52 protein-coding genes and 5 pseudogenes (2 of these 57 cut by a window edge) are annotated in these 56,118 nt (G+C 69.2%); 26 read left to right on the top strand and 31 right to left on the bottom strand.

Annotated features, from left to right (window positions below; all coding sequences use genetic code 11):
- Positions 1 to 439, bottom strand: the 5' end (the start) of a protein-coding gene (gene pdxR, locus C6N31_RS22070; protein WP_138351684.1) for a MocR-like pyridoxine biosynthesis transcription factor PdxR. 962 nt of this gene lie to the left of the window's left edge; only the first 439 of its 1,401 coding nucleotides appear in the window; it begins with the start codon at positions 437 to 439; its stop codon lies beyond the left edge, outside the window.
- A 47-nt stretch (positions 440 to 486) separates the two neighbouring features.
- On the opposite strand from pdxR, the gene C6N31_RS22065 reads away from it, so the two are divergent.
- Positions 487 to 1,641 (top strand): MFS transporter, encoded by a 1,155-nt coding sequence (locus tag C6N31_RS22065; protein ID WP_198358019.1) that lies wholly within the window; start codon positions 487 to 489, stop codon positions 1,639 to 1,641.
- A gap of 110 nt (positions 1,642 to 1,751) precedes the next feature.
- Here C6N31_RS22065 and C6N31_RS22060 read toward each other — a convergent pair whose 3' ends face one another.
- Together C6N31_RS22060 and C6N31_RS44035 are read right to left on the bottom strand one after the other, a co-directional pair.
- Positions 1,752 to 2,354 carry an RICIN domain-containing protein gene (locus tag C6N31_RS22060; RefSeq protein WP_138351686.1) on the bottom strand — a complete coding sequence of 201 codons (603 nt, stop codon included), beginning with the start codon at positions 2,352 to 2,354 and terminating at the stop codon, positions 1,752 to 1,754.
- A gap of 261 nt (positions 2,355 to 2,615) precedes the next feature.
- A complete protein-coding gene (locus tag C6N31_RS44035) occupies positions 2,616 to 2,912 on the bottom strand; it encodes a MarR family winged helix-turn-helix transcriptional regulator (RefSeq protein ID WP_232485488.1) in 297 nt (98 codons plus the stop codon).
- A gap of 71 nt (positions 2,913 to 2,983) precedes the next feature.
- Here C6N31_RS44035 and C6N31_RS22050 point away from each other — a divergent pair, with 71 nt between their 5' ends.
- Positions 2,984 to 3,733, top strand: a complete 750-nt coding sequence (locus C6N31_RS22050; RefSeq protein ID WP_269285562.1) for a zinc-binding dehydrogenase — start codon at positions 2,984 to 2,986, stop codon at positions 3,731 to 3,733.
- Positions 3,734 to 3,777: 44 nt separating this feature from the next.
- Here C6N31_RS22050 and C6N31_RS45220 read toward each other — a convergent pair.
- Positions 3,778 to 3,960, bottom strand: a pseudogene (locus C6N31_RS45220) (aldo/keto reductase); the annotation flags it as partial.
- Positions 3,961 to 4,194: 234 nt separating this feature from the next.
- Between C6N31_RS45220 and C6N31_RS22040 the strand changes: the two are divergent.
- From C6N31_RS22040 to C6N31_RS46945, 6 genes and pseudogenes are all read left to right on the top strand, one after another.
- Complete coding sequence (locus C6N31_RS22040) at positions 4,195 to 5,472, top strand: ABC transporter substrate-binding protein (RefSeq protein WP_198358017.1); 1,278 nt, start codon at positions 4,195 to 4,197, stop codon at positions 5,470 to 5,472.
- Complete coding sequence (locus tag C6N31_RS22035) at positions 5,469 to 6,395, top strand: carbohydrate ABC transporter permease (RefSeq protein WP_307811523.1); 927 nt, start codon at positions 5,469 to 5,471, stop codon at positions 6,393 to 6,395. Before C6N31_RS22040 ends, C6N31_RS22035 begins: the two co-directional genes overlap by 4 nt.
- Entirely contained in the window at positions 6,395 to 7,225 is an 831-nt protein-coding gene (locus C6N31_RS22030; RefSeq protein ID WP_187145235.1) for a carbohydrate ABC transporter permease, read from the top strand. Before C6N31_RS22035 ends, C6N31_RS22030 begins: the two co-directional genes overlap by 1 nt.
- 34 nt (positions 7,226 to 7,259) lie before the next feature.
- The gene (locus C6N31_RS22025; RefSeq protein WP_138351691.1) at positions 7,260 to 8,447 is read left to right on the top strand and encodes an ABC transporter ATP-binding protein; all 1,188 of its coding nucleotides are present in this window, start codon (positions 7,260 to 7,262) and stop codon (positions 8,445 to 8,447) included.
- A 442-nt stretch (positions 8,448 to 8,889) separates the two neighbouring features.
- Positions 8,890 to 9,168: an antibiotic biosynthesis monooxygenase family protein gene (locus C6N31_RS22020; RefSeq protein ID WP_203672259.1), complete on the top strand. Its 279-nt coding sequence runs from the start codon at positions 8,890 to 8,892 to the stop codon at positions 9,166 to 9,168.
- A gap of 866 nt (positions 9,169 to 10,034) precedes the next feature.
- Positions 10,035 to 10,190 (top strand): annotated as a pseudogene (locus C6N31_RS46945) (hypothetical protein); the annotation flags it as partial.
- 291 nt (positions 10,191 to 10,481) lie between these two features.
- On the opposite strand, the gene C6N31_RS22015 reads toward C6N31_RS46945, so the two are convergent.
- Positions 10,482 to 11,780 (bottom strand): NucA/NucB deoxyribonuclease domain-containing protein, encoded by a 1,299-nt coding sequence (locus C6N31_RS22015; protein ID WP_138351694.1) that lies wholly within the window; start codon positions 11,778 to 11,780, stop codon positions 10,482 to 10,484.
- A gap of 194 nt (positions 11,781 to 11,974) precedes the next feature.
- On the opposite strand from C6N31_RS22015, the gene C6N31_RS22010 reads away from it, so the two are divergent.
- Entirely contained in the window at positions 11,975 to 13,234 is a 1,260-nt protein-coding gene (locus C6N31_RS22010; RefSeq protein ID WP_198358016.1) for a hypothetical protein, read from the top strand.
- Between the two features lie 270 nt (positions 13,235 to 13,504).
- Positions 13,505 to 13,897, top strand: a complete 393-nt coding sequence (locus C6N31_RS22005) for a tetratricopeptide repeat protein (RefSeq protein ID WP_187144682.1) — start codon at positions 13,505 to 13,507, stop codon at positions 13,895 to 13,897.
- Between the two features lie 143 nt (positions 13,898 to 14,040).
- Here the strand turns inward: C6N31_RS22005 and C6N31_RS46940 are convergent, their stop codons facing one another.
- The 7 genes from C6N31_RS46940 to C6N31_RS21970 form a co-directional block, all read right to left on the bottom strand.
- Positions 14,041 to 14,475 carry an FHA domain-containing protein gene (locus C6N31_RS46940; RefSeq protein WP_381587058.1) on the bottom strand — a complete coding sequence of 145 codons (435 nt, stop codon included), beginning with the start codon at positions 14,473 to 14,475 and terminating at the stop codon, positions 14,041 to 14,043.
- A 224-nt stretch (positions 14,476 to 14,699) separates the two neighbouring features.
- Entirely contained in the window at positions 14,700 to 15,356 is a 657-nt protein-coding gene (locus tag C6N31_RS21995) for a 4Fe-4S single cluster domain-containing protein (protein WP_198358014.1), read from the bottom strand.
- Position 15,357: 1 nt separating this feature from the next.
- Positions 15,358 to 16,635, bottom strand: coding sequence for a hypothetical protein (locus tag C6N31_RS21990; RefSeq protein WP_198358013.1), 1,278 nt, complete (start codon positions 16,633 to 16,635; stop codon positions 15,358 to 15,360).
- An 11-nt stretch (positions 16,636 to 16,646) separates the two neighbouring features.
- Entirely contained in the window at positions 16,647 to 18,938 is a 2,292-nt protein-coding gene (locus C6N31_RS21985) for a serine/threonine-protein kinase (protein WP_138351700.1), read from the bottom strand.
- The gene (locus C6N31_RS21980; RefSeq protein WP_198358012.1) at positions 18,935 to 20,839 is read right to left on the bottom strand and encodes an AAA family ATPase; all 1,905 of its coding nucleotides are present in this window, start codon (positions 20,837 to 20,839) and stop codon (positions 18,935 to 18,937) included. Before C6N31_RS21980 ends, C6N31_RS21985 begins: the two co-directional genes overlap by 4 nt.
- A gap of 205 nt (positions 20,840 to 21,044) precedes the next feature.
- Positions 21,045 to 21,704: a DUF6338 family protein gene (locus tag C6N31_RS21975; RefSeq protein ID WP_138351702.1), complete on the bottom strand. Its 660-nt coding sequence runs from the start codon at positions 21,702 to 21,704 to the stop codon at positions 21,045 to 21,047.
- Positions 21,705 to 21,711: 7 nt separating this feature from the next.
- Entirely contained in the window at positions 21,712 to 24,507 is a 2,796-nt protein-coding gene (locus C6N31_RS21970) for a CHAT domain-containing protein (RefSeq protein WP_198358011.1), read from the bottom strand.
- 575 nt (positions 24,508 to 25,082) lie between these two features.
- Here C6N31_RS21970 and C6N31_RS46120 point away from each other — a divergent pair.
- From C6N31_RS46120 to C6N31_RS21955, 3 genes and pseudogenes are all read left to right on the top strand, one after another.
- Positions 25,083 to 25,421, top strand: a pseudogene (locus C6N31_RS46120) (SpoIIE family protein phosphatase); the annotation flags it as partial.
- A 94-nt stretch (positions 25,422 to 25,515) separates the two neighbouring features.
- Positions 25,516 to 25,902 (top strand): IclR family transcriptional regulator domain-containing protein, encoded by a 387-nt coding sequence (locus C6N31_RS21960; protein WP_138351704.1) that lies wholly within the window; start codon positions 25,516 to 25,518, stop codon positions 25,900 to 25,902.
- 96 nt (positions 25,903 to 25,998) lie between these two features.
- Positions 25,999 to 26,547 carry a GNAT family N-acetyltransferase gene (locus tag C6N31_RS21955; protein WP_138351705.1) on the top strand — a complete coding sequence of 183 codons (549 nt, stop codon included), beginning with the start codon at positions 25,999 to 26,001 and terminating at the stop codon, positions 26,545 to 26,547.
- Positions 26,548 to 26,571: 24 nt separating this feature from the next.
- On the opposite strand, the gene C6N31_RS21950 is transcribed toward C6N31_RS21955, so the two are convergent.
- The 3 genes from C6N31_RS21950 to C6N31_RS21940 form a co-directional block, all read right to left on the bottom strand.
- On the bottom strand, positions 26,572 to 26,877 hold the full coding sequence (locus C6N31_RS21950) for a maleylpyruvate isomerase N-terminal domain-containing protein (RefSeq protein ID WP_138351706.1): 306 nt from the start codon (positions 26,875 to 26,877) through the stop codon (positions 26,572 to 26,574).
- Between the two features lie 126 nt (positions 26,878 to 27,003).
- Positions 27,004 to 27,972 (bottom strand): PhzF family phenazine biosynthesis isomerase, encoded by a 969-nt coding sequence (locus C6N31_RS21945; RefSeq protein ID WP_232485486.1) that lies wholly within the window; start codon positions 27,970 to 27,972, stop codon positions 27,004 to 27,006.
- Positions 27,969 to 28,541 (bottom strand): carboxymuconolactone decarboxylase family protein, encoded by a 573-nt coding sequence (locus C6N31_RS21940; RefSeq protein WP_232485485.1) that lies wholly within the window; start codon positions 28,539 to 28,541, stop codon positions 27,969 to 27,971. The genes C6N31_RS21945 and C6N31_RS21940 overlap by 4 nt, the downstream gene beginning before the upstream one ends.
- A 140-nt stretch (positions 28,542 to 28,681) precedes the next feature.
- On the opposite strand from C6N31_RS21940, the gene C6N31_RS21935 reads away from it, so the two are divergent.
- Both C6N31_RS21935 and C6N31_RS21930 read left to right on the top strand, forming a co-directional pair.
- Positions 28,682 to 29,032 (top strand): winged helix-turn-helix transcriptional regulator, encoded by a 351-nt coding sequence (locus tag C6N31_RS21935; protein ID WP_198358032.1) that lies wholly within the window; start codon positions 28,682 to 28,684, stop codon positions 29,030 to 29,032.
- A gap of 130 nt (positions 29,033 to 29,162) precedes the next feature.
- Entirely contained in the window at positions 29,163 to 29,645 is a 483-nt protein-coding gene (locus tag C6N31_RS21930) for a hypothetical protein (protein ID WP_198358010.1), read from the top strand.
- A gap of 75 nt (positions 29,646 to 29,720) precedes the next feature.
- Here C6N31_RS21930 and C6N31_RS21925 read toward each other — a convergent pair whose 3' ends face one another.
- Positions 29,721 to 30,461, bottom strand: coding sequence for a DUF5701 family protein (locus C6N31_RS21925; protein ID WP_198358009.1), 741 nt, complete (start codon positions 30,459 to 30,461; stop codon positions 29,721 to 29,723).
- Between the two features lie 126 nt (positions 30,462 to 30,587).
- Entirely contained in the window at positions 30,588 to 31,805 is a 1,218-nt protein-coding gene (locus C6N31_RS21920; RefSeq protein WP_244808936.1) for a GH12 family glycosyl hydrolase domain-containing protein, read from the bottom strand.
- A 1,036-nt stretch (positions 31,806 to 32,841) separates the two neighbouring features.
- Between C6N31_RS21920 and C6N31_RS21915 the strand changes: the two genes are divergently transcribed.
- Positions 32,842 to 33,099, top strand: a complete 258-nt coding sequence (locus C6N31_RS21915) for a hypothetical protein (protein ID WP_138351711.1) — start codon at positions 32,842 to 32,844, stop codon at positions 33,097 to 33,099.
- A 69-nt stretch (positions 33,100 to 33,168) separates the two neighbouring features.
- On the opposite strand, the gene C6N31_RS21910 is transcribed toward C6N31_RS21915, so the two are convergent.
- Positions 33,169 to 34,107 carry an alpha/beta hydrolase family protein gene (locus C6N31_RS21910; RefSeq protein ID WP_198358008.1) on the bottom strand — a complete coding sequence of 313 codons (939 nt, stop codon included), beginning with the start codon at positions 34,105 to 34,107 and terminating at the stop codon, positions 33,169 to 33,171.
- Positions 34,108 to 34,285: 178 nt separating this feature from the next.
- On the opposite strand from C6N31_RS21910, the gene C6N31_RS21905 reads away from it, so the two are divergent.
- The 3 genes from C6N31_RS21905 (at position 34,286) to C6N31_RS21895 (ending at position 35,875) form a co-directional block, all read left to right on the top strand.
- On the top strand, positions 34,286 to 34,732 hold the full coding sequence (locus C6N31_RS21905; RefSeq protein WP_198358007.1) for a MerR family transcriptional regulator: 447 nt from the start codon (positions 34,286 to 34,288) through the stop codon (positions 34,730 to 34,732).
- Between the two features lie 318 nt (positions 34,733 to 35,050).
- The gene (locus tag C6N31_RS21900) at positions 35,051 to 35,383 is read left to right on the top strand and encodes a transposase (RefSeq protein ID WP_198358006.1); all 333 of its coding nucleotides are present in this window, start codon (positions 35,051 to 35,053) and stop codon (positions 35,381 to 35,383) included.
- 264 nt (positions 35,384 to 35,647) lie between these two features.
- A complete protein-coding gene (locus C6N31_RS21895; RefSeq protein ID WP_164292080.1) occupies positions 35,648 to 35,875 on the top strand; it encodes a hypothetical protein in 228 nt (75 codons plus the stop codon).
- Positions 35,876 to 36,060: 185 nt separating this feature from the next.
- On the opposite strand, the gene C6N31_RS21890 is transcribed toward C6N31_RS21895, so the two are convergent.
- The 5 genes and pseudogenes from C6N31_RS21890 to C6N31_RS44015 all read right to left on the bottom strand — a co-directional run.
- Entirely contained in the window at positions 36,061 to 36,939 is an 879-nt protein-coding gene (locus C6N31_RS21890) for an aldo/keto reductase (RefSeq protein ID WP_138351716.1), read from the bottom strand.
- A 46-nt stretch (positions 36,940 to 36,985) separates the two neighbouring features.
- Positions 36,986 to 37,126 (bottom strand): hypothetical protein, encoded by a 141-nt coding sequence (locus C6N31_RS21885; protein ID WP_187144686.1) that lies wholly within the window; start codon positions 37,124 to 37,126, stop codon positions 36,986 to 36,988.
- Between the two features lie 48 nt (positions 37,127 to 37,174).
- Positions 37,175 to 38,146, bottom strand: coding sequence for an aldo/keto reductase (locus C6N31_RS21880; RefSeq protein WP_138351717.1), 972 nt, complete (start codon positions 38,144 to 38,146; stop codon positions 37,175 to 37,177).
- 241 nt (positions 38,147 to 38,387) lie between these two features.
- Positions 38,388 to 38,555 (bottom strand): annotated as a pseudogene (locus C6N31_RS44020) (IMP dehydrogenase); the annotation flags it as partial.
- 3 nt (positions 38,556 to 38,558) lie between these two features.
- Positions 38,559 to 38,792, bottom strand: a pseudogene (locus C6N31_RS44015) (DUF2255 family protein); the annotation flags it as partial.
- Between the two features lie 270 nt (positions 38,793 to 39,062).
- Here C6N31_RS44015 and C6N31_RS21870 point away from each other — a divergent pair.
- The 3 genes from C6N31_RS21870 to C6N31_RS21860 all read left to right on the top strand — a co-directional run bounded on the left by C6N31_RS21870 (position 39,063) and on the right by C6N31_RS21860 (position 43,407).
- Positions 39,063 to 39,962, top strand: coding sequence for a helix-turn-helix transcriptional regulator (locus C6N31_RS21870; RefSeq protein WP_138351719.1), 900 nt, complete (start codon positions 39,063 to 39,065; stop codon positions 39,960 to 39,962).
- Between the two features lie 442 nt (positions 39,963 to 40,404).
- Positions 40,405 to 41,451, top strand: coding sequence for a glucose 1-dehydrogenase (locus tag C6N31_RS21865; protein WP_138351720.1), 1,047 nt, complete (start codon positions 40,405 to 40,407; stop codon positions 41,449 to 41,451).
- Positions 41,452 to 41,523: 72 nt separating this feature from the next.
- The gene (locus tag C6N31_RS21860; RefSeq protein ID WP_198358005.1) at positions 41,524 to 43,407 is read left to right on the top strand and encodes a glycoside hydrolase family 15 protein; all 1,884 of its coding nucleotides are present in this window, start codon (positions 41,524 to 41,526) and stop codon (positions 43,405 to 43,407) included.
- 26 nt (positions 43,408 to 43,433) lie between these two features.
- Here the strand turns inward: C6N31_RS21860 and C6N31_RS21855 are convergent, their stop codons facing one another.
- On the bottom strand, positions 43,434 to 44,105 hold the full coding sequence (locus tag C6N31_RS21855) for a GAP family protein (protein WP_138351722.1): 672 nt from the start codon (positions 44,103 to 44,105) through the stop codon (positions 43,434 to 43,436).
- Between the two features lie 32 nt (positions 44,106 to 44,137).
- Here C6N31_RS21855 and C6N31_RS21850 point away from each other — a divergent pair, with 32 nt between their 5' ends.
- Complete coding sequence (locus tag C6N31_RS21850) at positions 44,138 to 45,319, top strand: DUF2254 family protein (protein WP_198358031.1); 1,182 nt, start codon at positions 44,138 to 44,140, stop codon at positions 45,317 to 45,319.
- Positions 45,320 to 45,349: 30 nt separating this feature from the next.
- On the opposite strand, the gene C6N31_RS21845 is transcribed toward C6N31_RS21850, so the two are convergent.
- Positions 45,350 to 46,690: a diacylglycerol/lipid kinase family protein gene (locus tag C6N31_RS21845; protein WP_138351869.1), complete on the bottom strand. Its 1,341-nt coding sequence runs from the start codon at positions 46,688 to 46,690 to the stop codon at positions 45,350 to 45,352.
- Positions 46,691 to 47,019: 329 nt separating this feature from the next.
- On the opposite strand from C6N31_RS21845, the gene C6N31_RS21840 reads away from it, so the two are divergent.
- Complete coding sequence (locus C6N31_RS21840; RefSeq protein WP_138351724.1) at positions 47,020 to 47,688, top strand: carbonic anhydrase; 669 nt, start codon at positions 47,020 to 47,022, stop codon at positions 47,686 to 47,688.
- 64 nt (positions 47,689 to 47,752) lie between these two features.
- Here the strand turns inward: C6N31_RS21840 and C6N31_RS21835 are convergent, their stop codons facing one another.
- From C6N31_RS21835 to C6N31_RS21825, 3 genes are all read right to left on the bottom strand, one after another.
- Positions 47,753 to 48,625, bottom strand: coding sequence for a YhjD/YihY/BrkB family envelope integrity protein (locus tag C6N31_RS21835; RefSeq protein WP_232485484.1), 873 nt, complete (start codon positions 48,623 to 48,625; stop codon positions 47,753 to 47,755).
- 194 nt (positions 48,626 to 48,819) lie between these two features.
- Positions 48,820 to 49,386, bottom strand: a complete 567-nt coding sequence (locus tag C6N31_RS21830; RefSeq protein ID WP_138351725.1) for a TetR/AcrR family transcriptional regulator — start codon at positions 49,384 to 49,386, stop codon at positions 48,820 to 48,822.
- Entirely contained in the window at positions 49,383 to 49,745 is a 363-nt protein-coding gene (locus tag C6N31_RS21825) for a DUF1304 domain-containing protein (RefSeq protein ID WP_138351871.1), read from the bottom strand. The genes C6N31_RS21830 and C6N31_RS21825 overlap by 4 nt, the downstream gene beginning before the upstream one ends.
- Before the next feature lie 342 nt (positions 49,746 to 50,087).
- On the opposite strand from C6N31_RS21825, the gene C6N31_RS21820 reads away from it, so the two are divergent.
- Positions 50,088 to 50,822, top strand: a complete 735-nt coding sequence (locus tag C6N31_RS21820; protein ID WP_198358004.1) for a dienelactone hydrolase family protein — start codon at positions 50,088 to 50,090, stop codon at positions 50,820 to 50,822.
- Positions 50,823 to 51,236: 414 nt separating this feature from the next.
- Here the strand turns inward: C6N31_RS21820 and C6N31_RS21815 are convergent, their stop codons facing one another.
- Positions 51,237 to 53,906, bottom strand: coding sequence for an NACHT domain-containing protein (locus C6N31_RS21815; RefSeq protein WP_138351727.1), 2,670 nt, complete (start codon positions 53,904 to 53,906; stop codon positions 51,237 to 51,239).
- A gap of 400 nt (positions 53,907 to 54,306) precedes the next feature.
- Between C6N31_RS21815 and C6N31_RS21810 the strand changes: the two genes are divergently transcribed.
- Entirely contained in the window at positions 54,307 to 55,272 is a 966-nt protein-coding gene (locus C6N31_RS21810; RefSeq protein ID WP_138351728.1) for a GNAT family N-acetyltransferase, read from the top strand.
- Positions 55,273 to 55,327: 55 nt separating this feature from the next.
- Here the strand turns inward: C6N31_RS21810 and C6N31_RS21805 are convergent, their stop codons facing one another.
- Positions 55,328 to 55,681 (bottom strand): UBP-type zinc finger domain-containing protein, encoded by a 354-nt coding sequence (locus C6N31_RS21805; protein ID WP_138351729.1) that lies wholly within the window; start codon positions 55,679 to 55,681, stop codon positions 55,328 to 55,330.
- Between the two features lie 35 nt (positions 55,682 to 55,716).
- Positions 55,717 to 56,118 carry the 3' portion of a VOC family protein gene (locus C6N31_RS21800; protein WP_138351730.1) on the bottom strand. 72 nt of this gene lie beyond the right edge of the window, so the window shows 402 of its 474 coding nt (coding positions 73-474); its start codon lies off the right edge, out of view; it ends in the stop codon at positions 55,717 to 55,719.

The raw sequence follows: 56,118 nt of genomic DNA, 5'->3' as shown, positions 1-56,118 counted from the left end.
GGTCACCGTAGTCCAGGGCGTCGGTGGGCATCGCACGGCCCGCCTCGCGCACCGCCCACAGCCAGTCGCTCAGGGGGAAGGACGACAGGTCCGGAACGCCGGAGCGGAAGTCGGCGAGCAACCGGGGTGCAGCGGGCTGCGGCGGCCTGGGGACGGGCGTTGGGCAGGCGCCGGCCGCGACGGTGGTGGCCGCGCCGACGCGGGTCACGAGGTAGCCCTCGGCCTGGAGCTGGGCATAGCAGTCCTGGACCAGGCCGCGGGACAGGCCCAACCGGGCAGAGAGCTCCCGGGAGGACGGCAGGCGCTCACCGACGCTCAGGCGCCCGGTGCGAATGGCGTCCCTGATCTGACGCTCCAGTTGGGAGCGCAGGCCCTCAGCGCTTTCCCGGTCGACGATGAGCAACAGTTCCGGCGACAAACCGGACCACTCCAGCGGCATGGAAATGGAGCTTACCGGCGATCCGGTGGGATCCTAGCGTTGACGGCATGACCACCACCACACCCGTACGGACCCCCGCCGCCCGGCCACCGCTGGTGACCCGGCCGCTGCTGCTGCGCTTCGTGACCATGATCGGTGCGTCGGCGAGCTTCTTCCTGCTGCTGTCCGTCGTCCCGCTCTACGCCCAGGCGTCCGGCGGCGACGCGGGCCTCGCTACCGGGGCGCTGATGCTGGCCACCGTCTGCGGTGAACTAGCCACTCCGCGTCTCGTCGCGCGGTTCGGCTACCGGGTGGCATTGATGCTGGGGCTGGTGCTGCTGGGCGCGCCTGCGCTGGTATTGACCGCCTCCGACAGCTTCGGCTGGATCGTGGCGGTCTGCTTCGTGCGCGGGCTGGGCTTCGCGCTGACGGTGGTCGCAGGTGGCGCGCTGACCGCGGCCCTGATCCCGGCCGAGCGCCGCGGCGAAGGGCTGGCGCTGGCCGGGATCGTGTCGGGGGTGCCATCACTGGTGGCCCTGCCGCTGGGTGTCTGGCTGGCCGACAGCGTCGGTTTCACCCCGGTCTGCGTGGCCGGCGGACTGGTGGCGCTCGCCTCCGCCGTGGTGGTGCCGGGGGTGCCAGGACGACAGCCCTCTGCCGACCATGCGGTCGGAGTGGTCGCGGGCCTGCGCACAAGCGCCCTGGCACGGCCCGCCGTCGTGTTCGCGACGACCGCGCTGGGGGCCGGCATCATCGTCACCTTCCTGCCGCTGGCCGTACCGACGTCGATGTCCGGACTGGTCACTGCGGTGCTGTTCATCCAGCCGGCCGCAGCCACGGTGGCGCGGTGGTTCGCCGGACGGATCGGGGACCGTCGCGGGGCCGCCGGGCTGGTCCTGCCAGGTCTGCTCCTCTCGGCGGTCGGACTGCTCGTCACTGCGCTGACCGGCAGCGCGGTGGCGGTGCTGGCCGGAGTGACGCTGTTCGGTATCGGGTTCGGCATCGCGCAGAACGCCACGCTCACGTTGATGTACGCACGGGTGCCCGAGTCCGGCTACGGCACCGTGAGCGCGCTGTGGAACTTCGCCTACGACGCCGGGATGGGAGTCGGCGCCGTCGGCTACGGCGCGATCGCCGCACACACCGGGTACCCGGCGGCGTTCGCCCTGACCGCCGCGTTGATGCTGCTCGCTTTGTGGCCCGCGTGCCAGGACCGTCGATGAGCCTGGGCGATCACTGACACGGCGATGCCAGCGGGCCCTGGGCGAGGCGGACGGCTCCGCGTCCGACGGCGGCCCAGGATCCGGTTGCGTCAGGCCGGGCTCGGCCGGACTTAGTGAGTTGTCCAAGCCTGGTTGGTGAAGCCGTTGCAGGCCCACAGCTGCACCCTGGCCCCGTTCGCCGGGATCTGCGTGGCGTCCCCGTCCAGACACTGACCACCGTTGACGTTGGTCAGCGTGGAGCCGTGCCAGGCCCAGATCTGGTTGGTGAAGCCGTTGCAGGCCCAGAGTTGCACCCTGGCCCCGTTGGCCGGGATCTGGGTGACGTCCCCGTCCAGGCACTGGTTACGGTCGGCGTTCTGGATGGTGTAGAAGCCGGCCGGCCGCCCGACTGCGGGCGTCCAGAGCCAGGTCTGATTGCTCCGGCCGTTGCAGGCCCACAGTTGCACCCTGGCCCCGTTCGCCGGGATCTGCGTGGCGTCCCCGTCCAGGCACTGGCCGCCCTTGTTGTTGGTCATGGTCAGCCGGAAGACCAGGTGAGGCTGCACCGCGTCGGCAACGCCGCTCCGCGCCGTCGGGATCTGCGCCACCGACGTCACATCGACGACACGCGGTCCGGCCGAGGCGGTGTCGGTGCGGGCGGAGGCGGCACCGGACGTCACCAGTCCGGTGGCGGCCGTGGCTGCCAGCACCGCGAACAGGAATCGCTTACGCATGTCATTTCCCCCGTCCCCGGGCGAGCCCGGGACCACGTTCCGCCGCCGTGTGCCGCGGAACACCAGCAGCCAGGCCGCCTCCCGTTTCCCGGGTGGTGCCGGACCACAGGTAACAGCGTCAAACGCCAGGGGCGGTCTGTCGACGTCTGTTCCACTCAGCGGACCCGGGTGCACAATGCCTGACCCCAAACCCGTCGAAATCGCGGAAGCTACCTCCCAGGCCTCCTCCTCCGCGCCTCGATGACCATGGAGCGTCGGCGTTCACTGAGCCGCCTCACCGCTCGGGGCGGCGTTCAGGAGTTTTGCGGCCAGGGTGCGGATCTGGGTGTGCTCGGTGACGGTCAATGACACGGTCAGCGCGGCGAGTTGGTGGTCCATCTCGGCGGTGCACTGGTCGGTGAGTTGCCGGCCGGGCGCGGTGCGGCTGACCAGGACGGCGCGGCCGTCGTCGGGCGAGGGCAGGCGCTGGACCAGACCGCGTTTCTCGGCGCGGGTGACCAGGCCGGTCATGGAGGACTTGTCCAGGCCCAGGGTGGCGGGCGAGTTCGAGCATGCCAAATCGGCGGTCGCGCAGGATGCCGAGGAGGCGGACCTGAATGAGGGAGAGGTCGTGATCGGACGCGATGCGCGTGAGGGCACCCTGCACCAGGAACGACAGCTGGACCAGAGCGTCCACGGTGTCCTGCGGCCTGCCGGACCACTGGTCGTCCGCCGGGTCCGGGGTGTGGCTGGGGGTCATGGTGGCCGCCGCGATGAACCCCGCCATGTCGTCCTGGGTCGCACTGCGCCGCCGCGTCACTCTCCAGCCCGGTGCCACCGTCCTGGTCCTGGGCGCGACCGGCCACGCCGGGCAGCTCGCCGTCCAGATTGCCCAGCACCTCGGCGCCACCCACGTCGTGGCCGCCGGCCGCGATCCTGAGCGCCTTGCTCTCCTGCGCGGCCTGGGCGCGGACGAGACCGTCTCCCTGCTGGGCAACCCTCAGCAGGTCGCCGACCGCCTCGGCCGGGCCGACGGCGACGCGGACGTCGTCATCGACTATCTATGGGGTCCGGCCGCCGAACATGCCCTGCCCGCGTTGCTCACCGCCCGCACCGAGCGCAGCAAGCCACTGGCCTGGATCCAGATCGGCTCCATGGCCGGAGCGGACATCACCCTGCCCTCCTACCTACTGCGCGCGGCGAACCTGCAGATCATGGGGAGCGGCCAGGGCTCGCTCACCACCGCGGGAATCCTCGCCGAACTGCCCTCCCTCGCCGCCGAGGTCGCCTCCGGCACCTTAGCCGTCAACCCCATCGCCCTCCCCCTCGCCCAGGTCGAGCAGGCGTGGAGCATCCCCACCACCTTCGGCCAACGCATCGTGCTCGCCCCCGCCAACTGACCATCCCCTCCTGCGGTAGGTAGGCAGTCCCCGCCGAACACCGCTTCGGCCTTGCCGCTCCGGTAGATGTCCGCGTGGTCGAACGTGTTGATGCCACTGTCCAGGGCCGCTTCCACGGCGGCTTCCGCGACCGCGATGTCCTGCGCGGTGTAGGGCTCGTCGCCCCAGCTGCCGCCCAGCCCCATGCACCCATAGATGAGCCGGCCGGTATCCGTCTGTTCCGCCATCTTCGTCACAGGGCCACCCTATGACCGGACCATCGTGAGGCCGCGGCGGTCGCTGTCCAGGGTCGTCAAGCGCAACGTCCTGCCTGCCGAGGTCGGCAGTCGGGTGCCACGAAGGCGCGGGCGCTGCGCCATCCGGTCGGTTCGGGCAGAAACTTCGGAAGTGTCACCGGCCGAATGCCGATCGTCTCCCTACCGTGAGCACCCCAGGAGGGTTCCCCACAGCAGGAGTGTGAGATGCGTAGGCGCCGGACCTTGCGCGCGCGGTGGCCGGCCGCCATTGCCGCCCTTCCGCTGCTCGCCTCCGCTCTCGCGGGGTGCGGAAGCAGCAGTAGCGGCGGTCCGGTGACGATGAACTGGTACAACTTCCCCGACGATTCCGGCGCGTTGCAACAGGCGGCCGAGCGGTGCAGCCACGCCTCGAAGGGTCAGTACCAGATCCGGTACAACAAACTGCCGCGGACGGCGGACGGGCAGCGGCAGCAGTTGGTGCGGCGATTGGCCGCTCACGACGCCGGGGTCGACATCATGGGCCTCGACGTTACCTGGCCCGCGGAGTTCGCCGAGGCGGGCTGGGTCCGGGAGTGGACGGGAGCGTTGAAGGCACGGGCGACCGCGGACACCCTGAAGGCCGCGGTGCAGACCGCGACCTGGAAGGACCGGCTGTACGCCGTCCCCTACAACTCCAACACCCAGCTCCTGTGGTACCGCGACGACCTGGTGCCGGTGCCTCCGAAGAGCTGGGCCGAGATGCTCGCCCAGGCCGACGCTCTGGCGAAGGCGGGCAAGCCGCACTACGTCGAGATCCAAGGTGCCCAGTACGAGGGACTGACGGTCTGGTTCAACACCCTGGTCACCAGCGCGGGCGGGTCGATCCTCACCCCGGACGCCCAGGCGCCCTCGCTCGGCGCGCCGGCCGTCGTCGCCGCCGGAATCATGCGCGCCACCGCCCGGTCCGCCGCCGCGGACCCGTCACTGTCCAACCAGATGGAGGACGAGAACCGGCTCGCCATGGAGTCCGGAACGGCCGCCTTCGAACTCAACTACCCCTTCGTCTACCCGTCGATGAAGGCCAACCAGCCGAAGCTCTTCCAACACTTCAGGTGGGCCCCCTACCCCGGCGTGACCGCCGGCCGGCCGGCCACCGTGACCATCGGCGGCATCGACCTCGCCGTCGGCGCCTACAGCAAGCACCCCGATCTCGCGTTCCAGGCCACGCTGTGCCTGCGCAACCGCGACAACCAGCTCACCAACGCCCTCAAGGGCGGCCTGCCGCCCTCGCTGCGCAGTCTCTACCAGGCGGCCGAACTGACGAAGAGCTATCCCTTCGCCGCCGACGTGCTGAACGCGCTGGACACGGCGAGCGTGCGACCGCGGACCCCCGCCTACCAGAACGTGTCGATCGCCCTCGCGCACACCCTCTCGCCACCGGCCGGGATCCAGCCCGAGAGCACCGTCTCCGACCTCCGGGGCCAGATCGAGGACGCCCTCGGTTCCAAGGGGTTGATTCCGTGAGCACATCCGCGAAGGCCGCCGCCGGGCACGGCCGCGCCGAACTGTCCGAGGGCGCCCGCCAGGAGCGCCGGCTCGGCCTGCTGCTCTGCGCGCCGGCGGTGATCGTGATGGTCGCCGTCACCGCCTACCCGATCGCCTACGCGGTCTACCTCTCGCTCCAGCGCTACGACCTGCGGTTCCCCGCGCAGGCCAAGTGGGTCGGGTTCGGCAACTACGGAGCTGTGCTGTCCTCGCCGTTCTGGTGGCAGGCCCTGTGGGTGACCGCCCTCATCACGGTGGTGTCGGTGGCGATCGAGCTGGTCCTCGGCATGGCGCTGGCGCTGGTGATGCACCGGGCCGTCTTCGGCCGGGGCACCGTCCGTACCGCCGTCCTGATCCCGTACGGCATCGTCACCGTCGTCGCCGCGTACTCATGGCAGTACGCGTGGACCCCCGGGACCGGCTACCTCGCGGCGCTGCTGCCCGCGGGCAGCGCGCCGCTGACCGACCAGTGGCAGGCCATCGGACTGATCATCCTGGCCGAGGTGTGGAAGACCACGCCGTTCATGGCGCTGCTGCTGCTCGCCGGCCTGGCGCTCGTCCCGGGTGAGACGGTCAGGGCCGCGATGGTCGACGGTGCCACCTTCTGGCAACGGCTGCGGCTGGTGATCCTGCCGCTGATGAAGCCGGCCATCCTGGTCGCCCTGCTGTTCCGCACCCTGGACGCGTTCCGGATCTTCGACAACATCTACGTCCTGACGGGCGGCTCGAACGACACCGGATCGGTCTCGATCCTCGGCTACGACAACCTGTTCACCGCCCTCAACCTCGGCATCGGATCGGCGATCTCGATGCTGATCTTCCTGTGCGTGGCGGTGCTCGCCTTCATCTTCATCAAGATCTTCGGCGCCGCGGCGCCGGGCGGCGAACCGGAGCGGCGATGATGTCCCACCGCGGGAAGACCCTGACCAGCTGGAGCGTCGTCAACCTCATCGTGGTGCTGTATGCGCTGTTCCCGGTCTGGTGGATCGTGGCGCTCTCGTTCAAGGACCCGAGCACCCTCAGCGACGGCAACTTCATCCCGCGCAAATGGACCTGGGCGAACTACCGTGGCATCTTCCAGACCTCGGAGTTCACTCGGGCGCTGATCAACTCGATCGGTATCGCCCTGATCGCCACCACGATCGCGGTCGTCCTCGGCACGATGGCCGCCTACGCGGTCGCCCGGCTCCGATTCCCCGGCAAGCGGCTGCTGATCGGGATGTCGCTGCTGATCGCGATGTTCCCACCGATCTCGCTGGTCTCGCCGCTGTTCAACATCGAGCGGGTGCTCGGGATCTTCGACACCTGGCCGGGACTGATCATCCCCTACATGACCTTCTCCCTGCCGCTGGCGATCTACACGCTGTCCGCGTTCTTCCGGGAGATCCCCTGGGACCTGGAGAAGGCCGCCAAGATGGACGGCGCCACCCCGGCCCAGGCGTTCCGCCTGGTGATCGCACCGCTCGCCGCGCCCGGCGTGTTCACCACCGCGATCCTGGTCTTCATCTTCTGCTGGAACGACTTCCTGTTCGCGATCTCGCTGACGTCCACCACCGCCGCCCGCACCGTCCCGGCGGCGATCGCCTTCTTCACCGGTAGTTCGCAGTTCCAGCAGCCCGCCGGATCCATCGCCGCGGCGGCCGTGGTGATCACCGTACCCATCGTGATCTTCGTGTTGCTGTTCCAACGCCGCATCGTCGCCGGCCTCACCGCCGGCGCAGTCAAGGGATAACCGGCCCACCCGGGCGGGACCAGGAAGGCAGACCGTGGCCGAGATCGTCCTCGACGGCATCACCAAGCGCTACCCCGACGGCGCCCTTGCCGTGAACGACTTCAACCTCACCATCGCCGAAGGGGAGTTCGTCATCCTGGTCGGCCCCTCCGGCTGCGGCAAGTCCACCACCCTCAACATGATCGCGGGCCTGGAGGACATCACCGAGGGCACCCTGCGGATCGACGGGCAGGTCGTCAACGACCGCGCCCCCAAGGACCGCGACATCGCCATGGTGTTCCAGAGCTACGCCCTCTACCCGCACATGAACGTCCGCGAGAACATGGGCTTCGCGCTCAGACTCGCCAAGACCGACAAGGCCGTCGTCAACGCCAAGGTGGAGGAGGCCGCCCGTATCCTCGACCTCACCCAGCATCTGGACCGCAAACCCGCCAACCTCTCCGGCGGCCAGCGCCAGCGGGTCGCGATGGGCCGCGCCATCGTCCGCGACCCCAAGGCCTTCCTGATGGACGAGCCGCTCTCCAACCTCGACGCCAAGCTCCGGGTCCAGATGCGCACGCAGATCGCCGCCCTGCAGCGCCGCCTCGGCACCACCACCGTCTACGTCACCCACGACCAGGTCGAGGCCATGACCCTGGGCGACCGTGTCGTGGTGATGCGCGGCGGCCTCGTCCAGCAGGTCGGCACGCCGCAGCACCTCTACGACGCACCGGTCAACCTCTTCGTCGCCGGCTTCATCGGCTCCCCCGGCATGAATTTCCTCGGTGCCACCCTGGGGAACGGTGTCCTGCGGACCTCGCTCGGTGACCTCCCGCTCGAGGACCGGGCGCGGCGCGTGCTGGAACAGGGGAACGTCTCCCGGGACCTCATCGTCGGCATCCGCCCCGAGGACTTCGAGGACGCCGCCCTGACCGAGCAGCGGGGGGCCGGGCTGGTGTGTACCGCCACCGTAGAGGTGCGTGAGTCGGTCGGCTCCGACGTCTACGTCCACTTCACCGAGGAGGGCGGGCCCGCCGGCTCCGCCGAACTCGCCGAGCTCGCCGCGGACTCCGGCCGCGCGGACACCGGCATGCAGGGACACCAGATCGTCGCCCGCCTCAGCCCCGCCACCCGCGCTGCCGAGGGCGAGCCCTTGGAGCTGTGGATCAACACCCCTCGGATCCACGTGTTCGACCCCGCCACCGGGACCAACCTGACCCACCCCGAACGAGCGGAGGCCTGACCGGCGGCGGCGAGGCGTCGGCGTGCGGCACTGGAGTTCCTGGGTGGGCCCCCGGTCCCGAGCCCGCGCCAAGCCATGGCTGAGCGAACACTATGAACACAAAGATCACCCGAACTTCCACCCGGACTCCTACGCCTCACGGGTCAATGCACGGCCGGGCGGACGCCACTGGCCGGCCATGACCGCCGCCCAGGAGAAGCGCTGGAGCCGCATCGAAGGCGTCGGCATTGCTCCCTGAGGTCTCCGAGGCCGGAGCCATGAGCACCGTCTACCAGGCCCGTTGGATCACCTGCACATCCGAGGCAGCACCTGTGCGCGGCTACTACTTCCCCTGGAAACGCATCGCATCCACCATGGGGCGCCCCCGTTCATGTGAGGATCGATCACGAGTCATTCCACCAGCCGACGTAACGTCGGGGAACGCAGGGAGAGCATCGTGAAGATGGGCATGGTAGCCAGCCACTATCCGCATCCTTCGCACCGCGAAGAGTTCGTCTTACGCGTCCAGCGAGTCGCCGAGGAATTTGGGCGGACACCGGGATGCCTCTCAGCTGACTGCTGGGTGTCCGCCGACGGCGAGGCGGTGGTGTCGATTGTGCAATGGGAGTCCGAGGAGGCATTCGCTACATCGTTCGCAGCGGTCAAAGCGGCAGGGCTGGACATCGCCTACGACGAGCGCGAATCGCGCCCGCGCGAGATCGTCCGACTCATGGCGCCGTAACCCCGGTCCCCCTGGGTCGCTGTTCCAAATGAGCAGTCGGGGCGGCTCGGAGTGGCCGGCTGCCGGTCAGCGGTGAGCCTCCGAAGCGTTTGGACGACACCGGGGATCTCCTGTTCGGGAGCCCCAGTGGGGGTGCATCCGCGAGCCGCGCGGCGGGTTCACGCCGAGACTGGCCGGGCAGGCGAAATGACACGTTCCGGATACTGCGGATGGGAGTGGCGAGGCGGATGCACAGGGGATCGCGCCCACAGCGGGAAAGGCAGTACCCCGCGCGCCGCAGCTTCCTCGGATGCCCGAACTGCCTCAGCCGGCCATGCCATCGGTCACCAGCCCCATCGGCGGGCGCTTTTGATGCTCCCCGTACCATGACTGGTCGTTCACTCGCCGCTGGGCCATCCTGTGGCGCCTTCCCATGGTCCAAGGCGCACAAGGCGGCGCTGACGGCATCGCTCGTACAGGCCGGTCAGAGGTACCGCTCGCGCTGCTCGCTCTCGTTGGCCTGGCCGGACTCCGTGTCTGGGGACGAGAACACCGCGGCAGTTCTCGCACCGTCGCCTTCGGTGTGATGGCCGCATGAGTCCCTCCACCGGAGGGAACGCTACCGGGCACGCGCACTGAGGCGGCGATACGGTCGACCAAAGTCACCGGGGGGCAGCGATGCTGGAAGAGGCGCCAACCGCACTGGCTGCGGTGGGAGGCACTGCTGTTCCGCAGGCCGCGGGCACCGACGGGTCGACCGGGTTCCGATCCCGGGTGGCCCGGTTGTCCGGCCACGGGAACCAGCAGCGCGAGCGCACAGAGCTGGAGCGTCCGGACCAGAGGACCGCCGCTCTGGAGGTGGCGGGCCCCGACGAGGCGCAGGTGGTATGGAGGGGTCAGGAGACATCCTGGCGGAGCGGGACCGCATCGCCGCGGCCCTGTGCGGGCGGGCGGCCAGGACCGGTCACCCTCATGCCTGCCTTGCTCTGGCTCGATTGCTCGAGCAGGCCGGTGACCCGCAGGGTGCAGAACGGCTCTTCCAGCAGGCCATCGACGCCGGGGAGGCTGATGCCCTGACGGCTCTGGCGCGGCTACGCCAGGACGCCGGTGACCTGCAGGGCGCGGAACGGCTGTACCGGCAGGCCATCGAGGCGAGCCACGCCAACGCCTGGACGGACCTCGCGCTGTCCCGTGAGGGGGCCAACGATGCACAAGGCGCGGAACAGATCGTATGGCAGGCAGCGCACGCCGGCTGTCACCACGTCCTAATCGCCGCCACGGCCAGGGGGTTGGGCCGCCCCCAGGCAGAGGGCGGCCCTGCGGCACCGCCCCGGTCACGGGGCGATGATTACCTCGAAGGCTTCGCTGTCGATGATGCGGTCGGACTGTATCGCCCGCCCGTACTCCAGACCCGCGTCACCGTTGTCCTTGTTGTCGACATGGGCCCGGATGCAGGGCGCGTTGTAGGGCGGGGTGGGCTGGGCGGCCCGGTCGACGGTGACGTTCGCGATGTCCCACACGCCGCCGACCGCACGCGGGGTGATGTCTACGCACTGGTTCCCGTCGTTGCCGCCCTGCCAGGACCCGGCGAAGGGGTACTCGTCACAGGAGTCGTTGGGGACACCGGTGGCGCCCCCCACGAACTTGTTCGGCCCGCCAATGCCACAGGTCTTGTCACGCCGTTTGTCGTTCTTCGGGTCGAGAGGGTCGGTGAACCGGTTCAGCGGGTGGTCGTGGTCGCCGTACTTGCCGGTCAGGTTCTTCTGCGCCCACTCATAGGCGATGGCCGCCCCCCGGTACCGGGCCTTGCTGAACGTCACGTTGGCCAGGTGGCCCGGGACGATGCAGCCGGGCCAGCTGCCCGAGTCATCGTCACAGCGAACCTCGATGCCGTTCCACTCCGGGCGGATGTGCGTGGGCGGCCCCGACCCGTTGAGGATGGCCCCCTCCACGCGGTAGGTCGGCAGGATCGTCGTGTTGAAGCCCTTGCCCACGGACGAGCGGTAGCTCAGGGTGCCGTCCTTGCCCTCGTGGAGGCGGCGGAAGCGAACGGCCGCGCCGTCCCAGGCCGACGACCCGGACGTGCACTGGCCACTGCAGGTCGAGCTCAGGGCCATCGTGACGGGGGGCATTTTCTCCGTCATCTCGACGACCTCGGTGATGATGTCCTCCGACCACGCCGCCTGAGGCTGGGAGTCCATGGACGCCGCCGCCGCGACGAACACCGTGGCGTGGTCGGCTACGCTCCCGTCCTTGCCGAGGGCCTCATAGATGACCCAGTGGCGTACGCAGTAGGCCTTGCGGCTGGACTGGCGGGGATCGGTCCCGGTACACATCCCCAGCCCGGGATTCGGCTTGGGATCGGCGGCCTGGGCGCGGGCCGCTGGTGCGAGGGCGGCGGAGGTGGGGGCGGCGGCACCTGCGGGGGCGGTGTCGGTGGTCCTCACGCACGTCCAGGCCGTGCCCTGGCGCTGGAGCGGGGTACCGGGGGCGGTGGCCACGCACGTTCCGTGACCGGGCGGGGCCGCGCTGGCGGGCGGAGCGGCGGTAGCGGGGGCGGTGCCTGCGGCGCACAGGGATGCGGTGAAGACCAGTGCGGCTATCGCCGACAGGCCGCGTCTGAGGTGTTTCAAAAGGTGATCCCTTCCGTCGGTGGCCCCGTGGCGGGCACACCGAAGGTATGGAACCTGGCAACTCCCGTTCATGCCAACCGAGAACGCGACAGTTCTTGATCGCAATTGGCCAGTTGTGGTATGGACCTGCCGCCCTCGGCGGCGCTAGTTTCCCTCACACTCGCCTCACAGACCACACACAGGGGGAAGCAACGATGCGCCGCACAAGAAACCGCCTGGGCAGAGGGCTCGGAGCGCTCATAGCCACCGCGACGGCCGCCGTGGGCCTGGCCGCCACCCCGGCCGCCGCTACCCCGGCCGCCTCCGGGCAGACGATCCAGCCCGGCCAGACCTGCACCGCAGCCGATCTCGGTACCCGCCACCCGGTCATCAAGTCCACCGAAGTGTCCCCGGCCATCACCCACTTCAAGGGCTGGTACGTCACCCAGGGCTCAACCGGTACCCAGACCATCTCCACCAACGTCCAGGAAACCATTTCGGTCTCCGTGGGCGTCAACGGCAGCGTTCAGGGCAGCTTCGCCGTCGAGGCCCTCGGCACCGTCGGCGCGAGCCTCGGCCTGAACGTCCAGGTCAACTACACCACCACCAGCAGCACCAACAAGTCCATCACCTGGGACTTCTACCAGCCCGGCTACTACGGGCTCTACGAGGGCACCAAGAAGGTCACCGGCACCTACGGCAGCCTCAACTGCAACCGCACCCAACAGGGCGACGGCAGCTGGGCGTTGAAGTGGACCGAGGGCCCCGACACCGGCAGCTACACCACCTTCACCACCCTCGAGGAAGGCGCGGTGCGCTGCGAGGACAAGGTCCCCGCCAACAGCATCATGCGCAAGGCACAGGACCTCCTCGACTGCGGCTCGCCCGCCGCCATCGCGAAACACCCGGCTGGGCCGGTCCCCTCGGCGAAGGCCGAGGCCGCCAAGGCCGGGCACGAAGCAGCCGCCAAGGCTGAGAAGAGCGTGAAGGCCACCGGGAGCCCGGCCCCCAACACGCGGGCCGCCCTGGACTGCCAACCCGCCGTCTACAGGATCGACGTCCCCGGCAAGCCCCTGAACTGGAGCGCACCGCTCCTCGCCAACGACGGCATCCGCCTGCGCGAATCCAACTTCTTCAGCGCCCACCTGGACAACTGGCGCCTGTGCAACGTCACGGAGAACAACGGAGTCATCGAAGCGTCCCTGTGGAACTGGGGCAACGGCGGATGCGCGACCGTCCCGGCGAACATCGCCAACCAGGAGCAGGCCTACCTGACGACGGCCACCTGCGGGGAGGACGACCTCCAGCGGTTCTACATCTACCGCGACGTACCCGGCAGCTCGAAGATCGGTCTACAGAACAAGTACACCGGCTCCATGATGGGCCACGACCGTTACGCGGACGGGGAGTTGATCCGCCAGTACTCCAGCGGCCGGCCGGACGGTACGGGTACGTACACCCTGACCGCAGTCTGACCGCCCCCACTCCGTGAGCGCGGCCCCACACGTGACCCCCGGCCGGTTCCGTGCGGGGCCTTCCGCGTCTCTACCCCGAGCCCGACCTCGGGGACCGGGGCCCGCGGCTGAACGTCCCCTGCTGCATGCGGCGAACCCCTGCCAGGGTGGTGCGCGCTTCAACCCGACGACAGAGGCGAGTCAAACCGTGCGTATACAAGGCCTGTTGGCAGTGGCCAACGAGTTCTCGTCTCGGTTCGTCACCGGCCCATCAGACAGGCCCTAGGGGACTTGGCGCGATCGCGCCAGGAGGCCGGCAACCTTCAAGGAGCGGAGCGGCTGCACCAGCAGGCCATCGACGCAGGATGTTCCGATTCCCTCGGTGACCTTGCCGGGTTGCGGGAGGAGGCCGGTGACCTGCAGGGAGCGGAAAGGCTGTACCGGAGATCTGCCGACGCCGGCTACCACCACGCCCTGGGAGAACTGGCGCGATTGCGTTGGGAGGCCGGGGACCCGCAGGAAGCGGAAGGTCTGCACCGGCAGGCGATCGATGCCGGATACGCCCAGACCCTGTTTGACATGGCGGCGTTCCGGGAGCGGGGAGGTGACGAGGAGGGTGCGCGGCGGATGAGGCGGTTCGGACTAGCAGCTGACGGATCGCCCGCAAAGCCATGGGAGACGTGAACAATCGTCGCCATCTCTCGTACGGGCGCGGGGACCGGCGCGGCGTCCCGCGCCCGTTCGTGCCAGGTGCCATGCCCCGACCCGACCCGACCACTATGTGAGTTCCGCGGCCTGTTCGGCATCCGCGCCCTCGGCACCAGGGCTCACTGGGAGTCCGCACCCGCTGATCTGTGTGCTTGCGCGGGCGAGGCGCTTGCGTAGAGCCGGACCCCGGCCCTGACGTTGGAGGCCAGTCGGATCACGCTGCCGTCGTGGAGCGGGCGTATCTCGCCTGCCGGCACCGGTTCTTCGTCGGCCCAGGTGCCGTTGGCGGATCCTTCGTCACGAAGCCAAGCAGCACCTTCCCGGGTCAGGCCGACGGTTGCGTGCGTACGGGAAACGTTGTCGAAGGCTGCGAGTCGGGGAGATGCTGACGTGTGACGGGGGTCCCGTCCCAGCGTGACCTCCTGTCCAGGCTGTACCGAGACGCTTCCGGTGGTGAAGCTCAGGTGCAGTGTTGAAGCGCGGGGTTCCAAAGTCGTGCGCAAGGCATCGCCGGCATCCGAGCGTGTGGAAGGCAGTTCCCTGACGCACTTCATGCAGACCGGGTCGCCCGGGGCGACCGGTGCTTGGCAGTACGGGCAGGTAGTGTGCTCCGGCATCGGTGCCGCGGTGGGACCGGGATTCCCCTGCGGCAGGACCGGCATCCCGGTGGTCACGCCGCCGGGGACCACGAGGACCGTGCCCTGTGTGGTGAGCATGGCCGAGCATTCCGGGCAGGCCACCTCGTCAGCGCCCACATCGGATCCGCATCGGGCGCAGGTCAGGCGCTCCATGATGTCCCCGTCCATGCCACGCCTTTGGCCTCGGCGGCGGCCTTCCATCGGGCCAGGTCTCCGGATTGCGGGATCCCGATCATGCGCAGTTCGCTGCCGTTCGTCGTTGCCTGGATGCGGCGTTGTGCGTAGTGGGCGAGCGCAGCGGGGCCGTAGCGCTCGTGGCCCAGCGGAGTCAGGGTGACGACCTGCTGGTTGTCGGAGCCGCGCAGCGGACTGCCCGTGTTGCGGCGGGCCACGTAAGGGCCCGTTACGACCGCGTCGCACAGCGCCAGCGCCGCCTGGTGGCGGGCGCCGTCGCGCAGTCCGGCCCACGCGTAGCCGGAGAAGACCAGCAGATCGCACCGAACCGCGCTGGAGGCGGCGAGTTCCTTCAGGCCCGCCAGGAGTTCGGTGAGCGGGCCGCTCTGCTGGAAGGGCTCACCGCCGGACACGGTGATGCCGTCCAGCGGACCGGGGAGCCGGCTCACCCAGTCGAGCACCGCCCCCACCTCCACCTCGGAGTCCGGCTCGGGCTCCCACGTGTCGCGGGACATGCATCCCGGGCAGGCCAGCGTGCAGCCCTGGACCCACACACCGGCGCGGACGCCATGGCCGAGCACGCTGACGGGATGGTGCAGTCGGTTCACCGCGATACGCGTCATGTCATCGTCCTTGCTGCTCTGCATGGCCGGTGTCGGTGGTCTGCTGGTCGTGGTCGCTGGTCTTGAGAGTGTTGGTCATGGGTGTCGGCCGTGTCCCGGGGACGGTCAGAGTACGGACGGCCACACCCACGCCCTGCTCGGCCAGCTGGCTCTGCAGGTGTTCCAGGCTGCCGCACCACTGCTCCTCGCGTTCGACGTCGGCGCGTGCGCTGTTCATACTCCGTGTGCCGCCTGTACGGACCACCACGGCACGCAGCTCACGACTGTCGTCATCAAGGACCATGCGGACCTCGTGTTCACGCCAGGACGCATGGGAAACGGCGAACGCCCCCTGCTCGACGGTGACGGTGGAGAAGTCCCCGGAGACCTCATAGCCCATCTCCTGCAGCGACTCGATGAGTACCTGCCGTACGTGGTGCTGTTCCGCGACGTCGCGTACCGTCTCCGCCCAGTGCACGGCCGCCTGGCGCAGGGCAGATTCCAGGGGTTGTTCGGCGCGTACGACCGCCTGAAGGGTTTCCCGCAGCGGAGCGGCCTCCTGGTCCTGGACGTGGCTGAGGACCTGGAGGAACGCGGCGGCGTCCTGGGCGTCTGCCATCCGCCGCTGGGACTCCGCCCGGGCCAGATCCACGCGCCTGCGCAGGTCGTCCAGTCGGTTACGGGCTTCGATGGCCGTGGTCGCGGCGCATACGCGAGCCGCTGCCGCCGTGATGCGCAGGCGTTCCGCATGGGGCACCGCCGGCGGCAGACGGCGTACGGCCCGTACCGCGGATTCACGTTCATCGGCCGCGGGGTCTACGGCATGCTCGTTGCGGTGGCGGTCGCGGGCGGGCCCGGTGGCGGGGTGGGGTGCCGCGGGAGCCGGACGTTCCCCTTGGGCCGGTCCGGTTGTCAGCCAGGCGGCGGCTTGCCGGGCGTCCTGCTCCATCAGCAGGTTCTCCGCCACGGCCAGGGCCTGGTCCGCTGCCGCGCACCAGGCGCGCAGTTCGTGGATCTGCTGGCGAGACAGTGCCAGTGGCCCCGGCAGCCGATGCGGCAGGTGCCCGTAGGCGCTCAGGGCTGCGCCGGTCACCTCGATCCGGGCGTTGCGGGCGAGCACTTCGGCGACGGCCTCCTCCCAGACGGCCTCCGCGCACCGCTGCTGGTCCCAGTGGTGCTGACGCCGTTCCATGGTCGCGCCCACCGCTGTCAGCCCTGCGCTCAGGGCGACCGATACCGCCGCGCCTGCGGCGTATCCCAGAACGGCGCCGACTGCCAGCGGCGCCGCGAGGCCAATCACGGACCCTCCGCTCATCGCTGGCTCACGACCCTGGCGTACGCCGCGGCGTAGCGGCCCCTCCACAGCGCTCGTCTTCGTGACAGGGACCGCAGGTGATAGGTCAGCAGCACCGCGTAGATCACGGCGGGGATGGTGACGAGCACGGACAGGACGACGGGCGCGAGGATGATGACGAGGCAGCCGTAACCGGCGCCTCTGTGCTGGCCTGCGCGGCGGAATCCGCTGCCCGCCTGGCTGAAGAGGGTGTATCCGCGGGCGTACTCCGCGCCGACTTCCCGTGCCAGGGCGACCTCCAGCACGATCTGGATCAGAAGCATGACCACCCCGATGACCAGGCTGGGCAGCGCTGTTTCGGCGGTGTCGAAGGCCTGGGCACCAAGCATGGCCAGGACCACCATGCCCAGCCCGTACAGGGCCAGCGATCCCACCGCTCGTACGGTGGCCGCTGACACCGCGTCGGTGGAGGTCCGTTGGGTCTCCAGATACGCCCAGTGGGCTGCCTGCGCGCGGCGGGTGGCTTCGGCCGCGGCGATCCGCCGCTCGGTCTGCTCGGTCTCGGCGAGCGCGGCCGGAACGAGTTGGCGCAGCGCGACCAGCGCCCCATGACCGCCGCCGGCCTGTCCGCGGGCGACGGTGAACCAGCCGACGGCGGCCGTCCTGGTGGAGACCTGGTCGAGTTGCATCCACAGCCCGGTGGCATCCTCCTGGGTGCCCAGGAGCAGACACAGCAGCGGAGCGAGCACCGTGCGGGCGTCCGGTGCGGCCGACAGCGTCTGCTGGGCGGCCGGGGGAACCGACTGCCGCAGTCCCCCGAGTACCTGCCCGCTGCTTTGGTGGTCCGCGTGCCAGGCGGTGTTGATGCGGCCGAGTTCGGAGGATGCCGGGCAGGCCGACAGTTCCGCCAGGAGGTTCTGGTGCCACAGGGCCTCGACGAGTTGGAGGTTGTCGTCGGCGGCGGTCGGTGCGGCCAGAGCGTGCCGGGCGATCACCAGGAGGTTTTCGCGGTCGATGCGCAGTCCGCGGCACATGGCCGGGGTCTGCGGAGCGAGCGTGCGGAGCAGCCGGAGGACCCGCGCATCAGGACCCAGGGACGGGTCGGTGAGCTGGTGATCGACGAGGTCCTGCAGCTCCTCCACGTCGTACTGGTCGGGGTCGTCGAACTGTCGGAGCCACCTACGCAGCGCGCGCCATCCCTCGGACGGCTGGTGGGCGGGCCCCATGCCGGTGAAGTAGCTGCGGGCCGCCGCGTTCCACACATCCTTCTCGCACAAGGCGGTGGCCAGGTCTTCCGGCGTGGTGTAGCGGACCGAGCGCAGGACCAGGGGCAGGGTGTCCTTGGTGCGGTGCGGTCCGGCGGGCGGTGCGGTGTAGGCGACCACGGGGCTTCCACCGGCGAGCCAGCTTTCGACCTGGGAGGCGCCCCACCGGTCTTCGGGATCACGGGTGAGCAGGCCGGCGCACAGCATCCGCAGACGGGGATCGGTCACGCCGTCAAGGTCGATGCCGCGGAGCATGACAGCGGCGTCGATGGCCGGCTTGACCATGTCCTCGAAAGGCCTCTGGCCCAAGAGGAGTTCGCGGGCCATCATGCCCAGTGCCCACCAGTCGCGGGCTCGCGAGGTCTGGCCGCCGCTGCTCAGCAGCAGTTCGGGGGCGAGATAGGCCAGGGTCCCCGCGGCCGTGGCCTCGGCCCGGGTCTGATCGAGCACCCTGCTCACGCCGAAGTCGGAGAGCGCGAGGTCCAAGGGGCTGCGGGACCGGACGAGAACGTTCTCCGGTTTCAGGTCCTGGTGGATGATGCCGACGCCATGCAGGGCGGACAGCGCCGAGGAGATCTGTCGCACCATCTCGGTGACCAGCGCCGCTGGGTCGCCAACTGCGGTGTGTCCCACGAACTGAGCGAGGTTGCCGCCGCGGACGTACTCCATCAGTTCGAAGTCGCGCTGCCCAGCCTCACCGGTCTCCAGCACCCGCACGATATAGGGGTTGGCCAGCCGTGGGATCTCAGCCCACACCTGGCGCGACGCCTGCTGGCCGCTGCGCCGGTAGATCTTCGCGACGAGTTCACGACCCTGGTCGTCCGCGACGACCATCAGGTTCGCTTCCGCTCCCGCGGCCGGGAGTTCACTCAGCAGCCGGAAGCGGGCAGCCAGTTGTCTCGGAAGGACGGTGAGCATCTCCGGTTCGGCGGACGGCTCCGAAGGTCCCGGTTCCAGGCGCGTACGCAGCGCCTCGGCGGGGACCTGCGGTGTGTTCTCCAGCCGGGTCCGCAGCGCCTCGCGAGGGTCCCGCGGTGTGGTCATCGCAGCGTCACCTGCCAGCCTGCCGAACGGCGCGCGACGTCGGTGATGCACTGCTCGGGCGCCAGATGGTAGCCCTGCGCGAACAAGGCCCGGGCCAGCGGATTGATCAGCGCCATCTCGAGCACCGACCCGATGCCCCGGCCGCCGAAGGCGATGTCCGCCGTGGCGGCTGCCAACAGCGTCTGCCGGGCTTCGGGGGCGAGGGTCAGCTTCACCTTCCGCTCCTTCTCCACCAGGGTGCAGATGCGCTGGATGAGCTGGTCGAAGATCTCCTGGGCGGCGACGGGGTCGATGAAGTTGAACACCACGATGTTGTCGCCCAGCCGGTTGAGCAGTTCCGGACGGTTCAGCTCCTCCGCGATGTGCTCCTTGACGGCCGCGGAGATCCGGCTGACGAGGTCCTCTCGGGTGTCATCGGGGGTGACGTTCTGCACCGGCATGCCCCGCTCGTCGATCACGGACATTCCGAGGTTGGAGGTGAACACCAGGACGGCTTCGGAGAAGTACACCGTGGAGCCGGTGCTGTCGGTGAGCCTGCCGTCGTCCAGGATCTGCAGGAACTTGTCCAGGATCCGCGGGTGGGCCTTCTCGATCTCGTCGAAGAGGATGAGGCTGAACGGCCGCTCGCGGACGGAGTTGGTGAGTTCACCGCCCGCGTCGTGGCCGATGTACCCGGGGGGAGCACCGATCAGCCGCGCCGCGGAGTGTTCTTCGGAGAACTCGGTCATGTCGAAGCGGATGTAGGCCCGCTCGTCCCCGAAGATCAGCTCGGTCAGCGACTTCGCCAGTTCGGTCTTCCCCACCCCGGTGGGCCCGGCGAAGAACAGCACCCCGCGCGGTCTTGAGGCGTTCGAGGCGGCCTGCGCACCCGAAAGTCCCATGACGGAGCGGATGATGATGTCGACGGACTGCCCGATGGCCTCGTCCTGGCCGCGGACCCGTCTCCCGATCCGCTCGGCGGCGGTGTTGAGGCGCTCCCGCAGGAAAGGCTTGCTCCACGGGTTGTCGGAGATCCCCACCCGGTAGCAGCGTGCCGCTGCCTCGATCGAGTCGACAGCGCCTTCGCTGGTACGTGCCAGCCGGACGATCTCCATCATGCTGCGGATGGTCAGGGACTCGGTCTGCTCGGCGAACCGGTAGGCGATGTCGTCCGGGGCGCTGCCGCCGGGCAGCTGCGAGGCGAGCCCCTGGGAGAGCAGTTCGGCGGCCATCTTGCGGTCCCCGAGGTCAGGAAGCGGCACGGCGATCCGCCGCACCGCCATCGAGTCGGCGGTGAACCAGGCCGGGAGGTCCCGGTCGTTGTTCGCCACCCACAGCACCGGGTTGTAGCGCGGGGTCGCCTGGCGGTCCGGCAGCCGCACCGGCTGCGAGGTGTGGGAAAGCTTCTCGCACGCGGCGAAGAAGTAGTGTTCCTCCGGGGAAAGCTGGCGGACGTCACGTACCAGGCGCGAGGCGTAGTCGACCATGATGCCGACCTTGGTGTCCTTGCTGCCGGCCACGGCGCGCACCACACCCAGGAGGCTGTCCAGACTCAGGGGCCTGCCGTTGCCGAGCGAGACTCCGGCCAGCGCCGTGGCGCTCTCCAGGACCGCTTCGTCACCGGAGGGCAGCACCTGAAGTCCGTCGACGGGATCGGCGACCAGCAGGAAGCGATAGCCCAGCGGTTCCATCAGCCACCACAGGGCCTCCCGGACGTCGGGCAGTCGCCAGGACGCCTGGTCGGGCACCAGATAGCGGTCGCGGATGTTGCCGTACAGCACAAGCTGCGGATTGGTCAGGAAACAGGTGCTGGTCTCCCGGAGCCAAGCGGGCACATGGCGCCCCGCGTAGCGGTCGCCGTCTGCGGGATCGCCCTGGCCGGAGTCCTTGGCCAGGAGCGGAGCCCGGGCGCCGGTGGTCATGTGGCGGACCCCTCGTCGTCGGCGTCGTCGGGTGCCTGGGGCGCGGGCACCGTGGGCGGGTCGGATACGGTCACCGAGGCCGGCAGCCCGGACATGTTCGCCGCCGTGGGTCCCGTGGGGCTGTGTCCCCCTCGTCGGAGCACCACGCGGCGGCGCCGTACGGGCCCCTCCTCGGGTACGGGCGGCCCGCTTGTCTCTTCATCGTTCATAACTCCCCCTCACCGGACATCACCTCGGCGTAGGCGATCTCCTCCCACCGCATCAGTACGCCGACATCTCGGAACTTCGGCCGGCCGTCCACCAGGCGGATACGTCCCGTCGCCGGGTCGACCTCCACGGTTTCGGCCAGGTAGAGGTCCTGGTCGTGCGGAAACCCGGACGCGTAGGAATGCGGACCACGGCGGGCCGGGGCGAACGCGCCGGCGAACCATCCGCCGTCCCCACCGCCGGGATCCTTCAGCCGGATCCGCAGCCAGATACTTCCCTCCTGGGAAAACACCTGGTCCCAGGCGCGCGGGGCGGGTGCCGGGCCGGTCAGCCAACGCGACCAGGCGCGCCGGCGGCGGGTCGCGACACCCACCGCGTGGCCGAGCACAGCCGGCAGCAAGGCATACACGGCGACGGCCGGCCACAGCTCCCACGGGAAGGTGCCGGCGCGCAGCGACCCATGCCGGTCCTGCTGGACCAGCCACCACGACAGCGGAGCGAGTAGCAGATGGAACAGCACTGACACGCCCAGGAACCGCAGGACACGGTCCGAGACTCCCGTGCCCCACGCACCCGCCTGCTTCTCCAGTTCCCAGGTGTACAAGGCCCCGGGCATGATGCCGAGCAGCGTGGCGAGCAGTGCCTCCAACGAGTCCATGGGTCCCTCAGATCCCCAGGCAGACGAAGGCGGCCCATACCAGCGGGCTGCTGTGGTCCCTGGTGCTGAGCCACTCGGCGTCAGCCGTCGCGGCCGGGTCCCCGGGGGCGAAGTCGAGTTCGGGGAACGCCGCGGCCTTCTGCCCGTTGGTGCTGTCCCGGATCCACACCATGGCACTGCGGACCGCCGCGGGAAGTGACATGCCGTCGCTGAGCCAGTGCCGGTAGGTCAGCGCCATCTGCGCGGCGGCCGGTGCGTCCTCCAGCGGCCACAGCGCGGCGAGGACCGCTGCAAAGCCTGCCTGGAAGAAGCCCGTCGCGAGCCCGACGACCTCCTCCGGCAGGGTCTCGTCGAACCGGCCGCTGTCACAGGCCGACAGCACCGCCAGCCGGGCGGAGATGGACGGCATCGCGAACATGTCCCGCACGGTCAGGGACGCGTCGCCGGCCAGGCTCAGTCCCCCGTCCAGGGGCCGGTCGGGGTACGCGTGGGCGTGGCACGCGAAGTGGCAGATCTGCACGTCGACCAGGGCTTGCTGGACGCCCTGCCGGGTGGCCGCGGCGCCGTGGAGTTCAAGGACCCGCACGCTCGGCGGCAGGACGTCCCGGATCCGCTCGATCTCGGAGACGGCGCCCGGCAGAAGTACTTCGCTGCTGGGGCGTGGATCGCGTACGGCGAGGACTCGGTGGACCGGCGCCGGAGTGCGGGCCACCGCGATGCTCAGGGTGCGGGCACTGGGGGCCATGGCCACCGGCAGGTCGTCGATGACGAAGCGCCGCCCCGTCGGCGCGCTGGGGTCGGGGTATGCGGCGGCATGCAGCGGCAGCGTCCCCAGGGGGCCGTCGGGTATCAGGACCATGTCCGTACCGGATCCGACCGCCTGAACCACGGGCTCCATCACCGACTTCCACAGTCGGCCGGTCAGTTCGTCCATGGACCGTTCTGCTGCGTCCCGGTCGCCGTGCTCGACGTCCCGCTCGAGGGCGAGGCGGAGAGCCGCCACCGACGACTGCTCGAAGTCGGTGGTCAGCCGGGGAAGCGGGACAGCCGTCACTTCCGTACCCGGACCCGTGCGCGTACGTGCGGCGGGGGGAACGGCCGCGGTGCGAGGAACGACCAGCGCCACGCCTCCCCTGTCGGTGGCCGCCAGGTAGACCAGCGTGCTCCGGCACGATGCGGCCGTGCCCGTCAGGTCCGCCAGGGCGGGCGGGCGGAGGAACGTCCCGAAGCCCGGCAGTCTGCGGATGTCCTGGACGACGTCGTCCATCTCGTCCAGCCGAGCCCGGTACGACTCCCGCGCACCGTCGATCACCGGTGCGTCCTGCGGGCCGAACAGCAATCGGCGTTCGACCGAGGTCAACCGTTCCGCCGCCCGGCGGAAACGGGATACGAGATTGTGGTAGTCGCTGTCCATCAGGCTGAGCAGATCGGGGTGTTCGCGCTGCATGACCTCTCCGAGCATCAGCGCCCGGCCGGTCTCGAGCGCGATCGCGGCCGCGGCGCTCTGGCCCACCGCGACAAGGGCGAACGCCGTGCGCGCGGAGAGCCGGTCGGCCTGGCGCAGAGGTACGGCCTTGCCCTCCCGGCCCAGTTGGAGCGCGGCGATGTCGTACAGCAGCGGTAACGCGATGCGGCCCGCCTCGGCGACTTCGTCCATCGCCCCGCGCCTCCATGCCCACTGCGCCCATCCCCTGGCGGCCAGATACACCGCGGCCCGATCGGAGTCCGCGTCGTTGCGGCAGATCTCCCGGCACAGTTCGGTGCCTTCTCGCTGGTGCTCGGGCATTCCGGTCGTCTGCGCACGTGTCTGCAGCACGTCGGCCAGGCAGCCCAGCGCGCCGGCGTGCAGCGGCGACTGGGGCGGTATGTCGCTGACAGCTCCGCGCATCAGGGCCACCGCGGCATCCAGGCCGTTCGCGTCGCCGGTGGAATGGGCGATGGCCAGTCGGGAGTAAGCCAACCGTAGCCTCGCACCGATCCTGCTGCGGTAGTCCATCGGCAACTCGAGTGCGGAGCTGAGGAGTTGGTCGGCCATGGCCGGGTCGGCCGCGTACCGGCCCGGATCGGTCATGTAGCGGTCCATGAGCAGCATGCCGTGCAGCGCCATGGCCCCTCCCCGGTACGGTACCGGCGTATCGGCCGTGCGGAGTCCCCGCAGCAGTTCCAGCGCCCGGGTCAGATCGGTGGCGATGTCTCCGGAGCCCGCGGAGGGGTGCGTGGGAGCGGCATCCCTGCGCGCGTAATGTCGCATGGCCAGGGTCGTCGCCAGATTGATCACGGTGGGCCCGCGCCGGACAGGATCGTCACCGCTCTGGTCGACAGCTCGCTGCTGATCGTGGATTGCCTGGTCCACATCCGCCTGCCGGGCATCCGTCAGGTATTCGTACATCGCGACCGTCGCCTGGATGTCCGCTCCGATCGCCGCGCTGGCGGCAAGCCGGGAGCCGGGGACGGTGGATCCATCGGGTGGACTTCCCAGTTCCCTCGCCCGGGCGAGATCCGCCGGATCACTGCGGTCGGTATAGCGGTTGACGAGGGCCTGTGCCAGATGGGTGGCGGCCCAGCCCGGAAGTTCCGGGGCGGACGGGTCAGCCTTGCGCCGTATCAGATCCTCAAAAATCCCGATGGCCCGGTCGAGACCTCCGGGGTCGGGCCGTACGACCTGGTGCCGGGTCGACAGCACGATCGCGTAGTTGCCGCGCAGAACGTCACCCCGACCTGTGCGCGGCAGAAGTCCCAGCGCTCCGCCGAGGAGTCGTTCCGCCTCATCCAGCTCCGACACATCGCCCTCGGCGGTGAACATCTCGTACAATCCTTGGGCCAACTGCCCACAGGCCAGAGCCCACTCGTGGCTCCCGCGCCGCGTCCGCGCAAGCCCGCGCCGCCACAGGGCCACGGCATCCTCCAGATCACCGCGAGTGCCGCGCGCCGCCAGCATCATCGCCAGGTTTCCTTGGGCGGTGTCCTGTTCGGGATGACCGGGCGGCAGGAGTCTGAGCACCGTACGTAAGTGCTCTATCGCGGTGTCCAGATCCTGCCGGTCGCCCTGACAGCGGTGACGGGAGTACAGCGAGATCGCGAGATTTCCGAGCGCGATACACCGTGGCTGCAAGGCGGTGCCGGCAACTCGCAGAGTCCGCACATCCGCGGCAACCGCTCGGTCCACGTCATGGCACGGAACGAAGCTGTCTCGCGGAGGGATGTCTCCAGAAACACGCATACGTCAACCGCCCCCCGAATGGCGCGGCCGACAGTCAGCCACCTGAGAGCAGGCTACTGACGATTTCAAGATCCTTATGTCTTACGACATTTCTTACTACTTACGGTTTCAGCAAGATTTGCCCCACTCGCTGAGGCGTTCGAATCGGAGCAGGCGCCATGGGGTGCCACACGACGGGACGCTTACCCGAACGAGATCCCCACCTGTTACCCCGCCGGCGCGGAGAACTGCCCGTGCCGGTCAGCGTCCCCCTGGGCGTTGGCGGGGTACCCCACGAACAGATGTGCTTTCCCAACCATCCCGACGCGACCTCGGCCCTGTATACCGGCGGACTGGTGGAGACCCCGAGCAGCGACATGGAGCTTCAGCTCAACCTGCTGACTGCCTCCCTGCACCGCGCCTTCACCGTCACCGCCAACCTGGATGAGATTGCGGACCTCGTGGTCCGTGGGCTGTTGCCGGACACCGCCGCCTACGCCGACGACGTGACCCTGCTCCTGGTCAGCTTCCCCGCCGCCCCTTGGGCAACGTCGCACGGGAACTGGCGTCCGCCGCCTGGCGGCAGTCGCCGGCACGACAGTGGGGATCAGCGTGCTGTGGGAAGGACAGACCCTCGTCATGCACTGGGCCTCCGGCGGGGACCATGCCCTGGCTCCGCCCCGAAGGGGTACGCCCCTGCTGTGGTTCACCGCGGCGGGAAAGGTCCTTGTGTCCGGAGCACACCCCGCCCTCCCGATCGACCCGCTCCCTGCGGCCTGGCGCCGGGAGGCGGCGGAGATCCGGGACCACGGTGTCGCGTTCGACCAGGAGGAGGTGACCGCGGGGGTGTGCTGTGTGGCCGTGCCTCTGCACAGCGCGGGCGGTGTCCCGGTGGCCTCCTTGTGCGTCCTGACCGATCCCGCACAGAACCTGGAACACCTTGCCGACGCCGTCCGCCTGACCGGCAGGGCGATCAGCGCCGGTCTGCGCGGCCGGTGAGAGCCGACCGCGCAGCGACCCTAGGCGGTCCTGAGCCCGAACGACCTCGACTACATCGTCGATGAGCTCGCAGGCGTGAGGTCCTAACATTGGCCCATGTCCAATATGCCGTCACGGGTTGAACTGTGCCCGCTCACCCTCTCCGACGAGGATGAGTTCTGCTCGCTCGTGCGGGCCAGCACCGACCTCCATTCGCCGTGGATGCAACTGCCCGCGACCGCAGAGGAGTTCCAGGGCTGGATGCACCGCTTCAGCGACGGCACAGACCTGGGCTTGGTGATCCGCGTTCAGGAGACCGGTGCAGCTGCCGGCATGGTCAACATCAACTCGATCATCCGGGGCCGCTACCAGGGCGCGTCCCTCGGCTATGCGGCTTTCGCCCCGTCCGCGGGACGGGGTTACATGACCGAAGGGCTCACCCTGGCCCTGCAGCACGCCTTCAACGACCTGCGGCTCCACCGGCTGGAGGCGAGCATCCAGCCGGCGAACCAGGCGTCTTTGTCCTTGGTCCAGCGCCTGGGCTTTCGTTACGAAGGTCTGTCGCCCGCCTATCTCTACATCGACGGAGCCTGGCGCGACCACGAACGCTGGTCCGTCACCGCACCATCCCCCTGGACGCCCGATCCTTCCCTTCCCGAGGTCTAGGCATTCCTTCCGTGGTCACAGCCCTCAGCGCGGGCTGAGCGCACCCAGGTGCTGTGGTCCTCCGTCAGTGCGGGCCGAGATGTGAAACGGCCTTGGTGACGGTGTCACCGCGTCGAACGCGCCGGGCGTACGCAGGGCGACCAGCACGTTCGCATCCGCCGCGCGGAGGTGAGCGATCTGGTGCGCGATCGTCCGGCCCACGGCCGGCGTGGGCCGGGTCCAGTCGCCCTCGGCGGCCACCAGGGCGTCGAGCTGGTCCCCTTCGGCAGTCAGGTCCGACAGCACGAGGTCGTAGTCCACGTCGGAGACATCGATGTTGTAGTTCAGCATTCGCGGCTTCCCCCTCATCATGGCGTCGGTTCAGGGAAGTTGATCGTATTGCGTCGGAGAAGGCGACGGCTTCGACCCTACGTCGGGCCACGGTGCGGTGGTCGTCACGGGGACGGGCTTCGGGGTTCAGGGCCGGACTGTTCGCCCGCCGGGAGGAACCAACCGTTCCGGCAATCGGAGCACATGCCCGATCCTTGCGGTGCCCCTGACCTCGACCATCGGGCCCGACGAAGTGCGGCGTGCGGCGGCGGTGACGGTGGAGGGACGGCCCAGCGCATCGCCCATGTAGACGGTGATCCCGGTGGTGCCCTGACGGCCGAGCAGGTGGGCGGCCAGGCAGGCGGAGCTGTTCACGTTGGCGATGTCCTCCGGTACGCCGATCGATGGGGCGAACATGCGGGCCGCGACCCGCCCCGAGGGCGATATCGGGGCGTGGACGAAGGCGCCCAGCAGGCCCAGGCGATCACAAGCGGCGGCGAGCCGGTCGAGGTCCGGGCTCAGGACGGCGAGAGCGGAGCGGGTGGGAAGAGGCAGGAGGAGCCGCGGACGTCCCAGCGTGGCGATGCACGCTCCGGAGGCGACCGCCGTGCGGAGTCCCAGAGCGGGCAGGAGCAGCGCGAGTTCACCTGATGTGGGCTCACGCAGGCCGACCGGCCCCGCCTCGAAGGCGGCCTCGATGGACGACGCCCCGCACACTGCGCGACCCTCGACGACGCGCCCGGCCACGCACAGGGCTGCCTGGTACTCCCTGCCCCCCGCGCGCTGAGCGAGGAAGGCCAAGGCGGCCACGGTGCCGTGACCGCACGCGGGCAACTCCCCCTCAGCGGTGAAGAAACGCACGGTGACCACGGGCCGGTCGTCCCCGCTCCCGGCCGCCCGTTCGCCGTCCTGCGAGAGGAAAGCCGCGTGGGAGGTGCCGGCCAGGGCGGGTACCGCGCGGCGCTCGTCATCGGTCAACAGGTGGCCGGACAGAGATGATGATGCCTCGTCCACAACCGCGGTCGGGCTTCCGCCACCGCCCTCGCGCAGGCACGCGTGCACGGTCATGGCCGGCAGACCCGCGCGGGCCGCCGGTGGACGGGAAGGGCTGCTCATCGGGTGCGGGGGACGACGTCGGCGAAGCGTGGCGCGCCGGGTTCGTGCGGCAGGCGCGCCGCCCGCGCGGCGAAGCTGATGGCGTGGTACCAGCCGCACAGCAGGAGCAGGTCCATCAACTGGAGGTCGTCGAAGGCCGATGCGAGCCGAGCCCACAACGCGTCGTCGATGTCGGAGCGCTCGTGCAGGCTGTCGACGGCGAGGATGAGCAGCCGTTCCCGCTCGGACGCCCAGCACACGTCGGTGGCTCCGCCGTGGACGAGGGACGCCGTCTGCTCACGGGTGAGGCCGACCCGGTCGGCGTACGTCATCACGTGCACGCCCCACTCGTACTCGCAGCCGCACCGCGCGCACGTCCGGTCGATGACGATCTCCCGCTCCCGCAAGCTCAACGTCAGCTGCCTGCTCAGCTCGTAGCGGCCCCATCCATGCATGGCGCCGGTCATCGGCGGATTCCTGGCGAACATCCGGAACAGCCCGATCGGCGGAGCACCCGCGGGCATCATGCGCCCGAGTTGTGCGCCGACCTCATCGGTGTACGGCGGCTCCAGCGGCTCGATCCGTGCCATCGGTCCTCCCGTTGTGCTGATCCGGATGCAGAAGCAGGGGTGGACGATGCTAGTGTTTCGAATAACGAAACACAAGGAGCGTCATGCCGACACCACGCCCGGGCGGACCGGTCCGCGGTTCGACGACCGGCCGGCCGATCATGGCCGCGATGGACCTGTTCGGGCGCCGCTGGGCGCTGCGCATCCTCTGGGAACTGCGCGCGGGCCCGATCGGCGCCCGCGCCCTGCTCGCGCAGTGCGAAGGCCTGTCCTCCAGCGTCCTGTACCAGCGACTGCGCGAGCTCACGTCCAGCGGGATCATCACCCCCTCGGCCGACGGCTACGAGCTCACCCCCACCGGAGCAGACCTCGGCCGCGCCCTCGCCCCGCTCGACCAGTGGGCGAACACCTGGGCGCAGAAGCAGAAGCAGGAACACGACCAGGACCAGAACCAGGACCAGGACCAGGATGAGCGGGTCGACCACACGGGCCGGCCGCCGGAGAGAGACTGAGAGCCCGCCCACCCCGAAGGCATGGCCAAGGCAAAGCCTTTCGCGAGCTGTTGATCCCCGCGTCGCGAACCCGACACTGTGTTCCCTGCGCACCCACATCGGGGCGTGCGACGGAGGGGGCTGCAGGGACATGAACAGACCGATACCAGGCACCGTGGAAGTCGCGGTGCGCCACATCCTCAGTGACCGGACGACCGGCTTTCTCACCCGGACCCGCAGGATCACCTGGCAGGACAGCCTGAACCGGGTGCGCCGGCCGGCGTCGGGCAAGCAGAGCGTCGAGCTGACCTGCCCCGTGTGCGACGCCTCTCTGCTGGCCGAGGTCCGCACGGAGGCCCGTACCCGCCGAACCAGCGCTGTCCTGCTGGTCCTGGCCGCCCTGAGCGTCATCGTCTTCTTCGCGGCGTTCGGTTACGCCATTCACGAGGGCGGCCGCACCCTGCCCGAGGGCCAGTCGCTCCCGGTCCTGTTCCCCGTCAGCGTCGCCTCGATCTTCGTCACGTTCGTCGCCGCTCCCGTGCTCTTCGTCCAGGGCCGCCGCTACAACGGCGTCACCATGCTGGACGCCCCCAAACCCCGACGGCTCCACGGAGTCATGCCGGTACGCGGCTGAGGGCTGAGTACCTGGGGGACCCCGACAAGGGCGCCCGGCGAGCACCGGGCGCCCCCACTCACTCCGCTTCGCGCGTCACTGTCGGGCACCTCCCGCGGAATCGGGATGGATCAGGACCCGATGCGGGCCCTGGACCCGGGCTGTTGCGGAGGCGAAGCCCAGCCAGGTGTGCCGGTTGCCCGCCCAACACCAGCCGACCTTGGGGGCGTTACGGCGCTCGCGGCCGTCCCGCCCGGTGCCGTTGCTGATCCAGACAGCCGGGGTACGGGCGTCCAGGGCGCCGTTGGATTTACGCAGCCGGGAGCCGATGGTCATGAAGCAGTGATTGCGCTCCAGGACGGCGGGCTGCTGCACCACCCAGTGGATGCCCTCAGTGAGCACCAGCGGGGTGCGGGTCTGTGCGGTGAGGGCGGGCAGCGCCTCGTTCGGGCTCCAGTTGGCCATCTGGTCACCGCGGTCGAGGCCCGTGAGGAGGTAGAGGGGGGCGTCGGGCAGCGCGACCGTCTCCAGCGGGGTGAAGAAGTCGACGTCGGGCATGTCGGTGACGACGAAACCCGGCTTGCCGTCGCGGCCGAGCAGCGGCGCCAGGGCGGAGGCAGGGGCTTGGTGCGGATGAACCGCGAGTAGGGCGCCATCGCCGGCCGCAGCACCCTCGGCGGCTTCGGCTGCCCCCGCTGCCTCCGCGAACATACGAAGCTCGGCGGCGGGCAGCCCAGCGATCTCATGCACCCCCAGCTCGATCAGACGCTCGGCCTGCACGCTCAAGGGCGGCAGTACCGGGAGAACGGTGGAGGTGACGGGGATGGTTTCGGGCACGATGCTCCCAGGGATAGCGACGTGGACGAGCCCAGGGTGAACGAGGCGGCCCGCCGGAACATTCCCCACCCCTGCCGGCCGATCGGGACGGTCAGGCACCGCGGCTCTCGATGCCTGACCGGGGCGCTACTTCAACGTCCACACCTGATTGGCCTGGGTGCCGCTGCCGTTGCAGTCCCAGATCTGCAGCAACGCGCCGTTGGCTGAACCACCAGCGTCCAGACACTTGCCGGATTGCGGGTTCGTGATCGTGCCGTTGCCGTTGGTCTGCCACTTCTGGGCGCCGGTGCCGTTGCACGACCAGAGTTGGACGCGGGTGCCGTTCGCCGTGGAACCTCCGGATACGTCGAGGCACTTGCCCGACTGCGGGTTGGTGAGGGCGCCGTTGGCCGGTGTCCACTTCTGGTTCCAGCCCGTGCCGCAGTCCCACAACTGGACGGCGGTGCCGTCAGCAGCACTCCAGTCCTTCAGGTCCAGGCAGCGGCCGCTGCCCTGTCCCACGATCGTGCCCGGTGTACCGCCGCCACCGCCTCCACCACCGCCACCCGAGCCGTTGGAGGTGTAGGAGAAGGAGTTGACGGCCAGTCCGGGGCCGCCGACCCACGGCTCGAAGCCGAACTGCACACTGGTCATGTACCACGCAGGCGACATGTAGCCGCGAGCGATCGAGTCAGTGGTGAAGTCCTTGATGCTCACCGAGATTGCGTTGGTGGGCTGCTGACGGACGTAGGACACGACGTTCCAGCCGATGCTGCCGTTGTCACCGAACCGGCCTGTCCACACGTCCCAGTTGGCGCCTTCCAGCCAGACGGTCCCCACCTTGGAGCCGGCCGGCGACGGAGGACCGGAGTGGTTGGCCCAGATCATGATTTCAGCGCCGTTGTTCTGGCCCGCCGGATAGGGATTGGTGTCGAACCACAGGTCGTAGGCGGCGTCCCACTGCCCGTCGGCGGTGGAGAAGTCGACGCTGGACTGCGGGTTGGCGAAGGACGACACCTGCAGCGGCAGGCCGTTGCCCGAGGAGCAATTGCCGTAGTGACAGCCGGCGTAGATCGATGGATAGGCCGCCGGTGCGCCGCTGGTGCCCACGTTGTGCCACCCCGTGGTGACCTTGAAACCGTCGTCCGAAACGTCGATGCACTGGGGGATGGAGTCACCCCACTCGTTGTTCTGGACGATGTACTTGCCGCCCGAAACCGCCATGCTGCCGGTCTTGTCGCAGATGGTGGTGTTGGCGGACGCGGACGGCGCGAAGGTCAGCGACAGTGCGCACATCAGCAGGGTGGCCAGGAGGCTCGCCACCGCCCCGGCCGCTTGGCGTGGCCCCGCGAATGATCTGGACACGGAGTTCCTTTCGGTCACCGGGTACGGTCTGCTGCCGCACCCGGACGGTGGGCGGTCCGCACACCAGTTGCGGGAGCGCTCCCACACTTACGAACGGCGCTCCCCTCACGAGGAACGGCTGAGGGGTGCGACGCGCCGCCACTCGACGCGACGGCCGAGAACAGCAACCGGAATGCTCGGCACTCGGAATTGTTCAGTCCGCCAAGTGCCGCAACACATGAAGCCAATGTTCTTTCAGGGGTGTCAAGACGCCCTACTGAGTTCACTTCTCGAAGGCGGAAAGCAAGGGCTTTCCTCCCGAGAACCCCGCGAGCGCATTTCGGCCAACGACGTCACACGTCCAGCGGCACGCGCATCTGCTCCGCTCTCGGATTGGTGAGGGCAGGTCAGGGCGCAGTAGCGCACCCACATGTAGGCGGCGCTGACCGCGAGGGTGGTCGCGGTGGCCGGGGCGCCGTAGCGGGTGAACGTCCAGAACCTGATGGGAATCCTGTTGCGTTCCGCGATGCCCAGGCGGGTCACCGGCAGTGCCCTGAGTTCCTGGACGATGCTGTCGTTGTGTATTCGAGGTCCTGTTCCGGGACGGCGAGACGCAGGGGCAGGCGCCGCAGGAGCGTCTCCCCTTTCGGGCTCCGACAAGCTGGCCATCACCCCTACCTCCTGACGTACATGGAGCGTTGGTCACGATTCAACCGAAACCCGCCAGAGCCGGACGGCCGTTCATATGATGTTCCTTCTCTGGCGGCTTCTGGTGGGGGTACCGATGCGCAACGCCGATCCAAACAGCGACACCAACAGCCACAGCGACATGAATGATGGCGGTATCAAGAGCCGACGGCGCAGGGGAGCTGTCGGACGGGCGCTGGTTGCCGTGGTGGTGGCGGGGATCGCCGTGGCCTGCGGTCCGGTCCCCAACGACGCACCCGCCACTGCCCCGTCCTCGGCCACTGCTTCGGCGGTCCCGACAACCGCCTCCCCGTCGCCGACACCGTCTCTCTCGACCACCGCCGCGCCATCCCCTTCGCTCACCCCCGTCGTGAGCACCAGCCAGAAGACGCCGACCACCGCCCCGACGACCCGGCACACGGTCAAGGCCACACCGAGGCCCACAACCAAGGCCCCGCAGACAACAGAGCCCGCGCCCGCCGAGTGCGAGATCGTTTCCAACGCGGGGAATTGCTACAACGCGGGCCAGTTCTGCCGCAACGCCGACATCGGCAGCTCCACGCATGCGGGGAACGGGCGCATGATCCACTGCCGCCAGGACGGCAGCCGGGGACGCTGGGGTTACTAGTGCCCGCCCCGCGTTGATCCAACGGGGGGTCGCTGGGCGGGCGAAGGCGTGTATTTCAACCGCCGAGGGTCACTTGTTGTCCAGCCGCCCCAGCGCACGGGCGTCGGCGAGGACGGACCGGGCCATCTGCCAGTCGGTGTGGTCGATGCCGGTGATGTGGCGTAGGTAGGCGAGGGTGACCTGCTGGACGAGGGCAACGCGGCTGGAGTCCTCGTCGGTGGTCTCTGCTGCCCGGTAGCCGGAGATGCCGCCGAGGAAGTGCTCGCCGCCGAAGACGGTGAGCAGGCTCTTGTTGCCGCGGCTGAGCGTGTAGGGATCGCTTGTCCAGGCGGGTCCTCGGGTGGTGAGCGGGAGATCGTCCTTGTCGCCGGCGACCACCAGTCCGGGGGCGGTGATGTGGGAGAAGTACTGGTCGCGGAGCCAGGGAAGGTTCTCGTGGGCGAAAGGGGTCAGTTCGTCGCCGCCCTCGCCGGCCGTGGCCAGCTGGATGCTGGCCATGACCCGGGAGTCGGACAGGTCGTCGGCGGTGCCGGTCTGGGGGTCGGTGACGCGCAGACCTACCAGAATGCCCGCGGTCTGGCCTCCGAAGGAGTGACCCGCTGCGACGATGCGGCTGTGGTCGACCCGGCCGGGGAGGCCGGGCACGGATGCCTCCAGCAGCTTGAGCTCATCCAGGATGCGCTTCATGTCCTGCACGCGGTAGCGCCACAGGTGCGGCCTGCGGGAGTCGTCTGCGGCGATGGCGACCCGCTTGGAGTCGAGATGCGTGGCTTGGATCACCACGAAGCCATGAGAGGCCCAGTGGTCGACCAGCGGTGCGTAGCCGTCCAGGTCGGAGCCGAATCCGTGTGCGAAGAGCACGATCGGCAGGCGTGTGCCAGTGAGCGGTGCGGAAACGCGTACGTGCAGGTCCTGGCCGCGCTGGGGGGCGGGCAGCACGATCGGCTTGACCGTCACGGTCGGGGTCGGAGCGGGGCCGGTGAGGCCGGTCGTCTGGTGGGGGGTCATGTGCGTGCTTCTTTCCAGTGTGGTGCGGGTGGCGGGTCAGGTGGTCTTGACGTTGAGGATGCGTGCGGCGTTGATCCGTGACGTATCCAGCGAAAACCCGGGGTCATGTCAGCTACGCTAAAACTTGACGTTGACGTCAAAGGCAAGTTGTTATGGCGTAGATCACATGGAGCTCGGAATGCGTATTGGGGAACTCGCACGCCGCACGGGCGTCAGCACCCGGGCCCTGCGGTACTACGAGGAGCAGAACCTGCTCACCGCCGAGCGAAGCAACTCCGGCCAGCGCCACTACCCGGAAACCGCGGTCGCCCGGATCCTCCTGGTCCGGGAGCTGTTCACCGCCGGTCTGTCGAGCAAGATCATCGCCGAGCTCACGCCCTGCGTCATCGACGGCAAGGCCACACCCGAACTCCTCGACCGCCTGGCTGTGGAGCGCGGTCACATCGACCAGCACATCGTCGATCTCACGCACACCCGAAGCAGGCTCGATTCGGTCATCGCCAGCGCCTCCGCATCCATGGACACCGGGACTTCCTGCCAGCCCGGCCCGGCATCGACCGCTCCGGCGCAGGTCAGCGGCGTTACCCTTCGTGGCGATCAAGAAGCTCGGGAAGGTGAGGGATAACGTCGTCCAGTCCGTTCGCGGTGCTCTGGAACAGTGACCAGCTCGCGTTATTACGAGAACTGGCGAGCCCGCGAACGGCGCCGCTGCGGCGGGTGCAGCGAGCGCATGTCGACCTGGCCGGCGCACATGGCACCGCGAACGCCGTCATCGCCCGCACGCTCCGGCTGTCCTGGACACCGTGCGCCGCTGGCGGGCTCACCCGCCCTGAGGACTCGGCTTCTACGCGAAAGCCGCCGAGGTCTGCGCTCTCTACCTCCATCGCCCACCGGGCTCGGTAGTCCGGTCGAGGACATCACGCGCAACGACTCGGTCACCTTCATGGCCTTCCTGCGATGGCTGGAGCACGCTGTCCCAGCGGATTCGACGATCCACCTGATCCTGGACAACGGCTCCTCGCACACCTCGAACGCGACCCGGTCCTGGCTGGCCAAGCACCCGCGCCTCGTCGTCCACCACACCCCCAAGCGCGCCTCCTGGCTGAACCAGGTGGAGATGTTCTTCTCGATCCTGGCCCGCCGACTCCTGCGCCGAGGCGAGTTCAACTCCCGCCAGGACCTCGTCGAGCAGATCCGCGAATTCACCCTCGCCTACGACGACCAGGCGCGACCATTCCGCTGGTACTACGACAGCACCCCGCTCAAGGCAGCCTGACCCCCGCAGGATCAGCGCGGCGAAGCACGAGCACGTCGCCAGTGCCGCCCGGGGTGTAGGCGCGATCAGCGGCCCCGGCCCGAGCAGGGCCAGGACCTCGGGCAGGGCCACGACCCCGGGCAGGCGGCCCGAGCGCTCTGACCTGCGGTGACAGTGAGGACGCCAGCACAGCCGCTGCCGAGCTGAGGCACGGCGCCACCCAGTGGATTCGGCCGACTGTGAACTGTGCCGTGACCGGCACACGTGGTTGCCGGTTGAGTAGGCATGAAGAAACGAATGATGCTTGCGGTTGCTTCCCTTGCCACGGGAGTGGTGGCTGCCCTGATCACCCCCAGTGCGCATGCCGGTGTTGCCGATGGCACCCTGAACAACTTGCATCCGTTGACGGGCGTCGATCTGCTGAACGCATCGGTCAACAGCGAACCTCACAGCGTGGAGAACCACAACGCCAACACCCGGGCCGAGGGTCACCAGAACAGCCGCGAAGGGTAGCGGCGCTGACACCAGGGGCCACCCGACCACGAGGTGAGCGCGCACGGCTCGTTCACTCTCCGCAGACTTAAGTTCTCGCTGGTCAGCCGGCTCGATTGCGGACCCCGTCCGACAGTTGAGCCGGTGGAGCGATCGCATTCCAGAGGGGCGTGTTCCAGGGTGATGTCCGGAGATGCTGCTGCTGTTCAGGCTTCGGGGATGTTCCGGCCGAAGGTCTCCAGGGTGATGTCCTTGGGTTCGGGTCCGCCGCGTACGCCGGTGTCGAGCGCGTCGAGGGTCGCAAGCTCGTCGGCCGTGAGTTCGAAGTCGAAGACGCCGAAGTTCTCGGCGATTCGCTCGGGCCGTACGGACTTCGGAATGGCGGAGCGCCCTTCCTGGAGGTGCCAGCGGATCATGACCTGGGCAGGGGTCCTGCCGTGGGTGGTGGCGACGGCGGCGATGGTGGGGTCGTCGAAGGTGCTGGTGCTGGTTGCGCTGCCGCGGTAGCTGGTGATGCCACCGATCGGCGACCATGCCTGTGTCAGGATGCCGTGAGCAGCGTTCGCGGCCTGGACATCGGGCTGGGTGAAGTAGGGGTGGGCCTCGATCTGGTTCACCGCGGGGACCACGGTGGCGTGCTGCAGCAGGGCGTCGAGGTGGTCGGGCATGAAGTTGCTGACCCCGATCGCGCGGACCCGTCCATCGGCCAGGAGGGTCTCCAGTGCCCGATAGGCGTCCTTGGTGAGGTCGAACCGGCCAGGCAGGGCCTGGTGGAGGATGAGGAGGTCGATCCGGTCGACACCGAGCTTGCCGGCGCTCTTGTCAAAGGCGTGCAGTGTCTGGTCGTAGCCGAAGTCGCTGATCCACACCTTGGTCTCGATGAACACCTCGTCGCGGTCCAGGCCGGAGCGGCGGATGGCTTCGCCGACTTCGCGTTCGTTGCCGTAGGCGGCGGCGGTGTCGATGAGCCGGTACCCGGTCTTGAGCGCCGCGTCCACGGAGTCCGTGGTGACGTCCTGGGGCGTCTGGAACACCCCGAAGCCGAGGGCCGGCATCCGGATGCCATTGTTCAGGGTCAGGTCCATGGTGCTGTGCCTCCTGGCATCAGTGATGGTCGGGTGCGTTCGGCGGTCAGTGGCTGCGGGTGCGTTCGGCCTTGTACCGCTGGTCGGTGATGTGCTCCAGCCAGGTGGTCCCGGGGCCGTCGGCGTCGGGCGCGGTGCCGTCGCGGGTGCCGATCAGCGCGGTCGGCTGCGCCTTGACGAACGCCACGGGGTGCTCCTCGCTCTCAGACGGAGGGCACGTGTGACTGCGGCAGGCTCAGCGCTCCATCATGCGCATCTGGGCCGCGTTGTGGGTGTCGCCGGCCGCTGGGGGCAGGCTGGTCAGCCTGGCGAGCTGCTCCTCGGTCAGCCGGACTGCGTCGGCTGCGGCGTTCTCCTCCAGCCGGGCCACGCGCCGGGTTCCGGGGATGGGGGCGATGTTCTCGCCCTGGGCCAGCAGCCAGGCCAGGGCGACCTGGGCAGGGGTTGCCCCTGTCTGGGCGGCGACGGCGGCGACCTCGTCGGCCAGGCGCAGGTTGTGCTGGAAGTTCTCGCCGCTGAACCGCGGGTTGTCGGCGCGGAAGTCGGTGGGATCGAACTGCTCGGTGGAGCGGATCGTGCCGGTCAGGAACCCGCGTCCCAGGGGCGAGAACGGGACGAAGCCGATGCCCAGTTCGCGCAGCACCGGCAGCACCCGGGCCTCGGGATCACGGGTGAACAGCGAGTACTCGGATTGGACCGCGGTCACCGGATGCACCGCATGCGCGCGGCGGATGGTGTCGGGCCCGGCCTCGGACAGGCCGATGTGCCCGATCTTGCCCTCCGCGACCAGCTCGGCCAGCGCGCCGACGGTCTCCTTGATCGACGTGCCGGGGTCCACCCGGTGTTGGTAGTATAGGTCGATGTGGTCGGTGCCCAGGCGCTTGAGCGAGCCCTCCACCGCGGTGCGAATGCTGTCCGGGCTGCTGTCCGCGCCCTGCCGACCTGTGTAAGAGATCAGTCCGAACTTCGTGGCCAGCACCACCTGGTCCCGGCGCCCCTTGAGAGCGCGGCCGATCAGTTCCTCGTTGGTGTAGGGACCGTACACCTCGGCAGTGTCGATGAAGGTGACACCCAGCTCCAGGGCACGGTGGATGGTACGGATCGACTGCTCATCGTCGGTTCCGGCACCGGTGTAACCGTGGGACATCCCCATCGCACCGAGTCCGATCCGGGCGACGTCCAGGTCTCCGAGGCTGACGTGCTGCATCGTTGCTCTCCTGTTCAGGTGGCGGGCTGCTGTAGTGCGGATGGTCATTCCCCGACAGGGAAGTCGGTGGCAGCAGCAAGGTCGCGTCCACGGCCTGGCCGCCGACGATCTGCTTCTGCACCGCCAGGCCCTGCGCCATCCGGGTGACGGGAGTGGTGGTGGACCGGCCTTCCAGTGGATACGTGGCCGGGCAATAGCCGCTCGTGGGTGGCGGCGGCCTGGTCGTTGGATCCGGGGGCGGTCACGGGCGGATCGCCACCTTGAGGCTGGTGCGATCGTTCATCGCCTGGTAGCCCTCGGCGATGTCTTCCAGGGGCAGGGTGCGGTCGAAGACGCGTCCGGGGCGGATCGAGCCGTCCAGGATGTGCGGCATCAGTTCGTCGATGTAGGCGCGGGCGGGGGCGACGCCGAAGGCGACGTCTCGCTCCACCCCGCCGACCTGGATGCGGCCCTGGCGGCGGGACTGCACACCCCGGTACCAGGGCCCCGCGGTGCCCTTGACCGAGCGCACATACAGGTGATCGCCCGCGCGGACCACCCACATCGTCACCGGTGCCCGCAGCGAGCCGTCCGCCCGCCGCGACGACAGGTCCAGTTCCTCGGCCGCACCGACCCTCTTCAGGTCAGAACCGTCCCAGTCCGCCATGCTCGCTCCTCTCGGGTCCGTCAGCGAGACCGTGCCCAGAGGGGCGGCCCCGGTTCACCGTCACCTGAGCGCGGCTGGTCCGCCAGCCGTGCGCGATGCGCTGCCGGGAGCGGGCCGCCGTGTGGCGACGGTCATCGCTGCGCACCTTCGAGCCTGCCCCAGCGCCGCCCTGCCAGGCAGACCGGGATCTGCCAGGGAACGGCGAGCGGGGGCATGACAGGGCCCCCCTGGACCCGCGTGTCGCGGTGGCGGCCGAGGGAAAATGGGGCCATGGCACCCGAGCAGCACAGCAGCGGCGAGGAACTGGGACGCTTCCTGCGCGCCCGCCGCACCCAGACCAGCCCCCAGTCCGCCGGCCTGACCCCCGGACCCGGCGTACGCCGCACCCCCGGGCTGCGACGCGAGGAACTGGCCACGCTCGCCGGAGTCAGCATCGACTACTACACCCGCCTGGAACGCGGCAAGGAAACCCGCCCCAGCCCCGCCGTCGTCGACGCCCTCGCCCGCGCACTCCAACTCGACGACGCCGAACACCAGCACCTACGCGACCTGGCCGTGCGCGCCGCACGCTACGGCGGACAGCCCGCCGCCGCACCCAGCCGCACCGTGCGCCCCCACCTGAGACTGCTGCTCGAAGCCGTCCGCCCGAATCCCGCCTACGTCGTCAGCCGCAGCATGGACCTCCTCGCCCACAACCCCGGCGGCCTTGCCCTGTACGCCGGGATGGAGGACTGGCCCGCCACCCAGCGCAACCTCGCCCGCTACCTGTTCCTGCACCCCGCCGCCCACCAGGTCTTCCCCAACTGGGACAACCAGATCCGCGGCTGCGTCGCCCGCCTACGCGCCCTCGCCGGCACCGACCCCGATGCCCCCGACCTCACCCACCTCGTCGGCGAACTACTCCTCAAGAGCCCCGACTTCGCCGGACTATGGGAACGCTACGAGGTCACCGGCCGCAAGAACACCACCAAGACGTTCCGACACCCCACCGTAGGCACCCTCACCCTCGCCTTCCAGGGCATGGCCCTCGAAGGCACCCCCGGCCACCGCCTCGGCGTTTACACCGCCGAACCCGGAACCCCCGACCACGACGCCGTCCTCCTGCTCGACATGACCGCCCCACAAGGCGCCGCCCAGCACCAAGCCCACACAGGAGACCAAACCAGCTGAGCATGTCGCCCGCAGACAACTCGGGGCGCGCGTGCGGGGCGCCGTTCCTCCTCGCGCACCACAAAGGTCGGTGACCGTGGGTGCCCGCCTGGCGACCAGGGGTACGGGCCCGATAGCGCGACGACGGACGTGTTGAGGCGTAGCGTGAATCGTGGAGGCGTGGGAACGGCGATCCAGGTGATGCCGCAGTCACACCTCGTTGTCTGTCGTGCCCGCCAGGCCGGGCCACGTCCAGAAATCCTCACTCCGGAGATTTCACGGACCCTGCGACTACGGCGCACCCGGCCAAGCGAACGCGAAGCTCCGTCGGAAGCGTGGGGCCAGCGGGCCGCTGTCATCTGCGGCCACCAGCTGCGGAGTCGGCCGGTTCCGCGAAGCGGTTGAGTCAGGTTCCTGAGGAATTCGGCGAGTCGGCCAATTGGTAGGCGAATCGAGGCGGCCCATGCACGCGGTGACGGTGATACCCGGAAAGAGCGGATCGGTGGAGCTGTCGGACATCGCGGAGCCGGGGGCCGAGCTGGGGTCGGTCGTGGTGGAGTCGCTCGCGGTCGGGGTGTGCGGCACGGACGCCGAGATCGCGCGGGGCGAGTACGGGTTCGCCCCGCCGGGCAAGGACCGGCTGATCCTGGGGCACGAGTCACTGGGCCGCGTGGCCCACGCCGCAGCGGGTGGCCCGACCGTGGGTGACCTCGTGGTGGGCATCGTGCGACGGCCGGATCCGCTGCCGTGCCCGAACTGCGCGGTCGGTGAGTGGGACATGTGCTCCAACGGCCTGTACACCGAGCATGGAATCAAGGAGCGTGACGGTTTCATGGCCGAACGCTGGCGCAGCGATCCCGACTACCTGGTCAAGGTGGACCCGGAGCTGGGCGTGCTGGGGGTTCTGCTGGAGCCGGCCTCGGTGGTGGCCAAGGCGTGGGAGCACATCTACGCCATCGGCCACCGGACGTTCTGGGACCCGCGCACCGTGCTGGTGGTGGGGGCCGGCCCGATCGGGCTGCTGGCTGCCCTGCTGGCTCGGCAGCGGGGGCTCGAGGTTCACGTGATGGACCGGGTCACGGGTGGCCCCAAACCCGTGCTCGTCGAGGCACTCGGGGCTCGCTATCACAACGGGGCGGTGGCGGACCTGGGGCTGAGTCCGGACATCGTCGTGGAGTGCACCGGGGTGCCCGCGCTGATCCGGCAGTCCGCCGAGGCGGCGGCGCCCGGCGGCATCGTGTGCCTGACCGGCGTCGGGTCGCTGACCGACCGCTCCGCCGGCGGCATCGAGAGCGGGCTCGCCACCACCGCCGTCCTGCGCAACCTCGCGCTCTTCGGCTCCGTCAACGCCAACCGCCGCCACTACTACCTGGCCGCCAGAGCACTCAGCCGGGCGGACCGGGGCTGGCTTGAGGGACTGGTGACACGGCGCTTCGCTCCCCACGACATCGTCCGAGCACTGCAACGGGACCCGGACGACATCAAGGTGATCCTCGACTTCACCGCTTGACCATCGCTCGCCCCGTGAATCCACTCCCCCGAGAAATGTCCTTCCGCCGGACCATCGCGCAAAGGAATCGACATGACCGAGACAGGCTTCCCCCCGATCTCCGACTACGCGTTCCTCAGCGACTGCCACTCGGTGGCTCTGGTCGGCCGCGACGCGTCCGTGGAGTGGGCGTGCTTCCACCGCTTCGACCAGCGCTCGGTCTTCGCCCGGATCCTGGACCGCGAACGAGGCGGTTACTTTCGCATCGCCCCGGTCGCGGAGTACACCACCACGCGGCGCTACCTGCCGGACACCAACGTCCTGGAAACCCGCTTCGAGACCGCCACCGGCGCTGTGACGGTCACCGACTGTCTGCCAGTACGCGAGGACCTCACCCGCCCGGGCCGCGTCGAGCGCCGACCGCCGGACGGGCTGCTCCTGCGCACCGTGCGCGGCGAGACAGGCACCGTGGAACTGCTGCTGGAGTTCGCCCCCAGATTCGAGTACGGGCTCACCACTCCCTTCATCGAACTCCCGGGCGAGGACCTGGCCGTGGTCACCGGTGGCCCCGACTCCCTGCTCCTGCAGAGCGAACTGGGGGCGCTGTCCACCGACGGGACCGGCATGTGCACGTCCCGTGCGAACGTGGCCCAGGGGCAGGTGGCCTACGTCGCCCTCACCTACGCGGCGGCCGGGGCGCTGACCGTTCGCAGGCTCTCCCCCACGGACCTGAGCGGCCGATTGGCGGAGACCGTCGCCTTCTGGACCAACTGGGCCGCCCGGTGCACCTACCAAGGCCCGCACCGCGACGCCTTGGTGCGCAGCGCCCTGGTCCTCAAGGGGCTCATCTACGACGAGACCGGTGCCCTCGCCGCGGCGCCCACCACCTCGCTGCCCGAGGAGATCGGCGGCGAGCGCAACTGGGACTACCGCTACACCTGGCTGCGTGACTCGGCAGCGATGCTCGCGGCTCTTGGCGCCATCGGTTACTTGGAAGAGGCCCAGCACTTCGCGGACTGGCTGCTGCGCACCACCGCCGGCCGGGCCGAGGACCTGCAGATCATGTACGGCATCGGCGGGGAGCGGCTGCTCCATGAGGTCGACCTCGACCATCTGAACGGCTACCGCGGGTCGCGCCCGGTACGGGTGGGGAACGGCGCCTGGGACCAGTTCCAGCTCGACACCTACGGCGAACTGCTGGCTGCGGCCTTCCTCGTCCTGAAGCTGCGCGGTGCTCACACACTGACGCCGCGCAGTGCCGCCTTCCTGTGCGACGTGGTGGAACTGAACATCAAGCGTTGGCAGGAGGTCGACGACGGGATCTGGGAGATCCGCGGAGGACGGCGGCACTTCGTCTTCTCCAAGTTGATGGCCTGGCTCGCCGTGGACTGCGGTCTCCACACATTGGACCTGAACCCTGCACTGACCCAGGACCCTGGGGTGCGCGAGCGCTGGGAGGACGCGCGCCAGGAGATGCGCACCGCCCTGGAGACCCGAGGGGTGGACCCGAAGACCGGTGCCTTCCTGCAGGCATTCGAACACGATGAGCTCGACGCCTCTGCCCTGCAGGTGGGCCTGCGGGGCTTCCTACCGCCCGACGACCCCCGGATCCTGGCGACGATCGACCGCATCGAAGCCGAACTGACGCGCAACGGCCACGTCTACCGCTACCTCGGCGAGGACGGCCTGGAGGGCGAGGAGGGCACCTTCGTCTTCTGCACACTGTGGATGGCCTCCGCCCTTGCCCGTGCCGGCCGCACCGACGCCGCCGAGACGTATCTGACCCGTGTCCTGGACTGCGCCAACGACCTGGGACTGCTGGCCGAGGAAATCGACCCCGGCACGGGAGAACAACTCGGCAACTTCCCCCAGGGCTTCAGCCATCTCGGCGTCATCGGAGCAGCGCTGAACCTGGCTTACGCCCAACCCGGCGCCGACGCCCCCTGGGTCGACCGGTGGAAAGACCTGCAGGAGTGATGACCCGCACTTCGTGTGGACTCGGGTCAGCGTGTCAGGTCGAAGATGGCCTTGCCTGCCAGCGAGACACCGAGGAACAAGCAGATCGCGACAATGGCCGGGTCCTGGTGTGCTGCCAGCCAGGAGCGCAGACCGGTCAGCGTTTGCTGGGCCCTCGTTGGTGTGAAGACCATCAGGAGTTCCATCGTCAGAAGACTGGCGGTGGCGAGGACGCAGAAGGCCAGCAGGACGAGGGAGGACGCGCCGTGGGTGAGGTCCGCCTCCACGACCGTGGAGGCCGCGGCGGCGACCATCCCCCAGGGCTGCAGCAGTACAGCGAGCCCGGCGGCCGACCACACGGACGTCTGGTGCGCTCGGGATGCCGGCGCGGCCTCGTCCGAGGCGGATCGAGCCGTCTCCTGGGAAGTGGCGGAGCGGCGGCTGCGGCGTCGGCGCTCGCCGTACAGGACCAGGGAGACGCCGATGGCCAGCTTGGCGGCCAGTGCGGCTGTGGAGGGCGGGCTCCTGGGCGCGGGCGGCTCCCCGCCGGTCAGGAGTAGCACCGCAGCGATCACGGCCACCAGGCACGCCAACCAGGCCAGGATGAACGCCAGCCCCTTCCAGACGCCGCCGGGTGAGGAGAGCACCAGCACGAAGGCCATGATCGGCAGGGGGTAGAGCGTGATGGCCAGACCGATCAGGATCAGGTCGAGCACCATCGGCACACCCTTCTCACTACCCTTGTGCCCATATTTACGCCTCGTCCGGCCGCGCACCACTCCTGCGGCGGTCCCGCCTGTCGCTCGACCGGCTGGGGGCCGAGAATGCAGATTGTGGCCAACCTCAGCGCAGTCCGCGGCAGTCTCCGGCCCGCCTGGTCAGCATCATCTTCTCGCTGCTGTTCCTGGTCGTTCAGTGGGCCGCGACGACCTTCACCCCGCGGCTGGGCCTGTTCCGCGACGACCCACTCGTGTGGCGCACGTTCGCCTTCTCCCTCGGGGTCTTCGTCTTCTGCATCGCCGCAGCGCTGACCATCGTCAGCCGAACGGAAGTCTCCATGGCGGTCCCGGTGATCGCGATGATCCTGGCACTGGTCACGCTGGCATTCATGTACACGCTGCAGAGCCGTGCCTTCTCGTCGATCCAGCTCGGCCCCTGCCTGCATGCGATCAGCAGCCGGACACGCCACGTCGTCGACACCGTCTACGACCGGCCTCTGGGTGACACGGACGCGGCCAGGTCCAGCCGGCCGGCCGAGGCCGACGGGGTTCCTGTCCCCTGGCCCGGCCATGGGGCAGTGCTGTGCGGCATCGACGTTCCCACGTTGGTGGAGGTGGCTCGCGCGCACGACTGTCTGATCGTGCTGTGCCAGGCTCCTGGGCAACTCCTGGTCAGGAATCGTCCCGTGGCGCGTGTCCACGCAGGCAATGCAGGCAACGCAGGCACGCTTCCATCCGATGTACTTCTGGCAGCCCTGGCACCAGGAGTGGAACGCACCTTCGACCAGGACCCCGAAATCGGCATTCGGCTGCTGGCGGACATCGCCCTGCGTGGTCTGTCCCCGGCGATCAACGACCCGGCAACCGCCGTGCAGGCCCTGGACCACATCGAAGACCTCTTGCTTCTGCTGGCCGACCGGGAGCTCGACGTCGGTCACATCCGCGACGCCGAGGGTACGTTGCGGCTCATCGTGCCGGTCCCGGACTGGGACCGATACGTCCGCACCGCTCTCGACGACGTGATCAACAGTGCGCAGACCGTCCCCCTGGCCCTCCACCGGATCCGGCTGCTGCTGCAGCACGTCCTGGACGCCGGCCCCGAAACACGCCGCCCGCAGCTCCGGGAACGACTCACCCTGGCGGAGCAACTGCTGGCGCGCAGCTCCCCTGCCACTTCGGCACCGGCCCCGGCAGTCGACACCGACAAGAAGTGACGAATCTTGAGCATCAGCCTGTTCCTGGGCTCACTTGCCGGCTGCCTCCCCGGTGCGATTGCCGCTGCCAGGAGTCGACCGCGACCGGGGGGCGGCCAGGGCGACGAGGTGCCGCCAGTTCAGACGCGGGTTGGCCGTCGGCGCCCCGGGACGGCCCCTGGGCACCCGCACCCGGAGTACGCCCGCGTTGATGCTGCAGGTGACCGGGGTCGACAGGTTCAGGGCTTCGCCGTCGACCGCAACGGGAATGGTCTCCGCAGCCGCGTGGACCGTGACCTGGTGTGCCGTCAGTACGTGCAGCCCGGTTGCCTGGCCTCCGCGCACAGCCAGCTCGGCCGCTTGGACCGGCCCGTCCACCCGGATGCCGAGCACGCCCAGGGTGCCCCTGTCGAGCCGTGGTCTGCGGCCGGCGGTGAGCGGGTCGACTGCGGCGTACGGGTTGTTGCTCACGAGCAGCGCCTGCTGGGATTCCAGCCGGGTGCCGTCCACGTCGACGTCGAGCCGTTCGCCCTGATCACCGAGCAGCAGATCGGGCAGGGCGTTCAGGGCGGTGCCGGCTTTGGCGGCGCGGTAATCCGGGCTCTGGACGATCTGCGCGTAGGCCCCGAACGAGACGGTGTTGACGAAGGTGCGGTCCGCCACGATGCCGAGGTCGACCCTCAGCTCCTCGCCGTCGGTGAGCGCGTCCAGACAGCGAGTGGGATCGGCACGGTCCAGACCCAGGTCCATGGCGAAGTGGTTGCGGGTCCCGGCGCTGATCACCAGGAAGGGGAGATCGTGTGCCGCCGCGACGGCCGCGACCAGGGATTGGGTGCCGTCACCACCCGCAACGCCGAGCAGATCAGCCCCTTCGGCCACCGCCCGGCGCGCCAAGGCGGCGACATCGGTGCTCACGGCGGTGTCCAGCAGGAGCACCCGCGCGCCCAACCGCTGAGCTTCCTCCACCAACCCGAAACGCCCCACCTTGCCGCCCCCGGACATCGGATTCATGATCAGCACCGGCCGCACCGGCGCCGGACGGGCGATCGCCGCCATGCCCCGCTCAGGCCGCGCCCGGCGCAGAGCCGCCCGCCCGCAGGTCAACGCGGCGCCACCGAGCAACAGCGACTCCAGCGCCACCACCCAGAGTCCCGTCCGGGCATAGAACACCAGCACCGCCGCCGGAGCCGCGACAGCGAGAAGTGCACCCGCCCAGCGCACCACCCCCCGATGCGCCAGCGCCCACCACACCCCCGCCGCCGCCACCACCAGGCCCGCCAACCCGATCACGAGGATCAGCGGACCGCCCTCCCCTGTGAACGCGAGCAGGATCGCCACCGCTGCCAGGGCACACAGGAGCGAAAGCCGAGCCAGCGGCCGGGCACCTGCCATCTCCATGAAGGTGCCCTTTCACCCGAACAGCCGAACTGCACTTCGCTGCCACCTTCCCGCATCCGAACACAACGACAACCGCTCCGCATCCGGAGGCCCCGTCCCGGCGCCGACGACCGTTCGGCTTGGTACCCGTCCCGGTCGGCTCCCCCAAGGGTGCCCGGAGGGGTCTGTCCGGGTCGCGGGCGTCGAACCGACGGATTTTACTGAACGTCGGCAGTTCGCGCGGGTCGCGATGCTGCCCTCGGCCCGCCGACCCAGCCATGCGGTTCGAGTCACTGCTGAGACGTCGCACGCCACGGCACCGCCTTCCTTGAGGAGACGCCCACATGACGGAGCCTGCCGTCCCTTCCCGGAACGGTGCACCGTCCACGGCGTCCGCCGCGGATCGCGGCCGGAAGCGCGGCCCACTCACGCCCGAGGGCGTCCTGCAGTGGCTGCTGGAGGGGAACAGGCGCTGGGTCAGCGGGCAGCTCGCCCATCCGCACGGGACCGTCGCGCGTCGTGAGGCCCTGGCGGCTGGGCAGGACCCCATGGCGACCGTCTTCTCGTGCATCGATTCGCGCGTGCCCCCGGAGATCGTCTTCGACTGCGGTATCGGAGATCTCTTCGTGGTGCGTACCGCGGCCCACACCAACGACGGCCTGGTGCAGGGAGCGGTGGAGTACGGAGTGGACGAGGCGTTGACGCCGCTGCTCGTCGTGATGGGACACCAACTCTGCGGCGCGGTCGGCTTCGCGGTGGAAACACTCAACGCCGGCCGGGAGGCACCCGCGCACCTCGAGGATGTCGTCGAGGCCCTGCGACCGGCCTACGAGGCGGCCAAGCCTCTTCCGGGCGACCAAGTGGACAACACCGTCCGGGCGCAGATCCGCCTGACCGTGGAGCAGTTGCACCATGACTCGATGCTCGAACCCCTCGAAGCCCAGGGACGGGCCCGCGTCATCGGCGCCTACTATTCCCTGGATTCGGGAGCTGTGGAATTCCGCCAAGGGTGAGCCCTGGGTGGACTTCCACCAAGGGTGAGCCCTGCAGGGTGTGCGTTGCCATGAACGACGTGACTCAGCGGTCCGCACCCTTGGTCCGACGATGAGAGACCTGTTCCCGTGCCGTGCGCCAACGCGACCGTGTCTGCTCGACCAGGCTGTCCCACTGCTGGCGGACCTCATGGTCCGAGGGGCGATGGCCCTGACGGATCCGGCCGAGTTCGTCCCGCACTTCTCGTCCCAGGGCAGCCGATGCGACGAGGACGAGCATCGCTGCGAAGAGAGCCGAGATCATCGCGAAGACGGCACCGACCGCCCCGTAGCGTGAGGCGGAGGAGTTGAAGAGACGCGGCAGGTAGAGGGTTGCGCCCACCGAGTAGGCCGCGGTCAGCGCGGCTGCAGTGACACCGAAAGGGATCAGCTCGGGCCAGGGGATCCGCTTGGCCGACAGGATCCACCCGCTCCAGACCAGGAACACGCCGGTGACCGCTGCCTCACAGGCCGCGGTCACCAAACCCAGCTGGCCCCCGCCAAGAGCTGCGGCGAGCCACCCGGTGACCACTGCGTAGACGCCAAGAGTGAGGATCCACCACAGGCCGTTTCGGGTGTTGCGCACGCTGAGCGGCTTGAGTTCCCATGTCTGTTCGAAGAGCCGCTGCGAGGCCCGCGCGAAGCTCAGCACCGAGATCGTCAGGAACACCACCCCGAAGACGCCCACACTCGCGGTTGTGCTCTCGGCAGGGGAAAGCAGGGAGTTGACTGCCTCGGCGCCCGCCCCGGAGAGGCTGTAGCGCTTGATGATCCGGTCCGCGGAGTCGTAGTGGACGACGTCGCTCAGGGCGGCGCTGCCGAGGATCGCGAGCGGAACCAGTGCGGTGAGAGCGCTGGACGCCAGGGCCATCGAGCGGTCGAACCCGACGATCCTCTGGAATCGGTTGATGACTCGCAACGCGAAGACGGGACGCAGCCAGAATGTCAGCGTTCTGACCAGCCGTTCGCGATTGATCCTTGACGTCCTGCCCTCCGTGAAGATCGAAACCGGTACGGCGGCCGAGCCTAACGGACCGTCATGAGGTCGACGACGGGCGACACGGATGCTTCCCCGAGCTGTGCCTGTTCGGCTCGGCCCTTGTTCTCATCGCCTCAGGGCAGTCGGGCGCGGTGCAGAGTGACGAGCAGGCGCCAGACCTGGTGGGTGATCTGGTCGGGAGTAGCTTCGATGAGCCCGTGCAGCCAGTCGGCGAGCACGCCGGCGAAGGTCGCGGCCACGGCCGAGGCGATCAGGTCGGGCTGTGGTGCTCCGGCCAGGGTGCGCTCGGTGTGGCTGCGGGCGCGCAGATCCTCGTGGAGTACGTGACCGAGGGGACCGCCGCCGCCGGGGCGCAGCAGGCTCCGGTAGAGGCCGGCGTGCGGGACGAGACCGGTGAAGAAGACGGCCAGCGCGGGTGGCGGGCTTGCGGGATCGGGGGCGCCGCGCCAGGCGTGGAGGGCGTCCACCGCGTCGCGGACCACGTCGGCGCAGGCGTCGACGGCCAGCGCCTCCAGGTCGCCGTAATGGAGGTAGAACGTGGCGCGGCCGACCCCGGCCCGGCGCACCAGCGCGGCGACGCTGACGTCCGCCAGCGGGCGCTGCGCGCACTCGTCGAGCAGGGCCTGGCGCAGCCTGGCCCGGGTACGCGCGGCCCGGGGGTCTGCCTGGGGAGCTGTCACCGGGCCGCCAGGACGGCGGCGAGGGCCAGCGCGCCGGGCAGCGCCTGGGCGATCAGGATGCGCCGGTTCGCGGTGATGCCGCCGTACACGCCGGCGACCAGCACGCAGACCAGGAAGAAGACCTGGACCCTGAATCCGGTCGGGTCACCGGCGATCAGGCCCCAGATCAGCCCGGCTGCCAGAAACCCGTTGTAGAGGCCCTGGTTCGCGGCCAGCGGCGCGGTGGCACGGGCCATGTCGGCATCGAAACCGGAGAGCTTGCGGCCCGGCCCCTTCTCCCACAGGAACATCTCCAGAACCAGGATGTACGCGTGCAAGACGGCTACCAGGCCGACCAGGACATTCGCCGTCGTTTCCATCGTCATTCCCGTCTACTGCAAGCTTCATGGACAGGTGTCCATGATACATGGACAGCCGTCCAGAAAATCCGCTCACTGTACCCGGGCCCAGAACGGCCTTCGAGCGCGGACCACTGAGACCGTGTCCCATGCGGTGAGGCGGCATCCGGCCACGGAACCTCCGCAAAAAAACCTGTTGGCGGACCACAGCGACCACTGCTACTTTTCCGGAGGCCGTGCGAGAGAACGAGGAGGTGGTACCCGTGAACGCAATATCGACATGGGTGCTCCCCTCCGGGGTCACGGTCGGGCGATAGGTCGTCCGGGAGCGCCGTTTTCTGAGCCCTCCCGAAAGGCACGACCATGCACTTCACTTCTGAACAGCGTCTCGACGACGGTGTCCTCGAGCGCGAATTCACTCTCGGCGAGATCCCCGGCATCCTCTGGACGCCCGCATCCGCATCCGCACCGGCGCCGCTGATCCTGCTCGGCCACCCCACACTCGGACTGCGCAGGATGTACCCCCGACTGGTGGCGCGGGCCCAGCAGGCCGCGGCGGACGGCTTCGCCACGGCCACCATCGAGCTCCCCGAAAGCGGCGACCGGCCCCGTTGGCCCGCCGCCGAGCAGGCCCGCGCCGACCTGCGCCGGGCCATGGAGGCCGGCGAGCCGGTCAGCGACGAGATCATCGACGCCCTCGTCCTCCCGCTGGTCGACCAGGCGGTCCCGGAATGGCAGGCCGCCCTGGACGCCCTCCTGTCGCTGCCGGAGATCGGCGGCCCGGTCGGGTATTCGGGGGGAGTGATCTCCATCGGAGTCCGGCTGGCGGTGGTCGAGCCGCGCATCTCGGCCGCCGTTCTGTTCGCGGGGAGTTTCGTGCCTCGCGCCATTCTCGAGGAGGCCCGACAGGTCACCATTCCGCTGCACGTTCTGCTGCAGTGGGACGACGAAGGTAACGACCGGCAGGCGACCCTGGACCTGTTCGACGCCTTCGGTTCCAAGGAGAAGACGCTGCACGCCAATATGGGCGGGCACACCGGAGTCCCCCAGTTCGCGGGGGACGCCGCAGCCCAGTTCTTCACCCGGCACCTGCGCTAGCCGCCGACCACCCCCGCCGCCAGGCCAGCAGCAGACGTAGGGGGCGTCGGCCTGGCCACCGCTCATCGAGGACAGCCCCCGGCCCTCCTCGATGAGCGGTGGCCGGCAGATGCACAACCGCCCCGATCGCGGCGGTACCGGCCATCGGCGGTACCGGCCGGTCGGGGCGGCGCTCGGCACCCCGCGGAAATCGCCGCCGGTGGAGGCGCGGTTGACGGCGACGGTGTGCTCGAATCTGAGGTATGACGCAGGACCTCCACCACCACGGTCTTGCTGCCGCCCCTGATCCGCTCGTCGGACAACCCGTCACCCGGCTCCGGGATGGCTCCCCGCATTCCACGCGGCTCCTCGGTCGCATCCCCCGTCGGCAGGCGCCGTCATGCGCTGGACCCGTGGTGACTCGGCGCGGCTGGCTCAGCGCAACAGCCGGGCGCTCTTTCGGCGGTGGCGGCGTCTGACCGTGGGGTCATCGGCCAGGTCGGCGACGACAGCGGCGGCACGTTCGGCGTCGTGGCCGGCCAGTTCCCGGACCGCCGCCAGGCGCCAGGCGCTCTTGAGAGTTCTGTCGTGAGCGAGAAAAGCCAGCGTTTCCACGGCGCGTGATGGTTCGTGGCGTGCCAGGCACAGGGCCGACCACAGGCGTGTCCTGCTGGGCAGGTCGATGTCCCTGGCCAGGCACGCGAGCAGGTCGGGGCCGCGTTCGTCGTCGACCATGGCGAGCATCATGGCCGAGCGCACCCGGACGCTGGGCGACGTGCTCGCGCTTTCGGCCAGACTGCCGAGCATGTCCGCACTCCGTTCGTGGCCGATCCCGGCCAGCACGGAGACCGCCAGGGCACGATCCGGCGCCAGGAGCTTTTTGTCGCAGGCGAGGTTGTGGAGCAACTCCACGCCTTGCTCGTCTCCGTGCTCGACCAGGAAGCCGGCGGCCTCCACTCGCGCGTCGTCACGGACCCGGGCGTCGGTGGCCAGGCGGTGCAGCAGGAGCAGACCGCGTCGGTCTCCGGCGCCCGCCAGCCTCACCGCGGCCTGCACTCTCCAGGTGCCGGTGGCCAGGTAGGGAACCTCGGCCAGCTCGGCCAGGATGTCCGCCGCGTGCTCGGCACCGAGCCATGCAAGTGCCTCGGCGGCGATAACCCGGTGATTCCTCTGGGCCTTGGAGAGATAGGCCTCCGCCAAACCAGGGTCCGTTTCCGGGTGCATGCGGTCAGGATTCGCCCTGAGATCCGCACAGCGTCTGTCGTCGTCCGTGATGCGGGCGAGGAAGGTGAGTGACGTCATCGTGGCCCGGGTGACGGCCTTGGGCAGGCCTGTTCCCAGATGTTTCAGTTCGGCCAGGAAGCGGCAGCCGTCCAGGTTGCGCTTACCGGAGAGCCGCATCAGCTTCTGCTCCACCTGGGAGGTCAGGGCCGGGCCTCTCGCCTCGTCCAAGAGCCTGTCCAGCAGGAAGCCGGTGTACGACGCCTCTTGCTTGCGCGGAGGAGTCCAAAAGCGTTGCCCGTAGCCGAAGAAGGTGACGTCCGGCACCGGCTTCCAGGGCCAGTGCCGAGCCCACCGGTCGTCCAAGAGGCGGGCGGTCGTCACCGCACACGCCTCCGGCGTCCGGGTGGCGTGGCGGGCAGCGCAATATTCGAGGAAGGTCTGCTGGAGGAACTCGAGCTCTCCGGCGCGCTGGGTGAGCATGCCGCTGCGGAGCACCGTCTCCTTGCGCGTCATTCCTTCCGGCCATGGACCGGGCCAGGAGGACAGCAATTCGATCAGGGATGCGTCTGTGTCCTCTTCGTTCGTGTCCTCTTCGTTCGTGCCCTCTTCGTCCACGTCCTGATCGTCCTTGGGGGCCAGACGACGGGCCGCGATGTGTCCTGCGATGTCGAGGGCGAGTTTTCCAACGTCCGGGGAGCCGGAGGCGTCCTGCGCTCGTCGCTCCTGCTGCAGGACAAGAAGGCGTGCGTACTCGTCGTAGATCCGGCCCCGGGTGTCGGGCATGATGCGGTTGTGGGCGTAGAGCTGGCACAGCAGTCCGGCGATGAGCGGGGTACGGGCCAGCTCGGTCAACTGCTCCCTGGCGGAGAGTTCGGTGATGAAGCGCTGTGCGAGCTCGGCGGGATCGGCAACTCGCTCGGGCAGGGCCGTGAACCAGCGGTGGGCCACCTGCGGCAGCTCCTCGCGGCGGAACGGCAGCAGGTCGTACCGCAAGGCCTGGGGCCCGAGCCGCTCCAGTTCACCCGGTGGCAGCGGACGTGTGGCCACGATGAACCGGTAGACATCCGCGTCGGGCCCCTGGGCGTGAACGGCGAGGTGGCGCAGCAGCTTTTGGCGGGTTTCGGCACGGGGGATCTCGTCGAGGCCGTCGACCAGCACCAGCCAGGGAACACCGTCCTCGGGCGGCGAGGCGAAGAGTCCGCGAAGCTCCCGCCCGTACTCGCAGGACACCGCCCAGGTCAGGGCGTCCGGCAGACTGCCGCCGCGCAGGGCTTTCTCCCTGGTGATCAGCGCCTGTGCCGGTACGAGCACCGGCACAGATCCAGCAGGACCCTCCCCCCGCAGACAGCGTTCGACGCCCTCGGCAAGCCAGGTCCGCAGCAGGCTGGACTTGCCCGCGCCGGGTCCTGCCATGACGACACAGGTCCGTGCGCCGGCGAGGATCTCGTCCGCCGGCACGGCCGCAGCACTGGACACCAGTGGCGGGCGGTCAGCGTTGTTCCCGTCCGATTCCTCGTCCAGGCAGCGGATCTGCTGGCGCAGATACACCGCACTGAGGGCCGGTAAGCCGTCATCGATGACGCCGGCATAGGGCTGGGCGTCGAGGGTCGGCTCAACCGACCTGAGATACGCGTCCAGTTGCCCGCGACGCCGTTCCCCACTCTGGGGGTCCGGGCCCTCGACCTGCGCGTCCGTTCTCAGCCTGCCACCTGGGGCGTCTGCCTCCACGGCCGGCGAAGAACTCTGCGCTGTCTCGGCCTGCTTCCGTAGCTTCAACAACGGCTCCACAGCGGTCCCGAGCGCTACCGCGAGCGCCGCCACAGTGTCCTCCGTGGGCAACTTCGGCCCGTTCAGCGCCTCGTAGACGGTGGTGCGCGACAACTCCGCTGCGCGCGGTAACCCGGTGCTCTTCGACAACGGAGGTCGCTTTGCCCGTCGCAAGTTCCGCAGCTGTTCCTTCAACTCGGCCAGGGCATCTGCCGGGCCTTCCTGCTCTCCCACGTCGCGGTCCCCCTCCAGGACGGCGTCGTCCCGTTGGTTCAGATGCGTTCATCTTGGTTGAGCCGAACATCGCCGTTCAGCGCTTCAGCCAATTTCCTTCCGTCACCCGCCACCTCGGAAGAGAAGAACCCATGGCCGCTTCGTCAACGCATCCCATGCTTCTGACCCTCGGTCCACTGATCGGCGGACTGACATAAGCATCGGTCGAGCACGTGTACGCAGATCACAGCCCCGGAAAACGGTTCGACGGTTTCGCGGAGTCCTGGCACAGTGGCGCACCATGACGGACGTCGAGCTCTTGACCGCCGCGGACATTCCACTCATGCAGGGTCTGGCACAGCGCGTCACCGCCATCCGCCCGGACCTGATCAGTGCCGACGCTTCGTACGGGGAGCTGGCCTGGGTCTGGGGCAAGGGGTGCGCCCCCTACGGGGCGAACTGGCCGCGTCGGCTGTGGTTCTCCGGTACCGAACTGGTGGCGTGGGGCTGGGCCTTCCTTCCGCACCAGGTGAGGCGCAATGACGGGTCGGTCACGGATGTCACCGGCGCCTTTCTGAGTTATCAGGTCCATCCTGACCACATCGAACTGGTCGACGAAGTGATCGAGTGGTACGACGGTGTGGCGGCCGGCCTCGAACGTACGGTGTTGCCGACGGCCGCCGAGGAGTTCGCCCTGAAGCGATGGGCGGCGCACGGCTATGAGACCGACGTGGAGGCGCTCGGTGACACCGGCGACTGGACCCAGCTCAATGAGCGGGACCTCACCGGTGTGGAGCGGCCGGTGCTCCCGGCCGGATTCCGGTTCCGCACCGCCGACGAGGCGGGACCGGAGGCCGCGGTCCGGGCCCATGTGGACGCCTGGGCTCCCTCGGCGTACTCGGCCAGAAGCTACGAGGATGTCCGGCAGACGGCGGCCTATCGCGGTGACCTTCACGTTCTGGTGGAGGCGCCGGACGGAACCATGGTGTCTTCGACGATCATGTGGCTCGACACGGCGAACAAGACCGTCGAGTTCGAGCCGGTCGGAACACATCCGGACTACCGGCGGCTCGGGCTGGCAAGGGCGATGATGCTGCACGGGATGCATCTGGCGCGGGCGGCCGGGGCCACTCATGCGACGGTCGTCTGCCTGGGGGCGCCGGGACATCCCCGGGCGCGCGGGCTGTACTACGGCCTCGGGTTCCGGGAGCTCTCGCGGGACGCGCCGCTCATCAAGACCAAGACCAAGACCACGACCGCGGGCTGAGGACCGGCCGTTCGGGCAGTCGCGGGTCCAGCCGGCGCACTCGCCGTCTACGTGATCAGTGGAGATGCTGCTCCCAGTCCGCCGGGACCTTGTCCTGGGGGCCCGGAGTGGACTGCGAAGCCGGGTGCGCGGTGGGCGGGGCCAGCTCCGGCCCTTCGTAGTACTGATCGGTCTCGATGTTCCAGAACCAGTCCTCCCCCGGTTCGAAGCTGGTCAGCAGAGGGTGTCCGGCCTCACGCGCGTGTTTCGTGCCGTGCTGCCCGGGCGAGGAGTCGCAGCATCCGATGTGCCCGCAGGCGGCGCAGCGCCGCAGGTGGAACCACCACCCGTCCACCGCCAAGCACTCCACGCACCCGGTTCCGCTGGGCATTGCGGTCGGATCGAGGCCTGGGATCTGCTGGTCTGCCATGAGGGGTACCTCTCTCGTGAGGCGCCGTGCAGGGGTCAGGCGCCGGTGTCGATGCGTGCCAGGATGCCCTTCAGCAGACCCGTTGCCTGCCCGACCTCGATGAGGTAGCCGTCCGGGTCGCGCATGTAGCAGCGCAGCTCGGCGCGCCGGTCGATGGGCGGGGTGAGGAACTCGGCTCCCTTGGCGCGAGCCGTCGCGTAGAACCCGTGGATGTCCGCCACTCGTACGTTCAGGAAGCTGGAGACCGTGTGGGGGTCCTGCGGTGTACGCAGGACTACGTCGGGTTTGTCCTCGGTGGGTCCGCCGCCGGGGTTCATGATGATCCAGCTGTTGGCGACCTTGATGATGCAGGGGTTCTCATCCAGCACCACCCTTCCCCCCAGTACGCCGGCGTAGAACGCCCGCGAGCGAGGGACGTCGCCGACCGTGAGGAAGTG

Source organism: Streptomyces fildesensis, assembly GCF_016107395.1.
Taxonomy (GTDB): domain Bacteria; phylum Actinomycetota; class Actinomycetes; order Streptomycetales; family Streptomycetaceae; genus Actinacidiphila; species Actinacidiphila fildesensis.
The sequence above is the reverse complement of the archived record's forward strand: the minus strand, read 5'-3'. Positions and strand labels throughout refer to the sequence as shown.

Bases quoted from the DNA above. Each gene is read 5' to 3' on its own strand.
- C6N31_RS22040 (WP_198358017.1), top strand. From the start codon at position 4,195: ATGCGTAGGCGCCGGACCTTGCGCGCGCGGTGGCCGGCCGCCATTGCC.
- C6N31_RS21805 (WP_138351729.1), bottom strand. From the start codon at position 55,681: ATGGCAGACCAGCAGATCCCAGGCCTCGATCCGACCGCAATGCCCAGC.
- C6N31_RS21860 (WP_198358005.1), top strand. From the start codon at position 41,524: ATGACCGAGACAGGCTTCCCCCCGATCTCCGACTACGCGTTCCTCAGC.
- C6N31_RS21985 (WP_138351700.1), bottom strand. From the start codon at position 18,938: ATGACCACACCGCGGGACCCTCGCGAGGCGCTGCGGACCCGGCTGGAG.
- C6N31_RS21910 (WP_198358008.1), bottom strand. From the start codon at position 34,107: ATGACCCCCCACCAGACGACCGGCCTCACCGGCCCCGCTCCGACCCCG.
- C6N31_RS46940 (WP_381587058.1), bottom strand. From the start codon at position 14,475: ATGAAGTGCGTCAGGGAACTGCCTTCCACACGCTCGGATGCCGGCGAT.
- C6N31_RS21855 (WP_138351722.1), bottom strand. From the start codon at position 44,105: ATGGTGCTCGACCTGATCCTGATCGGTCTGGCCATCACGCTCTACCCC.
- C6N31_RS21905 (WP_198358007.1), top strand. From the start codon at position 34,286: ATGCGTATTGGGGAACTCGCACGCCGCACGGGCGTCAGCACCCGGGCC.
- C6N31_RS21940 (WP_232485485.1), bottom strand. From the start codon at position 28,541: ATGGCACGGATCGAGCCGCTGGAGCCGCCGTACACCGATGAGGTCGGC.
- C6N31_RS21900 (WP_198358006.1), top strand. From the start codon at position 35,051: ATGGCCTTCCTGCGATGGCTGGAGCACGCTGTCCCAGCGGATTCGACG.
- C6N31_RS21865 (WP_138351720.1), top strand. From the start codon at position 40,405: ATGCACGCGGTGACGGTGATACCCGGAAAGAGCGGATCGGTGGAGCTG.
- C6N31_RS22030 (WP_187145235.1), top strand. From the start codon at position 6,395: ATGTCCCACCGCGGGAAGACCCTGACCAGCTGGAGCGTCGTCAACCTC.
- C6N31_RS21975 (WP_138351702.1), bottom strand. From the start codon at position 21,704: ATGGACTCGTTGGAGGCACTGCTCGCCACGCTGCTCGGCATCATGCCC.
- C6N31_RS21810 (WP_138351728.1), top strand. From the start codon at position 54,307: ATGACGGACGTCGAGCTCTTGACCGCCGCGGACATTCCACTCATGCAG.
- C6N31_RS21935 (WP_198358032.1), top strand. From the start codon at position 28,682: ATGGCCGCGATGGACCTGTTCGGGCGCCGCTGGGCGCTGCGCATCCTC.
- C6N31_RS22060 (WP_138351686.1), bottom strand. From the start codon at position 2,354: ATGCGTAAGCGATTCCTGTTCGCGGTGCTGGCAGCCACGGCCGCCACC.
- C6N31_RS21880 (WP_138351717.1), bottom strand. From the start codon at position 38,146: ATGCAGCACGTCAGCCTCGGAGACCTGGACGTCGCCCGGATCGGACTC.
- C6N31_RS21840 (WP_138351724.1), top strand. From the start codon at position 47,020: ATGACGGAGCCTGCCGTCCCTTCCCGGAACGGTGCACCGTCCACGGCG.
- C6N31_RS22010 (WP_198358016.1), top strand. From the start codon at position 11,975: ATGCGCCGCACAAGAAACCGCCTGGGCAGAGGGCTCGGAGCGCTCATA.
- C6N31_RS22065 (WP_198358019.1), top strand. From the start codon at position 487: ATGACCACCACCACACCCGTACGGACCCCCGCCGCCCGGCCACCGCTG.
- C6N31_RS21995 (WP_198358014.1), bottom strand. From the start codon at position 15,356: ATGACGCGTATCGCGGTGAACCGACTGCACCATCCCGTCAGCGTGCTC.
- C6N31_RS21825 (WP_138351871.1), bottom strand. From the start codon at position 49,745: ATGGAAACGACGGCGAATGTCCTGGTCGGCCTGGTAGCCGTCTTGCAC.
- C6N31_RS21955 (WP_138351705.1), top strand. From the start codon at position 25,999: ATGTCCAATATGCCGTCACGGGTTGAACTGTGCCCGCTCACCCTCTCC.
- C6N31_RS21845 (WP_138351869.1), bottom strand. From the start codon at position 46,690: ATGGCAGGTGCCCGGCCGCTGGCTCGGCTTTCGCTCCTGTGTGCCCTG.
- C6N31_RS21970 (WP_198358011.1), bottom strand. From the start codon at position 24,507: ATGTTCACCGCCGAGGGCGATGTGTCGGAGCTGGATGAGGCGGAACGA.
- C6N31_RS21950 (WP_138351706.1), bottom strand. From the start codon at position 26,877: ATGCTGAACTACAACATCGATGTCTCCGACGTGGACTACGACCTCGTG.
- C6N31_RS21945 (WP_232485486.1), bottom strand. From the start codon at position 27,972: ATGAGCAGCCCTTCCCGTCCACCGGCGGCCCGCGCGGGTCTGCCGGCC.
- C6N31_RS21980 (WP_198358012.1), bottom strand. From the start codon at position 20,839: ATGACCACCGGCGCCCGGGCTCCGCTCCTGGCCAAGGACTCCGGCCAG.
- C6N31_RS22020 (WP_203672259.1), top strand. From the start codon at position 8,890: ATGGGCATGGTAGCCAGCCACTATCCGCATCCTTCGCACCGCGAAGAG.
- C6N31_RS21820 (WP_198358004.1), top strand. From the start codon at position 50,088: ATGCACTTCACTTCTGAACAGCGTCTCGACGACGGTGTCCTCGAGCGC.
- C6N31_RS21890 (WP_138351716.1), bottom strand. From the start codon at position 36,939: ATGGACCTGACCCTGAACAATGGCATCCGGATGCCGGCCCTCGGCTTC.
- C6N31_RS21870 (WP_138351719.1), top strand. From the start codon at position 39,063: ATGGCACCCGAGCAGCACAGCAGCGGCGAGGAACTGGGACGCTTCCTG.
- C6N31_RS21930 (WP_198358010.1), top strand. From the start codon at position 29,163: ATGAACAGACCGATACCAGGCACCGTGGAAGTCGCGGTGCGCCACATC.
- C6N31_RS21895 (WP_164292080.1), top strand. From the start codon at position 35,648: ATGAAGAAACGAATGATGCTTGCGGTTGCTTCCCTTGCCACGGGAGTG.